Source organism: Geodermatophilus sp. URMC 61, assembly GCF_052931555.1.
The window spans coordinates 2,285,502-2,343,172 of record NZ_JBRFHZ010000002.1 but is presented as its reverse complement, the minus strand read 5'-3'; the positions used below and the strand labels follow the sequence as shown (position 1 = coordinate 2,343,172).

Here is a 57,671-nt window from a genome sequence, read left to right as displayed (position 1 = left end):
GCGGACCGCAGTGTTCCCGCTGCCCCGGCCGCCGACCAGGGCCGCCGGACCCTGGCTCAGCTCCGCGCGTCGAGCTCCGCGGCGGCCTCGGCGTCCAGCAGCCACCGGGTGGCCCGACGCCCGTGCACCCCGGCCGCGGGCAGCTCGTCCGGCGTCGTGTCGGCGGTCAGCGCCCGCGCCACGGCCGGGGCCTTCGCCGAGCCGGAGACGAGCAGCCACACCTCCTCGGCCGCGTTGATCGCGGGGAAGCCCAGGCTGACCCGGGTCGGCGGCGGCTTGGGGCAGTCGCGCACCGCGACCACCGTGCGCTCGTCGGAGACCGCCGGCGTGCCCGGGAAGATCGACGCCACGTGACCCTCCGGGCCCATGCCCAGCAACAGCACGTCGATGCGGGGGAGCGACTCGCCCTCCGGCGCTGCGGCGGCCAGCTGCTCGGCGTACCAGGCGGCGGCGTCCTCGGGCTCGGCGAACCCGGCGTCCGCAGCCGGCATCGCGTGCACCCGCTCCGCCGGCACGCCGGCCGGATCCAGCAGGGCCCGCCGGGCCCCGAGCTCGTTGCGCTCGTCGTCGTCGGCCGGCACCCAGCGCTCGTCGCCCCACCAGACGTCGACGGCGGTCCAGTCCACCCGCTCCCGCGCCGGCTCGCGGACCAGGTCGGCGACCCGCGCCAGGACGGCGGTGCCGATGCCGCCGCCGGTGAGGACGACCGACGCCGTCCCGTGCACGGCCTGCGCCGCCGCCAGCCGGGCGACCAGCGCCGCGGCGACCGCCCGGGCCAGCCGGTCGGCGTCGGGCTCGACGACGACGTCCGGCGCCGGACGGCCCTCCGCGGCCAGCCGGGCGGCGATCCGGTCCCCGGGAGGCAGCGTCACGGGACGACCTGCCCGCTGTCCCGGGCGCCCTGGTCCGGGTCGTCCACGCCCTGCTGGGCCACCTCGTCGGTGCCCTCCGAGTCCGGCGGGACGACGGGCAGCGTCTCCCCGCCGCTGCCGGCGTTCGTCTCGGCGGGGTCGTGCCACACGTACTCGCGGACGGGGGAGCGGTACGACAGGTCCGGGACGCCGGTCGTGGCCTCCAGCGCGTCGGCGAACGGCTCGTCCGGGTCCAGCCGGCGCAGCTCCTCGCCGACCAGGTCGCCGAGCTGCCGGTCGGGCAGGGCCACGGTCGCCGTCGGCCGGTAGGGCTGGGTGATCACCGCACCGCCGCGCCGGTCGGCCTCCACCCGCACCCGCTCGTCCTGGTCGAGCTCCAGCACCACGGCCGAGACGCCGCTGGGGCCGGGGCGCCGCTCCCCGGACACCACCGGGACCTCGCAGCCGCAGCGCGCGCTCAGCCAGCCGGCCAGCAGCAGCGCGGTCGCGTGCCCCGGGTCGCCCTCGACCCGCCCCCCGAGCACCCGGACGGCGTCCCCCCGACGCCCGGACACCGAGTCGACCGTCGAGGTGAGCGTGGCGCGCCACGGCGTGCTGCGGGTCCAGGCCAGATCGGTGTCGCCGGGCGCGTAGTCCTCGGCGCGGGCCCGCAGCGCGGCCAGCTGGTCCTCGGCCAGCGAGCTGTCGGTGATCCGCCGGTCGGCGATCACCGCCAGCGCGTCTGTGGCCAGCTGGTCCGGCGCAGGGCCGTGCCACCAGGTCACCACGGGCGCGTCGGCGGCCAGCAGCGGCAGCACGACCGACTCGGCGTGCAGCGCCAGCCGGCCGTACATGCGCATCACCACGGCCTCGCCCGGCCCCAGCCGCCCACCGATCAGCACCTCGGCGTCCAGCCGAGGGGTCGGCGCCTCGATCTGCCGCCGGACCACGATCAGCAGCCGGCACGGGTGCTGCTCGGCGGCGGCGGTCGCGGCCTCCTCGGCCTCGGCCACCCGGTTCTCGTCGGCCACGACCACGAGGGTCAGCGCGACACCGGAGAGCACGGCGCCGCCGGTGCGGCGCTGCGCGGCCAGCTCCTTGACCACCGAGGAGCCGGTGGTGTCCCACAGGGTGGTCACGGGGTCTTCTCCTCTCGAACGCCGGTCACGGACGTCGCCACCGGCGGCCCTCGGCGGCGAGCATCTCGTCGGCCGCCCGCGGCCCCCACTCGCCGGCCCGGTACGGCTGCGGCGTCGTCCCGGCCCAGAACTCCTCGAGCGGGTCGATCACCGACCACGACGCCTCGACCTCCGCGTTGCGCGGGAAGAGGGTCGCGTCGCCGAGCAGCACGTCGAGCAGCAGCCGCTCGTAGGCCTCGGGGCTGGCCTCGGTGAACTGCTCGCCGTAGAGGAAGTCCATCGACACGTCGCGGACCTCCATCACGCTGCCGGGCACCTTCGACCCGAACTTGAGGGTCACCCCCTCGTCGGGCTGCACCCGCACGACCAGCTGGTTGTTGCCCAGCTCCTCGGTGTCGGTGTCGGCGAACGGCAGGTGCGGCGCGCGCTTGAACACCAGCGCGATCTCGGTGACCCGCCGCGGCAGCCGCTTGCCGGTGCGCAGGTAGAACGGCACGCCCGCCCACCGCCGGGTCTCCACGCCCAGCCGGACGGCGGCGTAGGTCTCGGTGGTGGAGTGCGGGTCGACGCCCTCCTCCTGCCGGTAGCCGGTGGCCCGCTGGCCGGCCAGCCAGCCCTGCTCGTACTGGCCGCGGACGGCGAAGGTCGACAGGTCCTCGGGCAGCGAGATAGCGCGCAGCACCTTGAGCTTCTCGGTTCGGATCTCCTCGGCGGAGAACTCGACCGGTTCCTCCATCGCGGTGAGCGCGAGCAGTTGCAGCAGGTGGTTCTGCAGGACGTCGCGGGCGGCGCCGGTCTGCTCGTAGAACTGCGCCCGCCCGCCGATGCCGACGTCCTCGGCCATGGTGATCTGCACCGAGTCGACGTGGTGGCCGTTCCAGACCGGTTCGAACAGCGTGTTGGCGAACCGCAGCGCCATCAGGTTCTGGACGGTCTCCTTGCCCAGGTAGTGGTCGATGCGGAAGACGTCCTCGGCGGTGAACACCGAGTCGACCAGCTCGTTGAGCGCACGGCTGGAGGCCAGGTCGGTGCCGAACGGCTTCTCCACGACCACCCGGCGCCAGCGGTCCGGCGTGCTGTCGGCCATGCCGGTGCGCTGCATCTGCTTGAGCACGACCGGGAACATCGCCGGCGGGATGGACAGGTAGAACGCGGCGTTGCCGCCGATGCCGTGGGTGCCCTCCAGCTCGCCGAGGGTGTGGGCCAGTTCGTCGAAGGCGTTGTCGTCGTCGAAGGAGCCCTGGACGAAGCGCACGCTGCTCGCCAGCCGCTCCCAGACCTCCTCGCGCCAGGGGGTGCGGGCGGCCTTCCGCGCGGCGGAGCGGGCCAGCTCGGCGAAGTCCTCGTCGCCCCAGTCGCGGCGGGCGAAGCCCAGGAGGGCGAAGTTGGTGGGCAGCAGTCCGCGGTTGGCCAGGTCGTAGACGGCCGGCAGGAGCTTCTTGCGGGCGAGGTCCCCGGTGATGCCGAAGACGACCAGGGCGCAGGGCTCGGGTACGCGGGGCAGCCGCCGGTCCCGCGGATCGCGCAGCGGGTTGGTGATCATGGTCCGTCCTCGAGGTCGGGAGGGGAACCGGCGTCCGGCGCGGCGGTGCACCGGACGTCGGGGGAGTACGGGGCTGTGTCGATTCTCCGTCTCCGTGGTGGGACCGCGCGGCGACCGCCCGGTGCGACGAGGCGGACCGGGCGGTCGCCGTGCGGCCCCCGACCCCGACGGAGCCGGGTCCCCGCGCCCCGGCGCCGAGGCCGGGTGCGCGGGGACCCGGGGGTCAGGCCTTGTCCTGCAGCTGGGTCCGCACCGACTCGGTGAGCTCGTCCCACGAGTCGGCGAACTTCTGCACGCCCTCGTCCTCCAGCATCCGGAAGACGTCGTCCAGGTCGACCCCGGCGTCGGCGATCGACCGCATCACCGACGCGGCCTCGTCGTAGGTCTTCTGCACCGGGGTGCCGATGCTGCCGTGGTCGGCGAAGGCCTTGAGCGTCTTCTCCGGCATGGTGTTGACCGTCCCCGGCGCGACCAGCTCGCTGACGTAGAGCGTGTCGGGGTAGTCGGGGTTCTTCACGCCGGTGGAGGCCCACAGCGGCCGCTGCGGACGGGCGCCCCTGTCCTCGAGGGCCTTCCAGCGGTCGGAGGAGAAGACCTCCTCGTAGGCCTGGTAGGCCAGCTGCGCGTTGGCCAGCGCCGCCTTGCCCTTCAGCGCGGGATCGGCGCCCGCCTTGTCCAGCCGCTTGTCGATCTCGCTGTCCACGCGGGACACGAAGAACGACGCCACCGACGCGATGCCGTCGAGCGCCCCCCCGTCGGCGAGCCGCTGCTCCAGCCCGGACAGGTAGGCGTCCATGACCGCCCGGTAGCGCTCGAGGCTGAAGATGAGGGTGACGTTGACGCTGATGCCCTGGGCGATGGACGTCGTGATGGCCGGCAGGCCCGCCTGCGTCGCCGGGATCTTGATGAACAGGTTGGGCCGGTCGACCAGCCACCACAGGTGCGCCGCCTCGGCCGCGGTGGCGTCGGTGTCGTGCGCCAGGCCGGGCGCCACCTCCAGCGACACCCGGCCGTCACCGGGCTGCCGCTCGGCCACCGGGGCCAGCAGGTCGCAGGCGTCCCGGACGTCGGCGGCGGTGATGGTGCGCAGCCCCTCCTCGACGCTCACCTCGCGTACGGCGAGGGCGTGCAGCTGGTCGTCGTAGGAGTCCGACCCGCTGATCGCCGCGGCGAAGATCGTCGGGTTCGAGGTGACCCCGACGACGGAGTACTCGTCGACAAGCGACTGCAGCTTGCCGCCGTGGACCATGTCGCGGGAGAGGTCGTCGAGCCAGACGGCGACCCCGGCCGACGACAGCTCGGCCAGCTTCTCGTTCTGTGCCATGTCAGGTTCCTCCTGGTGAGGTGCTGGAACGGCCACCCTTCAGGGTCCCGCGCCGAGCGTGCGAGGGGTGGGGGGAAGGGTGGTCCTTCATCGGTCGCCGGTGGGGTGCGGCAGGCCGCCGGTCTCGGCGACGGGGCCGGCCGGGACGGCGTCGCCGGAGCGGGCCGCCGCGATGCTCTCGCGAGCGGCGGCCACGACGGCCTCGTCGGTGAGGCCGAACTCCTCGTACAGGACGGAGTAGGCGGCGCTCGCCCCGTAGTGGGTGAGGCCGACGATCCGGCCGGCGTCGCCGACGAACTCCCGCCACCCCATGGGCACGCCGGCCTCGACGCTGACCCGGGCGCGGACGGTGGGCGGCAGGACCTCGTCCTTGTAGGCCTGGTCCTGGTCGGCGAACCACTCGACGCAGGGCACCGAGACGACCCGGGTGGGCACGCCGTCGGCCTCCAGGCGCTCGCGGGCCGCGACGGCGATCTGCACCTCGGAGCCGGTGCCGAGCAGGATCACCTCGGGGCTCCCGTTCGACGCCTCGGCGAGGACGTAGGCCCCGCGGGCCACGCCCTCGGCGGAGGCGAACTCCGAGCGGTCGAACACCGGCAGGTTCTGCCGCGACAGCAGCAGGCCGGCCGGGCGGTCGTTGTTCTCGAGCACGGTGCGCCAGGCCACGGCGACCTCGTTGGCGTCGGCCGGGCGGACGACGTCCAGCCCCGGGATGGCCCGCAGCGCCGCCATGTGCTCGATGGGCTGGTGGGTCGGGCCGTCCTCGCCCAGGCCGATGGAGTCGTGCGTCCATACGTAGGTGACCGGCAGCTGCATGAGCGCGGCCAGCCGCACCGCGCCGCGCATGTAGTCGGAGAACGTGAGGAAGGTGCCGCCGTAGACGCGGGTGCCGCCGTGCAGCGCGATGCCGTTCATGATCGCGCCCATCCCGTGCTCCCGGACGCCGAAGTGCAGCGTGCGCCCGTACGGCCCGCCCGACCACATCTTGGTCTGGCGGTCGGCCGGCAGGAACGACGGTTCGCCCTTGACCGCGGTGTTGTTGCTCTCCGCGAGGTCGGCCGAGCCGCCCCACAGCTCGGGCAGCGCCGGGTACAGCGCGGCGAGCACCTCGCCGGAGGCCTTGCGGGTGGCCACGCCCTTCGGGTCGGCGTCCCAGCTCGGGAGGTCCTTGCCGAAGCCCTCGGGCAGGGTGCGGGTGCGCATCCGGTCGAGCAGTGCGGCCGCGTCGGCGTTGTTCCGCTGCCAGGCGGCGAACCGCTCGTCCCACTCGGCGCGCTCCTTGCGGCCCTTCTCGACGACCGAGCGGGCGTGGGCCAGGACCTCCTCGTCGACGTCGAAGGTCTTCTCCGGGTCGAAGCCGAGGACCTCCTTGGTGGCGCGCACCTCGTCCTCGCCGAGCGCCGAGCCGTGCGCGGCGCCGGTGTTCTGCTTGTTGGGCGCCGGCCAGGCGATGATCGTGCGGAGCACGATGAGCGAGGGTCGGCCGGTCTCTGCCTTGGCCGCGGCGAACGCGGCGTCGACCGCGGCGAGGTCCTCGCCGTCGTCGACATGCTGCACGTGCCAGCCGTAGGCCTCGTAGCGCTTGCCGACGTCCTCGGTGAAGGCGACGTTCGTGTCGTCCTCGATCGAGATGTGGTTGTCGTCGTAGACCAGGACCAGGTTGCCGAGCTGCTGCGTCCCGGCCAGGGACGACGCCTCGCCGCTCACGCCCTCCTCCATGTCGCCGTCGGAGGCGAAGCACCAGATGGTGTGGTCGAAGAGGCTCTCGCCCTCGGGGGCGTCGGGGTCGAACAGGCCGCGCTCGCGGCGGGCGGCCATCGCCATCCCGACGGCGTTGCCCACGCCCTGGCCCAGCGGACCGGTCGTCGTCTCCACGCCGGGGGTGTGGTTCACCTCGGGGTGCCCGGGGGTCTTCGAGCCCCAGGTGCGCAGGGCCTGCAGGTCCTCGAGCTCCAGGCCGTAGCCGGAGAGGTAGAGCTGGATGTAGAGGGTCAGGCTCGAGTGGCCCATGGACAGCACGAAGCGGTCGCGGCCCGTCCAGTTCGGCTCGCTGGGGTCGTGCCGCAGCCACTTGTGGAAGAGCAGGTAGGCGGTCGGGGCCATGCTCATCGCCGTCCCCGGGTGGCCGTTGCCCACCTTCTGCACGGCGTCCATGGCCAGCACCCGCACGGTGTCGATGGCGCGGCGGTCGAGCTCCCCGAAGCCCTCCGGGAGGGTCGGGTGCGGCTGGCGGGGGTCGCCCGTCGGGGCGTCGGTGGCAGCCTCGGCCGGGGCCTCGGACTCGGTGCTCTTCGTCGCGTCGTCGGTCGTCATCGGTCTGTCGTGCTCCCTCGGGTCGGCCGTGCGGGATCCGCCCGGGCGGCGACCTCTGGCCCGGGCGGACGGCGGTGCCTGGCTCCAGCGACCGGCCTCGCGTTCGTCGCGGTCCCACCCCCGGACCAGGACGCACCGTCGTCGTCGACGTCAGCCCTACCCGCTGCGTGCGCAGCACCAACGTGGTCGACCCTAGTGGTCTGCCCGGCGGAGGAGACGCTGGTCATGCCGACCGGAGCCGGGGGTGGTCGCGGGCTACAGTGGGTCCGTTCTCCCGTCCCCGGTCGAAAGGGACCCCGTGCTGTCCAGGTGCCCGGTGGTGCCCTGCCTGCGCGCCGACCCGTCGGTGGCCGCCCGGTGACGACGCTCTCCGAACGCCCGGCCGTCCAGGCCCGCCGCCTGTCGGCCACGCTGCGCGCCTACGTGGCCCTGACCAAGCCGCGGATCATCGAACTGCTGCTGGTCACCACCCTGCCGGCGATGATGCTGGCCTCCGGCGGGCTGCCGCCGTGGGAACTGCTCCTGGCCACGATGGCCGGCGGCACCCTCGCCGCGGCCGCGGCCAACGTCTTCAACTGCTGGTACGACCGCGACATCGACCGGCTCATGCACCGCACCGAGCGGCGCCCGCTGGTCACCGGCGAGGTCGCCCCGCGGGCCGCGCTCGTGTTCGGCGTGGTGCTGACCGTGCTGTCGGTCGCGCTGCTGTACGCGACGACGACACCCCTGGCGGCCCTGCTGGCCGCGGGCGCGATCTTCTACTACGCCGTGCTCTACACCATGGTGTTCAAGCGGTACACCCGGCGCAGCACCGAGTTCGGCGGTGTGCCGGGGGCGGCGCCGGTGCTCATCGGGTGGGCGGCGGTCACCGGCACGCTGGCCTGGCCGGCGGTGGTGTTCTTCGGCGTCGTCTTCTGCTGGCAGATGCCGCACTTCTGGGCGCTCGCCATGCGGTTCCGCGCCGACTACGCGCGTGCCGACGTCCCGATGCTCCCGGTGGTGGCCAGCCCGCTGTCGGTCGGCCGCCAGACCGTCCTCTGGACCTGGCTGACCGTCGCCGTCTCGCTGCTGCTGTGGCCCGTGGCCGACGGCTTCGGCATCGGGTGGGTCTACACGGGCGCCGCGACCGCGCTCGGACTGTGGTTCATCGTCGAGGCGCACCGCCTGCTGCGGCGCATCCGCGCGGGCGCGGAGACCAAGCCGATGCAGCTGTTCCACATCTCGATCACCTACATGACCCTGCTCTCCATCGCGATCATCGTCGACGTCCTGGTCTGAAAGAGGACCACCCTTCCCCCACGCCTCGCACGCTCGGCGCGGGCCCCTGAAGGGCGGCCGCCGGCGCCCTCAGCCGCATCCCGGCGTCGAGTGGTGGGGTCAGCGGGTGGCGGCGGTGGGAACGGCCGGGGCGTCCACCGGCAGCTCGGAGGCCGGGCCGCGGACCGACCACACCAGCCGGGCGGTCCACGCCGTCACGAGCACCGCGCCGAGCATGTGGAGCAGCACCAGCACGACCGGCAGGTGCGTGAAATACTGCACGAAGCCGACCACGCCCTGCAGCAGCTGGATGACGAGCACGTCGCGGGCGGCGCGGCGGACCCGGCCCGGGGCGTCGGTGGCGTACAGGGCCACCAGGAGGGCGATCGTGAGGCCGACGAGCAGGAAGACGACGTCGGCGTGCAGCTGGCTGACCAGCTCGATGTCGAAGCCCATCCGGTCGCCGGTGGGGACGTCGTTCTCGTCGACGTCGCCGCTGTGCGGGCCGCTGCCCGTGACGATCGTGCCCAGCACCAGCACGGCCGCGGTGACCGCCGCGATCCCGCCGACCAGCAGGGCCAGGGGACGCCGGACCAGCGGCTGACCCACCCCGGGCTCCCGGGACCGCAGCCACAGCACCGTCGCCAGAGCGGTCAGCACGACGGAGACCAGGAAGTGGACCGCCACCGTCCACGGGTTGAGCCCCGTCAGCACCGTGACGCCGCCGATGGCCGCCTGGGCCGGGATGCCGAGGAAGGCCAGCACGGCCAGCGGGCGCAGGTCGCGCCGGGGCGAGCGGAAGACCGCCACGAGCAGGGCGACGGCGACGGCCGTGAGGACGAAGGTCAGCAGCCGGTTGCCGAACTCGATGACGCCGTGCCCGGCGAGCTCGGGGGTCGTGACGAAGCTCTCCTCGGTGCACCGCGGCCAGGTGGGGCAGCCGAGCCCCGAGCCGGTGAGCCGGACGACGCCGCCGGTGACGATGATCGCGCCGTTGGCGACCACGTTGGCCAGCGCCAGGCGCGAGACGGCGGCAGGGGAGAAGGCGGTGGGGAGGACCGGCACGGGCCGATGCTAGCCGCGCGGACGGGTGCCCCCGGTTCGCCGAGAGCGGAGCACGGGCCGGAAGGACGAGCCGCCGTCCGGCGCTGTACCCGACGCGAGCGGCCGAGTCGCCGCCACCGGTGTCGGTGCGCCCACCCGGGTGAGGGGCCTGCAGCGGGAGCCCCCCTGCGCGTCGGTCCCCGGGTCCCGCGGGACCTCCGGGCGCCCCACCGACCGATCCGACCCGTTGGACGTGAGGCATGACCAACCCCTTCTTCCCGGGGCCCTACGGGAGCCCCTTCGACGACTTTTTGGCCCGCTACCTGGGCGGGGAGCAGCGCGCGCCCCGGCAGCGCGTCGACATCACCCAGTTCCTCAGCCAGCAGGCGCGGGAGCTGGTCAACGCCGCCGCGCGCGAGGCGGTGTCCACCGGCAATGCTGACCTGGACACCGAGCACCTGCTGTGGGCCATGACGAGCGACGGGACCACCCGCCAGTTCCTGTCCCGATCCGGCACCGACCCCGACCAGCTGCGTGCCGCCCTGGAGCAGCAGCTCACGCGGGGCGAGCCCCGGACCGAGGCGCCGTCCCTCACCCCGGCCGCCAAGCGCGCCCTGCTCGACGCCCACCGCGTCTCCCGCGCCCTCGGCTCGACCTACATCGGCCCCGAGCACCTGCTGTTCGCCCTCGCCGTCAACCCGGACTCCCCGGGCGGGCGGGTGCTGCGCGAGCGCGGTGTCACCCCGGAGGCGCTGCAGCAGGTCGCCATGGGCGGCGGCCAGCCCGGCGGCGGGCGCCCCGGCGGCCCCGGGCAGGGCCAGTCGAGCACCCCGACCCTCGACGAGTACGGCCGCGACCTGACCGAGCTGGCCCGCAACGGCCAGATCGACCCCGTGATCGGCCGGGAGGTGGAGATCGAGCAGACCGTCGAGGTGCTCGCCCGGCGGCGCAAGAACAACCCGGTGCTCATCGGCGAGGCCGGCGTCGGCAAGACCGCGATCGTCGAGGGCATCGCGGCCCAGATCGTCGAGGGCGACGTCCCGGAGACGTTGCGCGGACGGCGGCTGGTCGAGCTGGACCTCACCGGCCTGGTGGCCGGGACCCGCTACCGCGGTGACTTCGAGGAGCGGCTCAAGAAGATCATGGACGAGATCCGCGAGCACAGCGACGAGGTCATCGTCTTCATCGACGAGCTGCACACCGTCGTCGGGGCGGGCGCCTCGGAGGGCTCCGGCGGGGCGGGCAACATGCTCAAGCCGGCCCTCGCCCGGGGCGAGCTGCACATCATCGGCGCAACCACGCTCGACGAGTACCGCCGCAACATCGAGAAGGACGCCGCTCTGGAGCGCCGGTTCCAGCCCATCCTGGTGCCCGAGCCCAGCGTCGAGGACACCGTGCAGATCCTCTGCGGGCTGCGCGACCGGTACGAGGCCCACCACCAGGTGCGCTTCACCGACGACGCCATCCGGGCCGCGGTGGAGCTCTCGGACCGCTACATCACCGACCGCCACCTGCCGGACAAGGCCATCGACCTCATCGACCAGGCCGGCGCCCGGGTCCGTCGGCGGGTGAAGACCCCGCCCACCGACCTGCGCGGACTGGAGCAGGAGGTCGAGCGGCTGCAGCGCGAGAAGGACCAGGCCGTCGCCGCCGAGCAGTACGAACGCGCCTCCGAGCTGCGCGACCAGCTCAGCGAGGCGCAGGACCGGCTGGAGCAGGCGCGCACCGGCGGCGGGCAGTCCGGCACGGGTGGGTCGGGCGTGCCGGAGGTCGGCGTCGAGGACATCGCCGAGGTGGTCTCCCGGGCCACCGGCATCCCGGTCAAGCAGCTCACGCAGGAGGAGGTGCAGCGGCTGCTGCAGCTCGAGGAGCACCTGCACCAGCGGGTCGTCGGCCAGGAGGACGCCGTCCGCGTCGTCGCCGAGGCGGTGCGCCGCTCGCGCGTCGGCCTGGGCGACCCCGACCGGCCGATCGGCAGCTTCCTGTTCCTTGGGCCCACCGGCGTCGGCAAGACCGAGCTGGCACGGGCGCTGGCCGAGGCGCTGTTCGGCGACGAGGGCCGGATGATCCGGCTGGACATGAGCGAGTTCCAGGAGCGGCACACGGTCAGCCGGCTGGTGGGCTCGCCGCCCGGGTACGTGGGCTACGAGGACGCCGGCCAGCTCACCGAGGCGGTGCGCCGTCGTCCGTACTCGGTGGTGCTGCTCGACGAGATCGAGAAGGCGCACCCCGACGTCTTCAACACCCTGCTGCAGGTGCTCGACGACGGCCGGCTCACCGACTCGCAGGGCCGCACGGTGGACTTCAGGAACACCGTGCTGATCATGACCAGCAACCTGGGGTCGGAGCTCATCCAGGGCCGCAACACCCCGCTGGGCTTCGGCTCGGGGGACGGCGCGGCGGCCGACGCCGGGCTGCGCGAGCGGCTGATGCGGCGACTGCGCGAGCAGTTCCGGCCGGAGTTCCTCAACCGCATCGACGAGATCGTGGTCTTCCAGCAGCTGGAGACCGAGCAGCTGGCCCAGATCACCCGGCTGCTGCTGGACGAGACCCGCCGGAGGCTGGCGGCCCAGGACATCGAGGTGGCCTTCACCGACGAGGCGGTCAGCTGGATCGCCGAGCACGGTTTCGAACCGCAGTTCGGCGCCCGGCCGCTGCGCCGGGCGATCCAGCGGGAGGTCGACAACCCGCTGTCCCGGCTGCTGCTCGACGGCCGGCTGGGGGCGGGCCGGAGGGTCACGGTCGGGGTGCGGGACGGTGCTCTCGACTTCGCCGTCGACCAGCCCGCGACGGCAGGCGTGTGACCTGCGCCTACGTGGCCTCGGCCACAGGGCCGGCGGAGGAGGTGCGCGACACCGCCTCCGCCGGCTCGGGTTCAGGTTCGGGCCCGGCCCGGCTTAGGCTGCCCTTGCTTGCACGCCGCCGGAATTAGGTGAGACTCGTGTTGTGGAAAGCAGCGCGGTGCAGGTCGGCGGCGGGGCGAGCAGCCCGTCGCGCCCCTCGCCGTCCGCCGAGGACGGGCGCACGCGGCACCGCGTCACCGCCCTGCTGCTCGAGCACGGTCCGCAGACCGCGACCGAGCTCGCCGGGCGGCTGGGGGTCTCGCCGACCGCCGTCCGCCGGCACCTCGACGCACTGGTGACCACCGGCCGTGTCGAGGAGCGGCACGCGCCGGGCGCGCCCCGCGGCCGGGGCCGACCGGCCCGGCTGTTCCACCTCACCGACGCCGGCCGCTCGGCCTTCCCGCACGCCTACGACGACCTGGCGCTGACCGCGCTGCGGTTCGTCGCGGCGCAGGGCGGGCCGGACGCCGTCCGCGCGGTGGCCGAGGCCCAGCTCGCCGGGTTGGAGCAGCGCTGCTCGGCCGCGGTGGAGACCGTGCCGGGGCCGCCGGTCGACCGGGCCCAGGCCCTCGCCGCGGCGCTCACGGCCGAGGGCTACGCTGCCTCGGCCTCGGCGATCTCGGGTGGCGGCCAGCTGTGCCAGCACCACTGCCCGGTCGCGCACGTGGCGGCGGAGTTCCCGCAGCTGTGCGAGGTCGAGACGGCCGTGATCGGCCGGCTCGTCGGCACGCACGTGCAGCGGCTGGCCACGATCGCCCACGGCGACGGGGTGTGCACCACGCACATCCCCGGGCCGGTCCGCCGCACCGACTCGTGGCCCCGTCCTCCTCACCCCGAGCGTGCGAGGGGTGAGGAGGACGGGGTCCTGGCTCACACGCGCGCGGGGAACAGATCGGGCCCCGCGAGCCCTGTACCGGACGAGCGCGCGGCGCACCGGCTCCGAGCCGGCGGAGGCCCCGCACCGTCCACCAGCAGCACCCCCACGAACGACCGGGAGAGGACGCCCGCATGACCAGCACCCAGCAGCCGGTGACCGGCACGCCGCTGACGCAGGACGAGCAGATCGCCCAGCTCGGCCGCTACGAGTACGGCTGGGCCGACGCCGACGTCGCCGGGGCCTCCGCCCGCCGCGGCCTGGACGAGGACGTCGTCAGGGACATCTCCCGCCGCAAGAACGAGCCCGAGTGGATGCTCGAGCGGCGCCTGAAGGCCCTCAAGCTGTTCGGCCGCAAGCCGATGCCCGACTGGGGGTCGGACCTGTCCGGGATCGACTTCCAGAACATCAAGTACTTCGTGCGCTCCACCGAGGCCCAGGCGGCCTCGTGGGAGGACCTGCCCGACGACATCAAGAACACCTACGACCGGCTGGGCATCCCGGAGGCCGAGAAGCAGCGGCTGGTCGCCGGCGTCGCGGCGCAGTACGAGTCCGAGGTCGTCTACCACCAGATCCAGAAGGAGCTGGAGGACCAGGGCGTCGTCTTCCTGGACACCGACACGGCCCTGCGCGAGCACGAGGACATCTTCAAGGAGTACTTCGGCTCGGTGATCCCGTCCGGCGACAACAAGTTCGCCGCGCTGAACACCGCCGTGTGGTCCGGTGGCTCGTTCATCTACGTGCCGAAGGGCGTGCACGTCGACATCCCGCTGCAGGCCTACTTCCGCATCAACACCGAGAACATGGGCCAGTTCGAGCGGACGCTGATCATCGTCGACGAGGGCGCCTACGTGCACTACGTCGAGGGCTGCACCGCGCCGATCTACAAGTCGGACTCGCTGCACTCCGCGGTCGTCGAGATCATCGTCAAGAAGAACGCGCGCTGCCGGTACACGACCATTCAGAACTGGTCGAACAACGTCTACAACCTGGTCACCAAGCGGGCGATCGCTCACGAGGGCGCGACCATGGAGTGGGTCGACGGCAACCTCGGCTCCAAGGTGACGATGAAGTACCCGGCGGTCTGGATGACCGGCGAGCACGCCAAGGGCGAGGTGCTCTCCATCGCCTTCGCCGGTGAGGGCCAGCACCAGGATGCCGGCGCCAAGATGGTGCACGCCGCGCCGAACACCTCCTCGACCATCGTGTCGAAGTCGGTGGCCCGCGGCGGTGGCCGGACGTCCTACCGCGGTCTCGTGCAGATCGACGAGGGTGCGCACGGGTCGAAGTCGACGGTGAAGTGCGACGCGCTGCTGGTCGACACGATCAGCCGGTCGGACACCTACCCGTACGTCGACGTCCGTGAGGACGACGTGGCCATGGGCCACGAGGCGACGGTCTCCCGGGTCAGCGAGGACCAGCTCTTCTACCTGATGAGCCGCGGCCTGTCCGAGGACGAGGCGATGGCCATGGTGGTGCGCGGGTTCGTCGAGCCGATCGCCCGCGAGCTGCCCATGGAGTACGCCCTCGAGCTGAACCGCCTGATCGAGCTGCAGATGGAAGGTGCCGTCGGCTGATGTCGGCCAGCGACAACGTCAACACCACCGGTCTCACCACGGAGTCGGCCACCCTCGCCGGCGAGCTGTTCGGCGAGGGGGTCGGCACCCAGGCCGGCCCGCCCGCCACCCCGGCCGCGGGCACCGGCACCGCCGGCCAGGCCGCACCGGGTGCGCACTCGCACGGTGGGACGGCTCCGACCGGCTCGCCCGCCGAGCGCTTCACCTCGACCGACCCCGACGCCTTCGGTGTCCCCACCGGTCGCGAGGAGACGTGGCGCTTCACGCCGATGCGGCGGATCCGCCCGCTGCTCGACGGCGCGCCGTCCGACGCGCACCTGACGTGGACGACGGACCTGCCCGAGGGCACCGAGCTCACCAGCGTCGAGGCCGACGACCCGCTGCTCAAGGGCCTGCCCGAGCCGGTCGACCGGCTCGCGGCGCTCGCCCGCCGGCGCGCCGGCGGAGCCGCCGTGCTACGGGTGCGTCCCGAGGCGGTCCTCGACCGCCCGGTCACGCTCGCCCTGGCCGGCACCGGTTCGGACGACGTCGTGTGGGGCCAGCTGGTGATCGAGGTCGGCGCCTTCGCGCAGGCGACCGTCGTCCTCGACCACAGCGGCCTGGCGAAGTACGCCGGGGGTGTCGCCGTCCTGGTCGGGGACGGCGCGCAGGTGGACCTCGTGTCGGTGCAGGACTGGGCACCCGGCGCCGTCCACGGCGCGCAGTACGACGCCGTCGTCGGCCGCGACGCCTCCTTCACCCAGACCGTGGTAACCCTCGGCGGCGACCTGGTGCGCCTGGTCAGCAACGTGCAGTACGCCGGTCCTGGCGGCTCGGCCGACCTGCTCGGTGTGTACTTCTCCGACGAGACCCAGCACCAGGAGCACCGGCTCTGGGTCGACCACGCGGTGCCCAACTGCCGTAGCAACGTGCTCTACAAGGGCGCGCTGCAGGGCGAGGGTGCGCGCACGGTGTGGATCGGCGACGTCCGTATCCGCCCGGCGGCCACCGGCACCGACACCTACGAGCTCAACCGCAACCTGGTGCTCACCGACGGCGCCCGCGCCGACTCGGTGCCCAACCTGGAGATCGAGACCGGCGAGATCGTCGGCGCCGGCCACGCCAGCGCCACCGGCCGCTTCGACGACGAGCAGCTGTTCTACCTCTGCTCCCGGGGCATCGACGCCGAGACCGCGCGCCGCCTCGTCGTCCGCGGCTTCTTCGCCGACGTCGTCCAGCGCATCGGCATCGACGAGCTGCAGGACCGGCTGATGCGCACCATCGAGACCCGCCTCGGCGCCCTGCCCGGCCTCGACGAGCAGCCGGTCGAGGTGGCCTGACCCATGGCCTTCGAGCGGGTCTGCGCCCTCTCCGAGGTGCCGGAGAACGGCGCCCTGCGGGTCGAGCTGTCCGACATCGACATCGCCGTCGTCCGGTTCCAGGGCGAGGTCTACGCGGTGCAGGACGTCTGCTCGCACGCCGAGGTCCCGCTGTCGGAGGGCGACGTCGAGGAGCTCGACGGCGCCCCCACCATCGAGTGCTGGCTGCACGGGTCGTGCTTCGACCTGCGCACCGGCGAGCCCACCAACCTGCCGGCCACCGAGCCGGTCGACGTCTACCCGGTCCGCGTGGAGGGGGAGGACGTGCTCGTCGACACCGAGTCCGACGGCCGCCTCCGGCTCGCGGCCGGCAACTGAGGAGCGAGAAGAGAAGTGTCCGTTCTGGAGATCCGCGACCTGCACGTCAGCGTCGGCGAGGGTGACGACGCCAAGGAGATCCTCCGCGGCGTCGACCTGACCATCCGGTCGGGCGAGACGCACGCGATCATGGGTCCGAACGGGTCGGGCAAGTCGACCCTGGCCTACTCGATCGCCGGCCACCCGAAGTACACGATCACCGGCGGCACGGTGACCCTCGACGGCGAGGACGTCCTCGCGATGACCGTCGACGAGCGCGCCCGCGCCGGACTATTCCTCGCCATGCAGTACCCGGTCGAGGTCCCCGGCGTCTCGGTGTCGAACTTCCTGCGCACCGCCGCCACCGCCATCAAGGGCGAGGCCCCCAAGCTGCGCACCTGGGTCAAGGACGTCAAGACCGAGATGGCCGGCCTCGAGATGGACCCGGCGTTCGCCGAGCGCAACGTCAACGAGGGCTTCTCCGGCGGTGAGAAGAAGCGCCACGAGATCCTGCAGATGCGGCTGCTCAAGCCGGCCATCGCGATCCTCGACGAGACCGACTCCGGCCTGGACGTCGACGCGCTCCGGGTCGTGTCCGAGGGCGTCAACCGCACCCGTGAGGAGGGTGACGTCGGCGTCATGCTGATCACCCACTACACGCGGATCCTGCGCTACATCAAGCCCGACTTCGTGCACGTCTTCGTCGCCGGCCGAGTCGTCGACGAAGGCGGCCCGGAGCTGGCGGCCAAGCTCGAGGAATCGGGCTACGCCGCCTACGTCAAGGACTCCAACGAGCAGGCGAGCATCGAGAAGGCCGCCGCGGAGGTCGCATCCGCATGACCCAGACCGTCTCGCGTCCCGGTGCCGGGGCGCAGAAGGCGCCCCTGCCTCTGGACGTCGAGGCGATCCGGGCGGACTTCCCGATCCTGTCCCGCACCGTGCGGGACGGGAAGCGGCTGGTCTACCTGGACTCCGGGGCCACCTCGCAGAAGCCGCTCAGCGTCCTGGACGCCGAGCGCGACTTCTACCTGACCTGCAACGCCGCGCCGCACCGGGGCGCGCACCAGCTCGCCGAGGAGGCCACCGCCCGCTACGAGGCGGCCCGCGCCACCATCGGTGCGTTCATCGGGGCACCGGCCGAGGAGGTCGTGTTCACCCGCAACAGCACCGAGGCGATCAACCTGGTCGCCTACGCGCTGTCGAACGCGGCCACGGCCAAGGAGCCGGAGTTCCGGCGGTACGCCGTCGGGCAGGGCGACGAGATCGTGGTCACCGAGATGGAGCACCACGCCAACCTGGTGCCCTGGCAGCAGCTGTGCGAGCGCACCGGCGCGACCCTGCGCTGGCTGGGCCTGACCGACGACGGCCGGCTCGACCTCTCCGACCTCGGCACCGTGGTCAACGAGCGGACGAAGCTGGTCGCGGTCACCCAGCAGTCGAACATCCTCGGCACGATCAACCCGCTCGAGGACATCGTCGCCCGGGCCCGCGAGGTCGGCGCCCTGGTGCTGGTCGACGGCGCGCAGTCGGTGCCGCACCAGCCGGTCGACGTGACCACGCTGGGCGCGGACTTCCTGGTGTTCTCCGGGCACAAGATGCTGGGCCCGACGGGCATCGGCGTCCTGTGGGGCCGCTACGAGGTGCTCGACGCGCTGCCGCCGTTCCTCACCGGCGGCTCGATGATCGAGGTCGTGCGCATGGAGGGCAGCACCTTCATGCCGCCGCCGCAGCGCTTCGAGGCCGGCGTCCCCATGACCGCCCAGGCGATCGGGCTGGCCGCCGCCGTCGAGTACCTGCAGCGGCTCGGCATGGACCGGGTGCAGGCACACGAGGAGGCGCTCACGGCCTACGCGCTGGAGAAGCTGGCCGAGATCCCCGGCGTCACGGTGATCGGCCCGCCCGACACCGTCGCCCGCGGCGGTGCGGTCTCCTTCACCGTCGAGGGCATCCACCCGCACGACGTCGGCCAGGTCCTGGACGACCTCGGCGTCGAGGTGCGGGTCGGCCACCACTGCGCCTGGCCGGTGGTGCGCCGCTACGGCGTCCCGGCCACCACGCGGGCCACCTTCTACGTGCACACCGGCTACGACGACGTCGACGCACTCGCCGACGCCGTGCGGGAAGCCCAGCGCTTCTTCGGTGTCGCGACCACGGGGAGTGTCGCCTGAGATGCAGTTGGAGTCGATGTACCAGGAGATCATCCTGGACCACTACCGCAACCCGCACGGCCGCGGGCTGCGCGAGCCGTTCGAGGCCGAGGTGCACCACGTCAACCCGACGTGTGGTGACGAGGTGACCCTGCGGGTGCACCTGGACGGCGACACCCTCGCCGACGTCTCCTACGAGGGGATGGGCTGCTCGATCAGCCAGGCGTCGGTGTCGGCGATGTACGACCTGGTCATCGGCAGGCCGGTGACCGAGGCGCTGGAGACCGGCGAGCACTTCATGACGCTGATGCAGAGCAAGGGCGATGCGTCGGTGGCCGAGAAGCTCGAGGACGAGCTGGAGGACGCCGTCGCGTTCGCCGGCGTGTCCAAGTACCCCGCGCGGATCAAGTGCGCGCTGATGAGCTGGATGGCCTTGAAGGACGCGTCCGCCCGCGCGCTGGCGGCCACCCCGACTGGAGGCGAGGCATGAGCGAGACGACAGAGAACGCCACCCCGGCGACCGACGGCGCCCCCGGCGACCTGCCGGCCTACAAGTCGGCCCTGCTCGAGGACGTCGAGGAGGCCATGCGCGACGTCGTCGACCCCGAGCTCGGCGTCAACGTTGTCGACCTCGGACTGGTCTACGGCATCGACGTCGTCGACGACGTCGCCGTCATCGACATGACGCTGACCTCGGCGGCCTGCCCGCTGACCGACGTCATCGAGGACCAGGCCCGGCAGGCCCTCACCGGTGGCCCCGGTCCCGGCCTGGTCGACGACGTGCGGATCAACTGGGTCTGGATGCCGCCGTGGGGCCCGGACAAGATCACCGACGACGGCCGCGAGCAGCTGCGCGCCCTCGGTTTCCGCGTCTGACGAAGGACACCCGCGCCATCATGGCGCCGGGACCACTCCGTCCGACCGGACGGTGGTCCCGGCGCCATGATCGTCTCTGGGGTCTCCTTCAGCGCATCTCCGCGAGGCGGGCGCCGAAGCCGGCCACCGGGTACCGCTCGCGCCGGGCGCCGACCGCCAGCAGCACCACGCCCACCGCGAGCGCGCCGGCGACGGGCAGCGGCAGCGCCAGCACGGCCAGGCCGAGGGCCAGCGCCACCGCGGTCCAGGCGGCGATCAGCAGGGGTGCACGTACCGCACGCCACGCGGCCGCGCCCATCACCGCCGCGGCTGCGACGAGCACCAGCACGGGGCGGGTGCTGCCGGGGGCCACGACCGCCCACACCACCGACGGGACCGCGGCGACCAGCAGTCCCGGACCCCACGTCGGCCAGGACGGTCCGTCGGCCAACCGCGGCCCCGCGGCGAGCAGCAGGCCCAGCGCCGCCGACAGCGTGTACGCCTCGACCAGCGACCAGTCCACCAGCGCGGCGGCCGTCCACGCGGCCACCACCAGCTGGGCGGCGCCCGCCCGCCACGCGGGAGAGCCCTCGGGCTCGCTCCTGCGGGGGTCCGGCGTGTGCCAGACGAACCAGCCCCAGGCGCAGGTCAGCAGCCCCTGGGCGGCCAGCTGCACCGCCAGCGCTCCGCGGTCGCGAGCGACGACCAGCAGCACCGCGGCCAGAGCCGCGCACACCGCGCCGGTCACGACGGTGGCCCGCCGGGTCTGCGGGTCGAGCACCAGGCCCGCCCCGAGCGACGCCGCGTAGAGCAGGCCCAGGAAGCCCGCGGCCGCGCCGACGCCGACGAGCCCGTTCGCGGCCGCGACCAGCGCGGCGGCGGCCAGGCAGCCGACCGCCGCGGGGACGGCGACCGGCCGGTCGTCCTCGCGCAGCGCCGCGACCAGCACGCACGGCAGCGCGGTCAGCACCAGCAGGAGGACCAGCTCCATCCACCGCGACCCGGCGACCAGCTGGCCGACGCTGACCACCACCAGCGTGCCGCCGGCCGCGAGGGCCGCCGGCAGGAACAGCCCGCGCACCCAGCCGGTCAGCAGAGCTTCGGCGGCGGTGGCGAGCAGCACCCCGGTGTAGCCGGCGAGCAGCACCGCACCAGGGCCCGGAGCGCCCAGGGCGCCGCCGAGCGCCGCACCCGAGACCACGCCGGCCAGCACGGGAACGGCGACCGGTGGCCCCAGCAGCGGCTCCAGGGCGCGGACCAGCCGGGCGGCGACCAGTTCCAGCGCAGCGGCGACGGTCAGGGCGGCCGACGTCCAGCGGGCGGCCGGGTCGTCGGACCACGCCGTCCCCAGGGCGGCTCCCACGCCGCCGACCCACCACGGGGCGGTGGTCACCAGGGCGACCCGCGCGACGAGCCGCCGGGCGCCGAGCGCGACGCCGAGCCCGACCAGTGCGACGGTCAGCACCCAGACGGTGCGGACGATGCCGGCCTCGGATCCGTCGAGAACGCGGACCGCGGCCAGCTGCAGGGCGAGCCAGGCCGCCAGCGGCCAGGTGGCGGGGCGGCGGAGTAGGCGGGCGAGGAGCAGGAAGACCCCGCCCAGCACCAGCGGGGGGACGACGGAGCCGCGCAGCAGCGGGGTCCCGGCGTCGGCCCCCAGCACGGCCAGCGCCACCGCGGCCGCGGCCAGCGTCTCCTCGGTGGCGCGCAGCCGGGCGTGCGACCCCCAGGCCGAGGCACCGGCGGCCGCCGCGGCCAGCACGAGCAGCAGCACCCTCGCGGACCCGCCTCCGTAGACGGCGGCCGCGGCTCCGCCGGCGCTGACGACCAGCACGGCGCCGACGACCAGCAGCAGCTGCGGCGGACGGGTGCGGTAGGGGAGCGGCGGCACCGGTGCTGAGCCCACGACCGCCCCCTCCCGAGTCCGTGCGACCGGTCCACGGTAGGGCGGGGCGACCGCCGGGCGCGCCCCGGCCGCTCAACGCATCCGCGCCACCCGGGCCACGGCTCTCGTCCTCGCCCGGCGGGGTCAGACGCCGTGGCGGAGCGAGACGAGCAGTGCGACCCCGACGACCCCGACCACGACCGTCGTGACCGGGACGAGGGGCAGCCGCGGTGCCAGGCGGGGATCGCGTCGCACGACCAGGGCGACCGCACCGGCTGTGGCGAGCAGACCTGTCACGGTCCAGGAGTCGGTCGCCGTCCCTGCGATGGTGAACAGCAGGCCGTATCCCGCGACGAGCGCAGCGCCGAGCCGCATCAGTGTCTCCGCGAGCTGCGCCGGGACCGCGGGCAGGCGGCCCGACGCCACCGCGTCGAGGAGCACGGTGATCAGCATCCCGGCGAACGAGGCGACCCCCGGACCCCACCCGGTCGGGCGGAGCAGGGGCAGCACCAGGGGCAGGACCGGTTGGGCCGCGAGCAGGGCCATCACCGGCGCGACCACCACGCTGTGGGTCAGCCGCCCCAGGCACAGCACGGCGCCCAGGACCAGGAGGCAGGCGGCTGCGGTCCGCTGCTCCACGGGGATGCCACCCTCGACGGCGGAGGGGCTGCCCAGCGCGGTGGTCAGGAGCGCGATCGTCGGGACGACGACCACGACGGCACCGGGGATCAGCATCGCCTCTCCCAGAGCGACCCGGCGGGATGGTGGCGCGTCGGCGGCCGACCGTCCCTCCTCGTCACACGGCCGCGCGCCGGCGGGACAGGACGGGACCGGCGAGTCGTCGTCGGGCGGGGTCACGGCAGGGATGGTGGCGCGCTCCCGGCCTGCGCGGGAGCCGCTTGCTCCGTCTGTGGACGACGCGCTGCCGCCGATGTCACCCGGAACCCGGTCGGGAGCGGGCCGCCGAGCGCCTATCCTGGGATCAGTGATCACGACGACCGGCCTGGAGCTGCGCGCCGGGGCCCGCGTCCTCATCGGTGACGCGAACCTCCGCGTGCAGCCCGGCGACCGCATCGGCCTCGTCGGCCGCAACGGCGCCGGGAAGACCACCACCCTCACCACGCTCGCCGGCGAGCGGCTGCCGCACGCCGGGAAGGTGGAGGTCACCGGCGAGGTCGGCTACCTGCCGCAGGACCCGCGCAGCGGCGACCTGGACACCACCGCCAGCGACCGTGTGCTGTCCGGCCGCGGGCTCGACGTGCTGCGCGCGCAGATGACCAAGGCGCAGGTCGCGATGGCCGAGCCGGCCGACGACGCCGAGCGCGACCGGGCCGTGCGCCGCTACGGGCGGCTCGAGGACCAGTTCGCCGCGCTCGGCGGGTACGCCGCGGAGAGCGAGGCGGCGCGGATCTGCACCGCGCTGGGCCTGCCCGACCGCGTGCTGCAGCAGCCGCTGCGCACCCTCTCCGGCGGTCAGCGGCGCCGGGTCGAGCTCGCCCGGATCCTCTTCTCCGACGCCGAGACGCTGCTGCTCGACGAACCGACCAACCACCTCGACGCCGACTCGATCACCTGGCTCAAGACGTTCCTCGCCGCGCACAAGGGCGGCCTCATCGTCATCAGCCACGACGTCGAACTCCTCGACGCCGTCGTCAACAAGGTGTGGCACCTCGACGCCAACCGGGCCACGGTCGACGTCTACAACCTCGGGTGGAAGCCCTACCTCGCCCAGCGGGAGACCGACGAGCGCCGGCGGCGGCAGGAGCGGGCCAACACCGAGCGCAAGATCGACGCCCTGACCGCGCAGGCGGACAAGATGCGCGCCAAGGCCACCAAGGCCAAGGCCGCGCAGAGCATGGACAAGCGTGCGCAGCGGCTGGCCGCCGGGCTCGAGGAGGTCCGGGTCGCCGACCGGGTGGCCAAGCTGCGGTTCCCGACGCCGGCCGCGTGCGGCAGGACGCCGCTGACCGCCGAGGGGCTGTCGAAGAGCTACGGCTCGCTCGAGGTGTTCACCGACGTCGACCTCGCCGTCGACCGTGGCGCGCGGGTCGTCGTCCTCGGGCTGAACGGCGCGGGGAAGACGACGCTGCTGCGGATGCTGGCGGGCGCCGAGGCGCCCGACACCGGCGAGGTCAAGCCCGGGCACGGACTGCGCATCGGCTACTACGCGCAGGAGCACGAGACCCTCGACCACGACCGCTCGCTGCTGGAGAACATGCGCGCGGCCGCTCCGCAGAGCACCGACACCGAGCTGCGCCGGATCCTGGGGGCGTTCCTGTTCACCGGGGAGGCCGCCGACCAGCGTGCGGGCACCCTCTCCGGCGGTGAGAAGACCCGGCTCGCGATGGCCACGCTGGTCGTCTCCGGCGCCAACGTGCTGTTGCTCGACGAGCCGACCAACAACCTCGACCCGGCCAGCCGCGAGCAGGTGCTTGACGCGCTGCGCACCTACACCGGGGCCATCGTGCTGGTCACCCACGACGAGGGCGCCGTGCGCGCGCTGAACCCGGACAAGGTGATCCTGCTGCCCGACGGCACCGAGGACGCCTGGAGCGAGGACCTGGCCGACCTGGTCGAGCTGGCGTAGCGATGACATCGCCGTCCTACCGGACGGCACCGCGGCCACGTGCCGTCCCCGGCCGGCGTTGAGCCTCTGCCCGGCCACGCCGGCCCGGGGTCGATCCGGCCTCGGATCGGCGACCTCCCAGCTTCCTGCCTCCTTCGCGTGGCCGGTGTCGCCCGGTCGGGTGATCATGAGGTGGTGGGACGCCGAGGTCACCGGGGCCCGGCGCCGACGGGACGAGCAGCGTCGACGGGTCACGGGCCCGCGGCTGGTTGCTGACGGAGGGGAGTCATGGCCGACTCGAGCACCGCGGATCTGAGCAAGGGCAAGCGCATCACCGGGGGCGACCGCACGTCGCTGGCCGACGAGCTCCGCAAGCGCTACGACGGGGGCGAGAGCATCCGCTCGCTGGCGTCGTCGACCAACCGGTCCTACGGCTTCGTGCACCGGCTCCTGTCGGAGTCCGGCGCCACCTTGCGCAGCCGCGGGGGAGCCAACCGGAACAGCAAGAAGAGTTGAGCGAGCTCGCGAGCTCAACCGGGGACGGAGCACCTGCCGGCACGCGGTCGACGAGCGTCGGCGAGGGGGACGCGTGACCGGTCCCCAGCCGGACGGGTGGGTGAGGACGGCCCGCGACGGCGCCGTCCTCACCGTCACCCTCGACCGGCCGGACCGGCTCAACGCGCAGACCCCGGCCACCTGGGCGGCCCTCGCCGCCGTGGGCGCCGCCCTGGACGAGGACGTGCGGGTGGTCGTCGTCCGCGGCGAGGGACGCTCGTTCTCCGCGGGTCTGGACCGCAGCCTGTTCAGCGCCGACCCCGGCACCGCCGGCGGCCTGGGCGAGCTGGGCCGGCTGCCCGCCGAGGAGGCCCAGGAGCGCATCCGCCGCTACCAGGGGGGATTCCGGTGGCTGCGCTCGCCGGGGATCGTCTCCGTCGCCGCGGTGCAGGGGCACGCCATCGGCGCCGGCGCGCAGCTCGCGCTCGCCTGCGACCTGCGCGTGTTCACCGAGGACGCCGACCTGCGGCTGCCCGAGGTCACCCTCGGGCTGGTGCCCGACCTCACCGGCACGAGCACGCTGACCGAGCTGGTGGGCTACTCCCGGGCGATGGAGATCTGCCTGACCGGCCGCCCGGTGCCGGCCGCCGAGGCGCTCGCACTCGGGCTGGCCAACGCCGTCGTCCCGGCCGACGGGCTCGACGAGGCGGTGGGCACGCTCGTCGAGGCCATCACGGCGGCGCCGGTGGGAGCCAGCCGGGAGACCGCGGCCCTGGTCCGCTCCGCCGTCCGCAACGACCCGGAGGCCCAGGACGCCGCGGAGCGGGCCGCCCAGACCCGGCGCCTGGCCGAGCTGGTCGGCGGCGGCTGAACCGTCGGAGGGCACTGCCAGACTGCCTCCGGAACAGCCCGCCCGGCAGGGGTGTTGGCCGGTCGGGAGAGGGGGTGGCATGGACGTGAGCGGTCCCATGACCTCCATGGCGGCGATGCGGTCCTTCCGCCGCGACCCGTCCGTCGTCGCGCGGGAGCTGCCCAAGGGCACCGTCCGGCGCATCCTCGGTATCGCCCGGCCCTACCGGCGCGACCTGACCTGGTTCGTGCTGCTGGTGATCGGCTCGTCGGTCATCGGCGTGCTGACCCCGCTGCTGGCCGGGCGGATCGTCAACCGGATCGCGAGCCTGGAGGGGACGGCGGGCGACGTCGTTCGCATCGCGCTGCTCATCGCCGGTCTCGCGGTCGTCGACGCCGGCATCTCGCTGGCCACCCGCTGGTACTCCGCGCGCATCGGCGAGGGCGTCATCTACGACCTGCGCAGTCGGGTGTTCGAGCACGTCCAGCGGATGCCGGTCGCCTTCTTCACCCGCACCCAGACCGGAGCGCTGGTCAGCCGGCTGAACAACGACGTCATCGGCGCCCAGCAGGCCTTCACCTCGACGCTGTCGGGAGTGCTCTCCAACGCCATCGGCCTGGTGCTCACCGCCGGCGTCATGTTCTCGCTGTCCTGGCAGATCACCACGCTCTCGCTGGTGCTCGTGCCGGTCTTCGTGCTGCCCGCGCGCCGGATCGGCCGGCGGCTGCAGGAGATCACCCGGGAGTCCTACGGGCTCAACGCCTCGATGAACGCGACGATGACCGAGCGGTTCAACGTCGCCGGCGCGCTCCTGGTCAAGCTCTTCGGCCGGCCCGAGGCGGAGGCCGAGGGCTTCCGGGGCCGGGCCGCCCGGGTCCGCGACATCGGCGTCCTCTCGGCCATGTACGGCCGCACCTTCTTCACCGCGCTCACCCTCGTGGCGGCGCTGGCCACCGCGCTGGTCTACGGCCTCGGCGGCTGGCTGGCCTTCACCGGATCGCTCAGCCCCGGCGACGTCGTGGCGCTGGCCCTGCTGCTGTCCCGGCTGTACGGCCCGCTGACCGCCCTGTCCAACGTCCGGGTCGACGTCATGAGCGCGATGGTCAGCTTCGACCGCGTCTTCGAGGTGCTCGACCTGCAGCCGATGATCCGCGAGGAGCCCGACGCCGTCCCGCTGCCCGCGGACGACCGGTCGATCGAGTTCGAGCACGTCTCGTTCAGCTACCCGTCGGCCGCGGACGTCTCGCTACCGTCACTGGAGGACGTGTCGCTGCCCGAGCACGGCGGGCCGACGGCGGTGCTGCACGACGTCTCCTTCCGTGTCGAGCCCGGCCGGCTCGTCGCACTGGTCGGGCACTCCGGCGCCGGCAAGTCGACCATCGCGAACCTGGTACCGCGGCTGTACGACGCGACCAGCGGCACCGTGCGGGTCGGCGGCATCGACGTCCGGCACGCCACACTGGCCTCGCTGCGCGACGCGATCGGCGTGGTCACCCAGGACGCGCACCTGTTCCACGACTCGATCCGCGCCAACCTGCTCTACGCCCGGCCGCAGGCGACCGACGACGAGCTGTGGGCCGCGCTGAGCGGCGCCCGTATCGCGGCGCTGGTGCGGTCGCTGCCCGACGGGCTGGACACCGTCGTCGGCGATCGCGGCTACCGGCTCTCCGGCGGGGAGAAGCAGCGGCTGGCGATCGCCCGGGTGCTGCTCAAGGCGCCGGGCATCGTGATCCTCGACGAGGCCACCGCGCACCTCGACAGCGAGTCGGAGATGGCGGTGCAGCACGCCCTGGACACCGCGCTGGAGGGTCGGACGTCGCTGGTCATCGCCCACCGGCTGTCCACCATCCGCAGCGCCGACCAGATCCTCGTGGTGGACGACGGTCGCATCGCGGAGTCGGGCACACACGAGGAGTTGCTGGCGCTCGGCGGCCGGTACGCCGACCTCTACCGCACCCAGTTCGCCGTCGGCGAGGGGCGAACGGTCGGCGCGGCGTGACCACTACCGTCACTCCTGTCCCAGCAACGCAGGAGGAGCCAGCGTGACGTCCGCGCACCCGAACGACGCCCAGATCCGTGCGCTCTACGCCCAGTTCCTCGACGGCTGGAACCGGCGCAGCGGCGCCGCGGTCGCCGCTGCCTTCGCCGACGACGGGGACATCGTCGGGTACGACGGCACCCAGCACCACGGGCGTCTAGCCATCGCCGCCGACTTCCGGCAGATCTTCGCCAGCCACCAGACGGCCACCTACATCTCGGTGATCCGCTCCGTGCGACCGGTGGCGCCCGGGGTGGCCCTGCTCCTGGCCCACGCCGGGATGATCCCGCCCGGGAGCAGCGACATCGACCCACGCTTCCACACGGTCCACACGGTGATCGCGGTCGACGAGGGCGCCGGCCGCTGGCGGATCTCGCTGCTGCAGGCGACACCGGCGGCCTGGGACCAGCACCCCGAGGCCCGCGAGACGCTGACCCAGGAGCTGCGCGGGTTGCTCGCACCGCGCTGACCTGCAATTCGTCGTCCCCGGTACAGCGACTGCAAGAGGCCGCACCGGGGCGACGGCCTCCTTCCCCGTCGCGAGCGGGGCAGGGGCTCGAACAGCCTCCCGGCAGGTGGGAGGGCCCCGTCCTCCCCCGCCCTCCGCAGGCTCGGGGCGGCGTCCTGGACGGGGCCGGGGCAGGGGTCCTTCCTCAGTGCAGGACCTTGAGCCCCACGACGCAGCCGACGATCCCGGCGAGCAGCAGCAGTCGCACCGGGGACACCGGCTCCTCGCCGGACACCATGGCGATCACGACGGTCAGCACCGCGCCGATGCCGACCCAGACCGCGTACGCCGTCCCGACGGGCAGCTCGCGCATCGCGTAGGCCAGCCCGACCATGCTCAGCGTCATCGCGACGCCGAACACCACCGACGGCACCAGGCGGCTGAACCCCTCGGAGCGGCCCAGCGCGGTGGCCCAGACGGCCTCCAGCACACCGGACAGGACGAGCACGAGCCAGGACACGACGGCCTCCACAGGCGCCGTCTTGTCGCTGTCCGGGTACGGCACCGCTCGTCCGGGGGCCGGGAGGAGGCCCGACCCCAGGATCCCAGATCGGGTGCCGGTCGTCAGCTCGCGGCGGACCAGGCGGCGACCGCGGCGTCGTAGCGGTCGAGCAGCACGGCGGCGATGCGGTCGTCGGGCAGCAGGGGAGCGGTGACCGCGTCCGCGCCGGCCCCGCCGAGCCTGTCGTGGAAGTGGCCGGGCGCCAGCAGGTAGGCGGCGAGCACCACCCGCCGCGCACCGGCGGCCCGGGCGGCGGCGACCGCCTCGGGCACCGGGGGCTGCGCGGCCGAGCCGTAGCCGGTCGTCACCGGCCCGGTCCAGCGCTCCCGGAGCGCCGCCGCGGTGGCGTCGACGTCGGCGACCGAGCGCGGGTCGCTGGAGCCGGCGGCGGCGAGCACCACGGCCGTGCCCGGGTCGCCCGGGTCGGCGCCGACGGCCCGCAGCCGGTCGTGCAGGACGGCGACCAGCCGCGGGTCGGGGCCCAGCGGGCGGGCGGCGCGGGCCGCGGCGTGCTCGCGCACGGCCCGGGCGATGTCGACGTGCACGTGGTAGCCGCCGGAGAGCAGCAGGGGGACGACGACCGAGGGCCGCCCCTCCTCGGCCAGGTCCGCCACGACGTCGGCCACCGTGGGCGGCTGCACGTCGACGAACGCGGCGGTGGTGACCAGGCCGGGGCGCAGGGTCCGGGCGGCGAGCGCCAGCTCGGCGATCAGCCGCCGGCCGGTGGGGTTGCGGGTGCCGTGCGCGCAGGCGACCAGCACGGGAGCGTCGGTCACGGTGTCCTCAGCCGGCCACCGTCGACCGCGACGGACGTGCCGGTGACGTAGGAGGCGGCGGGGGAGAGCAGGAAGGCCGCCACGCGGCCGAACTCGGCGGGTTCGCCGACCCGGCCCAGCGGGATGCCGGACTCGGCGCAGGCACGGGCGCGCGCCGGGTCGCCGGAGGCGTCCTCGCGCCCGACGACCAGTTCGGTGGCGAACGTGCCCGGCAGCAGCCCGACCACCCGGATCCCGCGGGGGGCCAGCTCGTCGGCCAGCTGCTTGGCGGTCATCGCCAGGCCCGGGCGCAGGCCGTTGGAGACCGCCAGGCCGGGCAGCGGCGAGCGGGCGGAGGTGGAGAGCACGAAGCCGATCGCGGCGCCCTCGCCGAGGTGGGGGACCAGCGTCCGCACCAGCCGGAGCGGGCCGAGCAGCACGCTCTCCACGCCGTCCCGCCAGACCGCCTCGGGGGTCTCCAGCACGGTGCCGGGCTCCGGGCCGCCGACGCTGATGAGCGCACCGTCCACCCGGCCGAGCCGGTCCCGGGCGGCCGCGACCAGCCGCTCGGCCGCGTCGACGGCGGTGAGGTCGGCGGCCAGGCCGTGTGCCGCCGGCGGCCCGCCGAGGGCGGCGACAGCGGCGTCCACGGCGTCGTCGGAGCGCGCGTTCACCAGGACGCGCGCCCCGTCGGCGACGAGGGCCTGGGCGGCCGCGAACCCCAACCCCCGGCTCGCGCCGGTGACCAGGTAGCCGCGGCCGCCCAGGCCCAGGTCCATCCGGGGGATCAGCCGCGCAGCGAGCGCAGCACGTACTGCATGATCCCGCCGTTGCGGTAGTAGTTCGCCTCACCGGGGGTGTCGATGCGGACGACGGCGTCGAACTCGACGTCGCCCGCCCGGACCTTCACCGTGCGCGGGGTGCGCCCCTCGTTGAGCTCGGTGATCCCGGTGATCGTGAACTCCTCGTCCCCGGTCAGGCCCAGCGACTCCCGGTCCTGGCCCTCGGGGAACTGCAGCGGCAGCACGCCCATGCCGATGAGGTTGGAGCGGTGGATCCGCTCGTAGCTCTCGGCGATGACCGCCTTGACGCCCAGCAGCGCCGTCCCCTTGGCCGCCCAGTCGCGCGACGACCCGGAGCCGTACTCCTTGCCGGCCAGGACGACCAGCGGGATGCCCTGCTCCTGATAGGCGACCGAGGCGTCGTAGATGGTCGTCGTCTCACCGGTGAGGTGGTTCTTGGTGACACCACCCTCGGTGCCCGGGACCAGCTGGTTGCGCAGCCGGATGTTGGCGAACGTGCCGCGGATCATGACCTCGTGGTTCCCGCGGCGGGAGCCGTAGGAGTTGAAGTCGCGGCGCTCGACACCGTGCTCCCGCAGGTACGTCCCGGCCGGGCTGTCGGCCTTGATCGAGCCGGCAGGGGAGATGTGGTCGGTGGTCACCGAGTCACCGAGCACCGCCAGCACGCGGGCACCGGAGATGTCCTGCACCGGAGCCGGCTGGGCCGGCATGCCCTCGAAGTACGGGGGCTTGCGGACGTAGGTGCTCTCCGGGTCCCACGAGAAGGTGTCCCCGGTCGGCGTCGGCAGGTTCTGCCACTGCTCGGTGCCGGCGAAGACGTCCGCGTAGCTGCGGCCGAACTGCTCCGCGGAGACGGCCTCGTCGATGACCCGCTGGACCTCCTGCGGCGAGGGCCAGATGTCGCTGAGGTAGACGTCCTGCCCGTCCTTGCCCCTGCCGAGCGGCTCGGTGGTGATGTCGACGTCCATCGAGCCGGCCAGCGCGTAGGCGATGACCAGCGGCGGGCTGGCCAGGTAGTTCATCTTGACGTCGGGGTTGATCCGGCCCTCGAAGTTGCGGTTGCCGGAGAGCACCGAGACGACGGCCAGGTCGGCCTCGTTCACCGCGGCCGACACCGGCTCGGGGAGGGGGCCGGAGTTGCCGATGCAGGTGGTGCAGCCGTAGCCGACCAGGAAGAAGCCCAGCTTCTCGAGGTACGGGGTGAGGTTCGCCTTCTCGTAGTAGTCCGTGACGACCTTCGACCCCGGCGCCAGCGTCGTCTTCACCCAGGGCTTGGTCTGCAGGCCCGCCTCGACGGCCTTCTTGGCCAGCAGCGCGGCGCCGATCATGACCTGCGGGTTGGACGTGTTGGTGCACGAGGTGATCGCAGCGATCACGACGTGGCCGTGGTCGACGAAGGTCTCGGTGCCGTCCTCGAGCACGACCTTGGTCGGCTTCGTCTGCCGGTCGGGCAGCTGCTCGCCGGGCAGGTACGGGTGGGGCCGGCCGTCCTCCCCGGTGTCGTGCGCGAAGGGGCTCACCGGGTCCGAGGCCGGGAAGGACTCGGCGGAGGCCTCGTCGGCCGCGGACACGACGCCGTAGGGCCGCTCGTTGGACGGGACCCCGGGCTTGCGGTCCTCGCCGCCGGTCTCGTCGTCCTTCACGTAGTCGCCCAGCGCGGCGCGGAAGGAGGCCTTGGCGTCGCTGAGCGAGACGCGGTCCTGCGGCCGCTTCGGGCCGGCGATGGACGGGACGACGGTCGCGAGGTCCAGCTCGAGGTACTCGGAGAAGGCCGGCTCACGGGACGGGTCGTGCCAGAGTCCCTGCTCCTTGGCGTAGGCCTCGACCAGCTTGACCTGCTCGTCGCTGCGGCCGGTGAGGCGGAGGTAGCCGATGGTCTCCTCGTCGATGGGGAACATCGCCGCGGTCGATCCGAACTCCGGGCTCATGTTGCCGATCGTGGCGCGGTTGGCCAGCGGCACCGCCGAGACGCCCTCGCCGTAGAACTCGACGAACTTCCCGACTACGCCGTGCTGGCGCAGCATCTCGGTGATGGTCAGCACCAGGTCGGTCGCGGTGGAGCCGTCGGGGAGCTGGCCGGTCAGCTTGAAGCCGACCACCCGCGGGATGAGCATCGAGACCGGCTGACCGAGCATCGCGGCCTCGGCCTCGATGCCGCCGACGCCCCAGCCCAGCACGCCCAGGCCGTTGACCATGGTGGTGTGCGAGTCGGTGCCCACGCAGGTGTCGGGGTAGGCGACGACGCGGTCGCCCTCCTGGCGCGGGAAGACCACGCGGGCCAGGTGCTCGATGTTGACCTGGTGCACGATGCCCATGCCCGGGGGGACGACCTTGAAGTCGTCGAAGGCGCCCTGGCCCCAGCGCAGGAACTGGTAGCGCTCGCCGTTGCGCTGGTACTCGATCTCGACGTTGCGCTCGAACGAGTCCGGGGTGCCGAACACGTCGGCGATCACCGAGTGGTCGATGACCAGCTCGGCGGGCGCCAGCGGGTTGATCTTGCTCGGGTCGCCGCCGATCTCGGCCATGGCCTCGCGCATGGTGGCCAGGTCGACGATGCAGGGGACACCGGTGAAGTCCTGCATGACCACCCGGGCCGGGGTGAACTGGATCTCCTGGTCCGGCTCGGCGTTCGGGTCCCAGTTCGCCAGCGCGCGGATGTGGTCGGCGGTGATGTCCGCGCCGTCCTCGGTGCGCAGCAGGTTCTCGAGGAGCACCTTGAGGCTGAAGGGCAGCCGCTCTGCGCCCTCCACCGCGTCGAGCCGGTAGATGTCGTAGTCGGTGCCGTCGACGCTCAGCGTCGCCCGCGCTCCGAAGCTGTCCTTGCTGGCTGCCACTTCTCTGCGCCTACCCCTCAGCTCGTCCGTCGCGCTGTTTGCCACCCCGCATCATCCCAGGGGCTCGCCACTCCCGCGGAGGTGAGGCGACCCTTTCCTGACCCCGGGGGCGGCCGGCGGTGATCAGGTGGGCTGATCCAACCGGCTCCGAGCTCGCCTCCGGTGGGGAGCCAGGAGCCGGGACGGTGAGCCCAGCTGATCATCGAGGTGGGGCCGGGCTCCTACGGTGGACGCCGTGGACGTCCCCGACTGGCTGACCGGCGCGCGGCGCGTGACCGTCCTCACGGGCGCGGGCGTCTCCACCGACAGCGGCATCCCCGACTACCGCGGGCCGAACGGGGTGTGGACCAGGGACCCCGACGCCGAGAAGCTCGTGACGCTGTCCTACTACGTCGGCGACCCCGACGTCCGCCGTCGGGCCTGGATCATGCGCCGCGACACCGCCCTCGACGCCCGCCCCAACGCCGGGCACCGGGCGCTGGTGGACCTCGAGCGCCACGGCCGGCTGCGCGCGCTGCTCACCCAGAACGTCGACGGGCTGCACCAGGCGGCCGGGTCCTCGCCGGAGCTGGTGCTCGAGCTGCACGGCACGGTGCACGCCGTCGAGTGCCTGGCCTGCGGCGACCGGACGACGATGGCGGAGGCGCTGGCCCGCGTCGCCGCCGGCGAGCCCGACCCGGCCTGCCGCGTCTGCGGCGGCATCCTCAAGTCGGCCACGGTGAGCTTCGGCCAGGCGCTGGACCCGGCGGTGGTCGAGGCCGCGGCGGAGGCGGCGACCGACTGCGACGTCTTCCTCGCCGTCGGCACCTCGCTGAGCGTGCACCCGGCGGCCGGCCTGACCGATCTGGCCGCGCAGTCCGGCGCGCGGGTCGTCGTCGTCAACGCCGAGCCGACCCCCTACGACGTCCTCGCCGACCTGGTCGTGCGCGAGCCGATCGGGACGTCGCTGCCGCGGCTGCTGGCGCCGTGACGGGGGACGAGCCGTTGGGCCGGGTGCCCCCGGGCCCTTCGCACGTGTGACCCTGCTCGCCGTGCACCTGGCGCTGACCGCCGCCTACGCCGGCTTCCGGTGGACGGTGCGGGCGCTGGTCTACCCACAGTTCGCGCTCGTCCCGCCGCCGGTCTTCCCGGCCTACGAGCGCCGCCACCAGGAGCGGGTCACCCGGGTCGTGGGCCCCCTGTTCGCCGGGCAGGGCGTCACGACGGCGTGGCTGCTCGCCGTCCGCCCGGTGGGGACGCCGCTGGTGCCCGTCCTCCTGGGTGCGGCCTGCCTGGCCGTCGTCCTCGGGGCCACCGCGCTGGGCGCCGTTCCGCTGCACCGCCGGCTGGGGGCGGCGTGGGATCCCGCGGCGTACCGACGGCTGCTGCGGGTCGACACCGTCCGCGCGGTCGCGGCCACGGCCGGGACCGCCGCCGCACTGGCCGCGCTGCTCGGCTGAGCCGGGGGACACCGGACCGGGATCGGCCGCTAGCGTGATCCGCACCACGTCGAGCGGCCGGCCGGCTGGTCGGCCCGAGGACCCGGGAGCTCCGATGCGCGTGCCCCTGACCACCCGAGACTTCCTGGACCGCGCCGAGCTGGTCTACGGCGACCGCGTCGGGATCGTCGACGAACCGAACCAGCCCGCGCCGTCGATGGGGGAGGTGACCTACCGGGAGGTCGCCCGCCGCGCCCGCGCCATGCAGGCCGCCCTCGACGGGCTGGGCATCGGCGAGGGTGACCGGGTGGCGGTCGTCAGCCACAACGCCGGGCGGCTCATCGAGCTGTTGCTCGGCGTCCCGTCGTCGGGCCGGATCCTCGTGCCGATCAACTTCCGGCTCTCCCAGGAGGAGGTCAGCTACATCGTCGGCCACTCCGGGGCTCGTGTCCTCTTCGTCGACCCGGAAATGGAGCCGTCGCTCAAGCCCGTCGAGGCCGAGCACCGGTTCACCATCGGCGAGGAGTACGAGCAGCTGCTGCGGTTCGACGTCGAGCCGCGGCCGTGGTCGGAGCCCGACGAGGACGCGACCGCCACGATCAACTACACGAGCGGCACGACGGCGCGGCCCAAGGGCGTGCAGATGACCCACCGCAACGAATGGGTCAACGCGGTCACCTTCGGCATGCACATGCAGGTCAGCGACCGGGACGTCTACCTGCACACGCTGCCCCTGTTCCACTGCAACGGCTGGGGCATGCCGTACGCCCTGGCCGGTCTGGGCGCCCGCCAGGTGGCCCTGCGCAAGGTGGAGGGCGCGGAGATCCTGCGCCGCGTGGAGCAGCACGGCGTGACGTTGATGTGCGGGGCGCCGGCGGTGTGGAACGCCGTCCTGGACGCTGCGGCCGAGTGGCACGGCGAGGTCCCCGGGCGCGATCGAGTGCGCATCGTGGTCGCCGGCGCGCCTCCGCCGTCGCGGACCATCGCCCGCATCGAGCAGGAGCTGGGCTGGGAGTTCAACCAGATCTACGGCCTCACCGAGACCGCCCCACTGGTGACCGTGAACCGGCCGCGTGAGGAGTACGACGCCCTCGAGCCGGAGGAGCGGGCCGTGAAGCTGTCCCGCGCCGGCGTCCCGGCGCTCGGCACCCGGCTGGAGACCAGCGAGTCCGGCGAGGTCCTGGTGCAGAGCAACACGGTGCTGGCCGGCTACTGGAACAACCCGGATGCCACGGCCGAGGCGCTCGAGGGCGGGTGGTTCCACACCGGGGACGGCGGCAGCATCGACGAGGGCGGCTACCTCACCATCTCCGACCGCAAGAAGGACGTGATCATCACCGGCGGCGAGAACGTCTCGTCGATCGAGGTGGAGGACGCCGTCTTCAGCCACCCGGCGGTCGCGGAGGTCGCGGTCATCGGCATCCCGGACGAGAAGTGGGGCGAGCTGGTGACCGCCCTGGTGGTCGTCGCCGAGGGCCACCAGGTCACCGCCGAGGAGATCGTCGCCCACTGCCGGGGCCGGATCGCGGGGTACAAGATCCCCAAGCGCGTGGAGTTCCGGGACGAGCTGGCCCGCACCGCGACCGGCAAGATCCAGAAGTTCAAGCTGCGCGAGGCCTTCTGGTCCGGCTCGGAGCGCCAGGTCCACTGAGCGGGGACCCCCGGCCCCCCGCCACTCGCGAGCTCGCGGCGGCATCCGGCAAGGGGGCCGCCGGCCTCCCCACCCCTCGTAGGCCCCGTCGGGGCCGCGCCTGACACCCCAGTTCCGGCAGCGGCCTCCCCCCATGTGGGGAGTGCCCGTTCAACCCCTTCCTTGATCTTGTCGTTCCCGCACCGGAGTGCGTCTCCGGGGCGCCGGTCGACGAGGTCGTGAGGAAGGTCGGACGTGGGCGGGACGGGCGAGCGGGGGAGCCATCCGAGGCGGTCCGGGTGGCTGGTGCGTGCAGCCGGGACGGCGGTCACGGCCCTGGTCCTGGCCGGCCTGGTGCCGGGCACGGCCGTGGCCGCTCCCGGGGACGACGAGGTGGCCGCCGCGCAGGCCGAGCGCGACGCCGCCGCGGCCCGCGTCGGCGAGATCGGCGCGCAGCTCGCGCAGGCCCAGGAGCTGGTGGACGCCGCCCGCCGGGGCGCGCAGATCGCGCTGCAGGAGTACGAGATCCGGCAGGCCGCGCAGGAGCAGGCGCGCGTCGCGGCCGACGACGCCGCCGCTGCTGCCGAGCGGGCCGCTGCGGAGCTGGGGCGCGGTCGCGACCAGGTGGTCGCCTTCGCGCGGTCGAGCTACATGCAGGGCAGCACGAGCCCGGGTGCGGCCGCCCTGGTCGCCGCCGAGGGGCCGGCCCAGCTGGTGGAGCGCGCCGCGCTGCTCGATGCCGCCGGCGGCCACCGGGTGGACGTCGTCGCCGAGCTGACCGTCCTCGAGCAGCAGGCCGCCGCCGCGGACGACGCGGCGCAGGCCGCGGTGCAGGCAGCCGACGAGGCCGAGGACGCCGCGGCCGGAGCCCTGGTCAGCGCCCAGGAGCAGGAGGTGTCGGCGCGCGCCCAGGCCGCCGAGCTCGCCGACCGGCGCGAGGTGCTGGAGGCCGAGCTGGCCGAGGCGCAGGAGGTCCTCTACGGCGCCCAGGGTGCGGCTGCCGCGGCGGCCGTCGCCGAGGCCGCGGCCGCCGCGGCGCAGGCGCGTCCGCCCGCGTCGAGCACGCCGTCGGCCCCCTCGTCGGCCGGGTCCTCGACGCGGAGCAGCTCGCCCGCGGGCGCGTCCTCCTCCGCCTCGCCCTCGTCGTCCTCCGGCGGCGGGTCCCCGACCGGCACGGACACCACGGCCGGCGAGCCCAGCGGATCGGTGGTGCAGCGCGCGATCGCGGCGGCGAAGAGCCAGCGCGGGCTGCCCTACAGCTGGGGCGGCGGCGACGCCGACGGCCCGACGTGGGGCATCCCGCCGGATACCGACGTCTTCGGGTTCGACTGCTCGGGCCTGACCGAGTACGCCTACGCGCAGGCCGGCGTCCGGATCGGCGGTACCAGCCGCGAGCAGTACTGGCGCTTCCGCGACCGGACGGTGGCCGCCGACGACCTGCAGCCCGGGGACCTCGTGTTCTGGGGCGAGACCGCGGACTACACGTCGATCTACCACGTGGCGCTCTACATCGGCGGCGGCCAGGTCGTCCAGGCGCCGCAGAGCGGGGACGTCGTGCGCATCTCGACGATGTGGTTCGGGAGCGACTACTACGGCGCCGTCCGGCCGACCGCCTGAGGGAGGGCCCGGTCCTCCCCACCCTCGGTGGAAGGACCCCTGCTCCCCGCTACTCGTCGGAGGGGCCCCTGCAGGAGGGCCGGCGGGGCCCTGTAAGGGACCGGCGGGGCCAGGGACGGGGCCGAGACATGGGGCGTCGGGCAGCCACGGGGGGAGCTGCCCGACGCAGCGCTGAGGCTAGCAGTCAGCAAGGGCTGCGGGCAGGTGTGTGCGCGCGACGAGCGCCCCCCGAGCGTCGCTCACCGTGGGTGTCCGGTCGGCTCGCCCGCGTGCGCGCTCAGCTGGCGCCCAGGAACGTGTAGGACACTGGCGGGGACGGGCACGCCGCCCGTCGCCGACCCCGGGAGGTCCTGTCGGACGCGGGGCCGTGGACCGGCACGACCAGGGAGTTCCGTGAGCAGCGCCGCCAGCACCTCGCTCGAGCAGTCCGCCGGGCAGCCGGTCCCGCCGTCGGTCGACGCCGCCCACCTGGAGCGGGTGCTGTTCGAGATCAAGCGGGTGATCGTCGGCCAGGACCGGCTGGTCGAGCGGATGCTCGTCTCCCTGCTGGCCCGGGGACACGTGCTGCTCGAGGGCGTCCCCGGCGTGGCCAAGACCCTCGCCGTCGAGACGCTGGCCACCGTCGTCGGCGGCCGCTTCGCGCGCCTGCAGTTCACCCCCGACCTGGTGCCGGCCGACATCATCGGCACCCGCATCTACAAGGCGGGGCAGGACGCCTTCGACACCGAGCTGGGCCCGGTGTTCGCCAACTTCGTGCTCACCGACGAGATCAACCGCGCGCCGGCCAAGGTGCAGTCGGCGCTGCTGGAGGTCATGGCCGAGCGCCAGGTGTCGATCGGCGGGGTCACCCACCGGCTGCCCGATCCGTTCCTCGTGCTGGCCACCCAGAACCCGATCGAGTCCGAGGGCGTCTACCCGCTGCCCGAGGCCCAGCGCGACCGCTTCCTCATGAAGGTGCTCGTCGACTACCCGAGCCCGGAGGAGGAGCGCGAGATCATCTACCGGATGGGCTCGAACCCGCCGGTGCCCGAGACCGTCCTCGGCCCCGAGGACCTCGTCCGCATGCAGCGCACCGCCTCGCAGGTGTTCGTGCACCACGCCCTGGTCGACTACGTCGTCCGGCTGGTGGTCGCCACCCGCGCGCCGCGCGACCACGGCATGGAGGACGTCGCGCAGTGGGTCTCCTACGGCGCCAGCCCGCGCGCCTCGCTCGGCCTGATCGCCGCCAGCCGCGCGCTGGCGCTGGTCCGCGGCCGCGACTACGTGCTGCCGCAGGACGTCCTCGACGTCACCGCCGACGTGCTGCGCCACCGGCTGGTGCTCTCCTACGACGCGCTGGCCGACGGCGTGCCCGCCGACCACGTGGTCAAGCGGATCCTGCAGACCGTGCCGCTGCCGCAGGTGGCCCCGCGCCAGCGCTCCGGCGGCTTCGGCCCGGGCACCCCCGGTGGCCCCGCGGTGCCGACCGCGCCGCCGTTCGGCGCGCCGCAGTTCGGCCCGCCCGGACCGCAGTACGGCCAGCCGGGGCAGCCCTACCACGGTCCCGTGCCGCCGACCGGGCCCTTCGGCGCTCCGGGGCAGCCGGTCGCGGGTCAGCCCGGCACGGCTCCGCAGGGCGGCCCGGACCACTCCGCCAACGGCGCCGAGCGCGGGTCCTCGCCGGCGTGATCCTGCGTCGCCGGTCCGGCGGCGCCGTGACTCCGGAACAGGCCCCGGAGCAGGCCGGCCCTCCGCCTACCCCGGGGTCCGGCATCGACCCGGGGACGGGAGACCACGCCCACGGGTCCGGCGGGGCGCCGCCGCACTTCGCCGAGGGTCCGGCCGACGTCCTGCTGCAGCGCCTGGAGCTGACCGTCCGGCGCCGGCTCGACGGGCTGCTGCAGGGCGACCACCTGGGCCTGGTGCCGGGCTCGGGCACCGAGGCCGGCGACTCCCGCACCTACCACCCGGGGGACGACGTCCGGCGGATGGACTGGCCGGTGACCGCGCGCACGCAGGTCCCGCACGTCCGCGAGACGATCGCCGACCGCGAGCTGGAGACCTGGGCGGTGGTCGACCTCTCGGCCAGCCTGGACTTCGGCACCGCCAACTGCACCAAGCGCGACCTGGCCGTCGCCGGGCTCGCCGCGGTCAGCCACCTCACCGTCCGCGGCGGCAACCGGCTGGGCGCCGTCGTCACCACCGGCGAGCGCGTCGACCGCTACCCGGCCACCGCCGGGCGGCTGGCCGCCGACCGGCTGCTGCGCGCCGTCGTCGCGACGCCGCGAGCCGCCGGTGGGCGCCGGGGCGACCTCGCCGCCGCGCTGGAGTCGCTGCGCCGTCCGCCGCGCCGCCGCGGCCTGGTGGTCGTCGTCTCGGACTTCCTGGGCTCCGACGCCCTGAGCGAGCCCGACTGGGAGCGCCCGCTGCGCGGCCTGGGGGCCCGGCACGAGCTGCTGGCCATCGAGGTCGTCGACCCACGCGAGCTCGAGCTGCCCGACGTCGGCCTGCTCACCGTCGTCGACCCGGAGAGCGGCCAGACCCTCGAGGTGCCCACGGGCGACGCCGGGTTCCGAGCCCGGTTCGCCGAGGGGGCGGCGGCCCAGCGGCGGGCGATCGCCGCGGCGCTGCGCCGCGCCGGCGCCGGGCACCTGCAACTGCGCACGGACCGCGACTGGCTGATGGACGTCGTGAGGTTCGTCGCCGACCGCCGGCGCGCCGGCAGCGGAGGAGCCTCCCGATGAGCTTCCAGGCCCCGTGGTGGCTGCTCGGCCTGCTGGCCGTCGTCGCGCTGGTGGCGCTGTACGTGGTGCTGCAGCTGCGTCGCCAGGCCTACGCCGCGCGGTTCACCAACGTCGCGCTGCTGGGGACCCTGGTGCCCAAGCGCCCCGGCTGGCGGCGGCACCTGGCCTTCGGGCTCGTGGCTCTCGGGCTGGCCGCGCTGATCGTGTCCCTGGCGGTACCGAGCACCGAGGTGCGGGTGCCGCGGGAACGGGCGACGGTGGTCATGGCCGTCGACGTCTCGCTGTCGATGCAGGCGACCGACATCGAGCCCAGCCGGTTCGAGGCGATGCAGGTGGCCGCCAAGCAGTTCGTCGACGTGCTGCCCGAGCGGATCAACCTCGGGCTGGTGTCCTTCGCCGGCACCGCGACCACGGTGGTGACCCCGACGACCGACCGCGGTCAGGTGCGTACCGCGATCGACAACCTCGAGCTGGCCGAGTCCACCGCCATCGGGGAGGCGGTGTTCACCTCGCTGACCGCGATCGAGAACTTCCAGTCGTCGCTGGACGCCGACGAGGAGGAGGTGCCGCCGGCGCGGATCGTGCTGCTGTCCGACGGCTACAACACCGTGGGCCGCCCCGACACCCAGGCGATCGACGCGGCACTGGACGTCGGCATCCCGGTCTCGACCATCGCGTTCGGCACCGACTACGGCACCCTCGACCTCGACGGCGAGCGGGTGCCGGTGCCGGTGGACCGGGCGACGCTCGAGGAGATCGCCGACGCCACGGGCGGCAGCTACAGCGAGGCGGCCAGCGCCGCGGAGCTCGAGCAGGTCTACCAGGACCTCGGCAGCCAGATCGGCTACACGACCGAACCCCGCGACGTCAGCTACTGGTTCGTCCGCGGCGGGGTGCTGTTCGCACTGCTCGGCGTCGTCCTCAGCCTGCTCTGGACCAACCGCCTGCTCTGAGGACCCCTCTGCAGGGGCCCTCAGACGGTGAAGCCGTGCTGGCGTCGCACCAGCTTCTTCACCATGAACAGCGTCTGCAGCACCGTGATCAGGTACAGCACCGGCCAACCGATGGACAGGATCGCCGACTGGATGCCGATGGACTGCTGGCTCCAGGCGAAGATCAGGACGACGAACGCGGCCACCGCGCACACCGCCGGCATCACGTAGGCCGAACCGCGCCCGCGCTCGGCGGCCGCCTGCGCCGCCCAGTTGTCCTTCTCCACCCGGGCGAAGAACTGGGCCCAGGCGGTCACGAAGTGCCCCATCCGGATCCACATGTAGAGCTCGGCCGGTGCCACCAGGAGCGCGTAGAAGATGTCCGACGCGCTCTTGTCGTGCATCGACGCGGCGATGCGCAGGTTCAGCAGGGTGGCCACCGCCGGCGGGATCAGCCAGACCGGGTTGAACACGAAGGCGTCGATCGACAGCGCCGCGGCCAGCAGCAGCAGGAACGCCATCCGGGTGGAGATGTTGAACAGCATCGAGACGTTCTCGTACCAGCGCAGCCGCAGGTTCGGGTGCAGCGGCTGGCCCTTGTTGTCCCCGCGCTGGCCGGGCCAGAGCAGGTCGATGCCACCGAAGTTCCACTTGACCTGCTGCCCGTGCAGCGCCCGGAGGGTGGTCATCGGGCCGACGAAGGCGCGGGCTCGGGCGCTGATCTTCGTGCTGAAGCCGGCGTCCTTGATCTGCAGCGAGAGCTTGGAGTCCTCCACCTCCGAGTCGCGCACCCACGGCGCGGACTGGTGGTTGCGGTACATGACCGTCTCCAGCGCGCGGACGCTGAAGAGGCTGCACTGCCCGCCGAGCACGGCCATGTTGCGGCCGCGGACGAGGTTGTCCATGTTGAACCCGGCGAACTGGGCCCGCTGGCCGGCCACGAGGAACCGCGCCATGGCACCGTGCACCTTGGACTTGTCGAAGGTGTAGACGGCCGAGAGCCCGCCGATCCGCGGGTCGGTGACCATCTCCTTCTCCAGCCACTCCACGCAGCGCCGGTCGAGCGTGGTGTCGCCGTCCACGCCGAGGATGTAGTCGTAGCCCCGGCTCACGTAGTAGCCGAAGTTGAGCGCACCGACCTTCTTGTCGGGGTTCTCACCGATGTCGTGCACGTACACGACGGTGTGGAAGGCCTCGCCCTTGACCACCCGCACGTGCTCGCCGGCGAACTGCCCGGCGATCTCGGCAGTGTCGTCGTCGGTGTTGTTGATGACCACGTGGACCGCGTCCGGGGGGCGGGTCTGCGCCAGCAGGGAGGTGAGGACGTCGGCGATCGTCCCCTCCTCGTTGTACGCCGGGATGATGCAGCTGATGGTGGCGTGCCGCCGCTCGTCGCCGGTGGACCGACCACCGAACTCGGCGGGTACCAGCGAGCTGACGTCGGGGACCTCCTGCGCGCCGCGCGCGAGGAGCTGGACGCGGTCGGTCGCCCGACGCATCCCGTGCAGGACGACCTGGGTCACTGGGACGCCTCCTGGAGGAGCGGGAGCTCGATGCCGTCGAGGACGGTCTGACGGAAGTAGCGCTGCGAACCCGGCTCGGTCTCGACGAGCAGCTCGAGCTGGACGGAGAGGCTGACCTCGGTGGCGTCGGCCGCCGACGGGGTCAGGATCAGCGCAGTGCCGTAGCTGAACGGCGGGGTGAGGACGAACTCGCCGCGGTCCTCGGCGACCACGGTGCGGCTGGTGCCGTCGTCGCTGGTGGCCACGAACCGGGTGACCAGGACGGTCTGGTCGGGGGGCCCGCCCTCCAGGTGCGCCGACAGCTGGACCGTCTTGCTGCCCGCCGCGGTCCACTCGGTGGCGGTCTCCGCGGTCCAGTAGTCGATGACCACGGTGCGGTCGCCGGCCGGCAGGACGTGGGTCACCGAGCCGGTGTCGAGGTCGCCGGCCGGACGGCCCGGCGTCGCGTCGGCGACGAGCTCGGCGACCGGAGCGTCCGGCTGGGCCGCCGTCGAGGCCGCGGAGCCGGTCTCCGCCGCGATCCCGGGGCTCATGCTCACGTCGGGCCACGAGCACCCGGTGAGACCGGCGAGGACGGCGACGGACAGCCCGGTCGCGGCCACGCCCGTACGGGCCCTGGTTCTGGTCATGCGTTCCCCCTGTGTGCGACGCCGGCCGCTCCGGCCGGTGACGGTCCGCACGACGGAGGTGAGGTGGACGCCGTCCCCCGGCTGCGACCGAGACCGACCGTAGGAGCCGGCCCCCGGTCGTGGGAGGCGCTCCACCCCGATCGAGGGGGGAGGTCAGTCCGGTGGGTGAGACGGGGGTCACCGGACGGCGCGGGGAGCGCCGGCGGCGCTCCCCGCGGGAGTCAGCGGGAGGGGTCGAGGACGAGCTTGCCGGTGGTGCGGCGGGCCAGCAGGTCCTGGTGCGCCTCGCGGACGGCGCTCAGCGGGTAGCGGCCGCCGACGACCGGGCGCAGCACGCCGTCCGCGACCAGGGGCAGCAGCTCGGTCATCGCGTCGTCGAGCATCGAGGGCCGGGCCATGCAGTGCGCCAACCAGAAGCCGATCACCGCGCGGCTCCTCTGCAGGAGCATCCCCGGCGGGACGGCGGCGGTCTCCTGGCGGGCGGCCATCCCGTAGGTCACCAGCCGGCCGAACGGGGCCAGCGCGGACAGCGAGCCGGCGAGACGTTGCCGCCGGTCATCTCCAGGACGACGTCGACCGGGCGGCCGCCGTTGGCCTCGCGCAGCGCGGCGGTGAAGGCCTTGGGGTCGTCGTCGGCCAGGGCCGGGTCGACGGAGGCGTCGGCGCCGAGCTCCTCGGTGAGCGCGCGCTTCTCCGGGCTGGACGCGGTGGCGATCACCCGGCCGGCGCCCCAGCGGCGGGCCAGCTGCACGGCCAGCGACCCCACGCCGCCGGCACCGGCGATGACGACGACGGTCTCCCCGGCGGCCAGGTGCGCGCTGGTGCGCAGCAGGTGCCAGGCGGTGGTGCCCTGCAGGACGACCGCCAGGGCCTGCTCGTCGGGAACGCCGTCGGGCACCTGCCAGGTCAGCCGCGGGTGGGCGACGACCTTCTCCGCGTAGCCGCCACCGTCGAGCAGGCCGACCACCCGCGGGCCGCCACCGGCCGGCGTCCCCACGAACTCCGCGCCGGGCACCAGCGGCAGCTGCTGGGCGGCGAGGTAGCTGTTCTCGATCTGGTGCGTGTCGGCGTAGTTGACGCCGGCGGTGGAGACGTCGAACAGCTGCTGGCCCTCGCCCGGCGTGGGCTCGGGCAGGTCGACGACGTCGAGGACCTCGGGGCCGCCGAAGCGGGTGATCTGCACGGCTCGCACGCGGTGAGGCTAGAGGGCGTGGCACCGCCTCCCCGTCGGGCCCCGGAGGACGGCTGAGGCGGCGGCGGGATCGAGGAGCTCCGGGCCTCCACCGACGACTGCACCGCCGTCCGGTTCGCCCCCGGGCCGGCCGGGACCCCGCGGGCAGCGACCGTGCTCGGCGACCCCGTCCGCCAGCAGAACGCGACCGCCCCGTGACGGATCCGGTTGGGCGCTCGAAGCGCCCGTCCAGCCGGCGACGGATCCCCCCGGTACGCGGCGGCCGGCCGCGATCCTCGGGCACGGCCGCCCCCGAGGTGGTGCGGTGGGCGACGGCCTGCCTGGTTCCCCATCCCATCCAGTCCCGAGGCCAGGAGACAGGAATGAGCAGCATCACGACCGCCGACGGCACCGAGATCTTCTACAAGGACTGGGGCACGGGCCAGCCCATCGTGTTCAGCCACGGCTGGCCGCTGTCGGCCGACGACTGGGACACGCAGCTGCTGTTCTTCCTGCAGCACGGTTACCGGGTCATCGCGCACGACCGGCGCGGACACGGTCGCTCGAGCCAGACCGGTGACGGGCACGACATGGACCACTACGCCGACGACCTGGCCGCCCTGACCGCGCACCTGGACCTGCACGACGCCGTGCATGTCGGTCACTCCACCGGCGGCGGCGAGGTCGTCCACTACATCGCCCGCCACGGTGAGGACCGGGTCGCGAAGGCCGCGATCATCAGCGCCGTACCTCCGCTCATGGTGCAGACCGAGAGCAACCCGGGCGGCCTGCCGAAGAGCGTGTTCGACGACCTGCAGGCCCAGCTGGCCGCCAACCGGTCGGAGTTCTACCGTGCGCTGCCGGCCGGGCCGTTCTACGGGTTCAACCGGCCCGGGGTCGAGCCGTCCGAGGCGATCATCCAGAACTGGTGGCGGCAGGGGATGATGGGCGGCGCGAAGGCGCACCACGACGGGATCGTGGCCTTCTCCCAGACGGACTTCACCGAGGACCTGCGGAAGATCACGGTGCCGGTGCTGGTCATGCACGGCGACGACGACCAGATCGTCCCGTACGCCGACTCGGCGCCCCTGTCGGCGGAGCTGCTGCAGAACGGGACCCTGAAGACCTACGCGGGCTTCCCGCACGGTATGCCGACGACGCAGGCCGAGACGATCAACGCCGACCTGCTGGAGTTCATCCGGTCCTGACGGCGTCTCGCAGCAGCCCACGCATCCGGTCACTCGGCTGCGGGCGCCCGGTCAGGACGCGGCCACCGTCCTGGTGCGCTGGAGGTCAGGACGTCCCGAACATGACCACCCAGAAGCCCTGCTCTGCGTTGACACCCTGGTAGGCCCACCCGACACCGAAGTGGGTGTAGTCCGTGCTAAGCATCAGTGCGTTGTGGCCGGGCGAGTTCCGCCACCACTCGAACGCGGCCGGCCCGGATCCGTAGTAGTACGGGTCCTCGGCGGTGCCGCCCTCGCCCCAGTAGTTGATCTCACCGATGGGCGTGCCGACCGGGTAGCCGGTGTCGGAGCAGAACTCCGCCCGCTCCGCGGGACCCATGCCGCGGGAGTCGACGTGGTCGGACGGCGCGAAACCCCGGAGGGCGGAGTCGAGCGCTCCCCACATGGTCGGCCGCGCCAGGGCCGTCGACTGCGCGAGGGGCGCCCGGCCGTTCTGGGCGCGGTACGCGTTGATGGTGTCCGCCATCCACTGCTCGTCGACGTCCCACTGCAGGCCGAGCTGGTCGGGTCCGGACCCATAGCCCATGTACGCGCAGTCCTGGGGTGCGGCGGAGGCCGCGGAGGGCACGAGGACCAGGCCGCCGGAGACGACGATCGTGGCGACGGCGGTGGTGAGACGGCGACTCCTGGTCATGGCGTCCTCCTCGTCGAGGCGATCGGGCTCGGCCACACGGGACAGGAAGACCCTGCCCGCCGCTCGGGCGCTGGACAGGATGGACCGTCGGCACCGCCCCGGTCAGCAGTAGTGCACTACTGCACTCCCGCCTGCACGCGCCGCGCTACGACTCGTGTCCTCCTGCGGCTGCGGACCACCTGCGTCGTCCCGAGCCGGGCATGACCGCGCCCGTTCCCGGCAGCACCGCCGCGGCGAGCGCCGCCCGGTCGGCGAGGCCGAGGCGAGTGCAGGCGCGGTAGACGTGGCTCTCCACGGTGCGCACGGACAGCTGCAGCCGGTCAGCGATCGCGCGGTTGGTCAGCCCCTTGGCTGCCAGGAGGGCGATCTCGCGCTCACGATCCCGGAACGGCAGCGGGGAGCTCGCGGCCATGAGCGCCGGCGTGCGGGGACCTCCACACCGCTCCGCCAGCTCCGCAGCACGGGCCGCGGCCGCGGCCGCCTCGGGCAGCCCGCCGTTCCGCCGGGCGATCACCGCGGCCTGCGCGGCGGCGTCGGCGGCGAACACGAGACGCTGCGCCGCCTCGAGCTCGGCCGAGACCGCCATCAGCGCGGCGTGGTCCCCGGCCGCGAACGCCCTGGCGTGGGCCGCGGCCACCGGGGCGGCGGGGCCGTCGAGCTCTCGGGCGAGCTCGGCCAGCCTCGGAGCCTGGTTCCGGTCGCCGAAGCAGACCCCGGTGTGGCGCACCAGGACCTCGACGGCTGACTGTCCCGACGCGTGCGCCAGAGCCGACGCCCGCGCGAGGTGCCCGCGCGCGTCCGCCATGGCGCCGTCGGCCGCCGCGCCCCAGGCCAGCCCCAGCCCGAGGTGCGGGTCGAAGAACCGGATGCCGGGGTGGGCCGCGCGGTCGGCCAGTTCCAGGGCGGCTCGCGCGGCGGCGGCCTCGCCGAGCATGCCCTGCGCGGACGCGAGGAGCACCGCGAGGAACGCCGTCCACCCACCTCCGCGCCCGGGCAGGTGGGGGAGCACCCCTTGGATGAGCCGGACGGTCGTCCGCGGGTGCCCGCGCGTGAACTCGGCATAGGCCTCCAACATCGCGCTGAAGCCGGCGGCGTGGCTCCCGGGTTGTTCGCGGATCCACGTCGTGCGCGCCCCGGCCCGCGCCGGTTCACCCTCCAGGCACACCCCGAGGACCTCCGCGAACGCGATGTTGTTCTGCAACGGCAGGGTCTCAGGGGTCGCCCTGGCCACACCGATCCCGCGGCGTACCAGGTCCGCGATCGGCTCCCCTCGGCCGGACCAGGCCCGTGCGTACACCGCGCCCCAGCTCGCCCAGGCCGACGCCCACGGCGGGACGCCCTCGCCCGCGAACACATGCTCGGCCAGCCACGCGGCGTGCTCGACGTCCCCGGACGCCGCCGCCATGGTGGCGCGCATCGAGTCCAGGACCGTCACCGCGAGGGGAGTGCCCACCTTGGTCTGCGCCGCGTCCAGCACCCCGCGTGCCGCATCGACGTCCTCGCGGTGGAAGAAGAGCAGCATGGCCCGGAACAGCGCAGCGCGGAGGCGCTCTGTGTCGGTGGCGACCGAGGCGAGCGCCGCGGCCAGTGCCTCCTCGGCCTCCCGCGTCCGCACGACCCAGGACAGGACGCTCGACCGTCCGAGCTGGGCCTCGAAGCCGCCCCCGGCGTCGCAGGCCGCGCGATAGAGGCGCTCGGCGAGGTCGTAGTCGGTCAGGCCCACCGCCCGCCCCGCCGCACGCACCAGCACCTCGGGGTCCGGCCGCGTGTCGCTGTCGAGACCGAGAACGGCGCAGCGCAGACCGTCGCCGGCGCGCCGCCCCGCGACGATCTCGGAGAGCTCGCCGCGGAGGCGCCGGGCCCGCGGCGAGCTCACCCGGGCACGCACGGCCTCGGCGTAGAGCGGGTGAGCGATCCGGACCTCCCACCGGGCGCCGTCGCGCCGGACCGCGGCCAGGCCCCGCTGCGCGACCTGCTCGACCGCGTCCGGATCAGCGAGACGGTTCAGCTGGTCCAGACCCAGTGGCTCACCGAAGGCCAGCAGCTCCAGGACACGGGCCTGTGCCCCGGTCAGGACACCGATCTGCTCCGCGACCAGTTCGCTCAGGGCCGGCGGCAACCCGGCCATGCCCGCCCACCGCCACACCCCGTCCGTGCACGCCAGGCGGCCGACACGGCGCTCCCCGTCCACGAGGTGCCGCAGCCACAGCACATTGCCCCGGGTGATCTCGAAGAACCGGTGCTCGGTCGCCGCGTCGACGGGGCCATCGAGGACGGCGCGCAGCAGCGCCTTCGTCGGAGCCTCGGCCAGAGGCGGCAGATCCAGTCGCTCGGCCGGGCCGTCCTTCCACAACGCCGTGATCGCGTCCGGCGCACTCTGCCCGCTGCGCACCGTCAGGACCATCAGGATCGCGCGCTCGGTGGCGAGGTGCTGCAGCACCGTGGCCGAGACCTCGTCGAGCAGGTGGGCGTCGTCGACGCCGAGAACCCACCGGGGACCTCCGGCCCGCAGGGTCTGGGTGGCCCGCTGCACCGCGGTCACGTCCGGCTCGACGGCGGCGTCCGTTCCGGTCCAGCTGGCCAGCGCCGCGAGGGGGATGTCTCGCGACGACGCGGTAGCCGCCACGAACCCGTGACCAGAACCTGACTCGCCCACCCGGGCGAGCAGCTCCCGTGCCAGACGGCTCTTGCCCACCCCGGGTGCTCCGGCTATCACCAGGCAGCCTCGCCGGACCACCGCGTCCACGGCGACCTGCAGCTCGTCGTCGCGGCCCGTGAACGGCCACGTGTCCATCGACGTCGTCACAGCAGACCGGCGGAGAGAGGCCGGGCGCTCGCATCCGATGTGCACACCTGTACCGCCACCTCCCCAGCACCGTCGCCGGGCGGCGCATCGAGACGACGAACGCCTGTCCGCCGCCGAGAGCGGAAAGAACCGGATCGGACCGCCGCGCCAACCTCCCGAACACCGGCGGACCGACTCCAGCTCGGGGACACCCTTGCCGCGTCGGAGCAGCACGGCAACGGGCTGCGCTACCGCAGTGCAGTTCCGGGATCCCTCCGACCTCCTCGCGCCGATCCAGCGCGGCCCAGTACTGCGGCCGGGATCCATGAGACGTACCGATGGCGGCCAGGCTGTGACCACACGTGGCTGGTGAACACGGCCGTCACCAGCCCACTGCGGCCAGCGCTGGGCCAGCGGAAGGGACGTCGTCCTGTTCGGTCGAGCTGTCCACGGGAACGCGAACTCCTACCGGCGACGCGGGCAGCCCGGCCCCCGTTGTGTCTCTCGAGACCCGCGGTGGTGCTTGTCGGCGTAGTCGACGGCGGCGGTGGAGGCGCCGAAGAGCTGCTGCCCCTCGCCGGGCCGTGCCGACGCGCACCCCGAGCGCCCGTGGTCCTCGATCCCGTCGTGTCCGTTCGCCGTCCGTGTCGGACCGGCGCCGCCATCACCCCTCGCAGCACGCCCGGTGCAGCCACTCGGGCTCGTGCCACCAGTGCGTCCGGTCGTGGGCGTGGTCGCCGAGCCGCCAGCCGGGGGTCGCTCCGGCGGGTGCACGGACGAGCGCAGGGACGGCGGATGGCCGGGCGCGCTCGTCGAACGGCGCGAGCAACTCGTCGACGGTGTGCAGCCGCCCGCCGACCATCACCTGCGCCACGTCCGCGGCCGCGCGGATGTCGGCGAGTGGATCGCCCCGGACGAAGGACAGGTCGGCCTGCGCGCCGGGTCGCACGACGCCGAGCCGGTCCTCCGCGCCCAGCCACCGGGCGGGGTTGCGGGTCGCCGTGACCAGCGCCTCGTACGGGGTGAAGCCGCCGCCGACCATCGCACGCAGGTTGGCGTGCAGCGAGATGGCCACGCTGTCCAGCGGGGCGTCGGTGCCGGCGATGACGAACCCGCCGCCGCGGTGGATGCGCAGCAGCATGTCGACGTTGCCGGCCAGCAGCGCGCGGGTCGTCGCCCCGGCCGGACCGGCGGCCTGCGCCACCCGGTCGAGCAGCAGCTGGTACTCCCACGCCGGGTACAGCGTGCGGGTGCGCCGGTCCTCGACCAACGCCGGGTCGTCGACGTGCACGACCGTGGAGGTGAACAACGTCGGGGTGATCGACATCCCGGACGTGGTGAACAGGGTGACCACGTCGTCGTAGGCGCGTCCCAGGCGGCTGACCGTCTGCGAGTAGCCCAGGCGGTTGGTGGCGCCGGTGTGCTCCATCCCGTCCATGCCGATCGTGGCAGCCGGGTAGAGGTAGTGCGAGGTCAGCCGCAACCGCAGGTCGTGGGCCACCTGCACGGCACGCTGCTGCAGGCGCACCGGCAGGCGCACGTAGGTCTTGACCAGGTCGTAGCGCAGCCGGCGGGCGCGCTGCATCTCCAGGTCCACCTGCTCGAGCGACAGCGTGGGCCGCATGAAGTTGTAGTAGACGCGCGAACCGTCGATCGCCTCACCGGTCGCGAACAGGCGCGGGCCGACCAGGGTGCCCGCGGTGAGCGCCTCACGGGTCTCCTGCATCTGGTAGGCGGGGTCGCCCGGCGAGCGCGTCGTCGTCACGCCGTAGCTGAGCCAGACCAGACCCTGCCGGGCTCCCCAGGCCCGCCCGCGCAGGTGCCAGTGGTTGTGGGCGTCGATGAGTCCCGGCATCACCGTGAGGCCGGAGGCGTCCACGTCGGGACGGCGGGTGGGGTCGTGCGGGCGCACCGCGGCGATGCGCGACCCGTCGAGCACGACGTCGACGTCCGTGCGCAGCCGCTCAGCGACGCCGTCCCAGAGCCGACCGGCGTGGACGACCTGCGGCTCCCGCACGGTGGTCCGCGCGTAGGGGAGGTCCAGCCGGACCGTGACCGCCGGGTCACCGGCGATCGAGGTACGCCGCAGCCGGCCGCCGCTGAGGTAGAGCAGCGTGCGCTCGTCGAGCCAGACCGGGGAGTCGGTGATCTCGTCGGTCACGACGCGCGGGGTCCCCGTGGGCCGGCCGGCCGGGCCGACCGGCACGACGTGCAGCAGGCTCTCGACGACGAAGGCCAGGTGCCGTCCGTCGGGAGAGAAGACGGGGCCGTCGTCACCGCGCGTGGACAGCGAGCGGAACGGCATCGGCTCGACGTACTCGAGGGCGCCGGAGGCGACGTCGACGAACAGCAGCTGGCTGGTGCCCTCGCGGAAGCGCGCCGAGGCCGGCCGGACGGCGGCCAGGGCCAGTGTGCGCCCGTCGGGGGACCAGCTCATCCGGCCGGGCTGGAAGAGGGCCGGGGTGACCTGGCGGGTCTGCAGGGTGTCGAGGTCCAGGACGTTGCCGACACCGTTCTGGTCCTGGTAGGCGACCTGCCGGCCGTCGGGTGAGAAGCGCGGCGCGGTCTGCGCCCCCGGCAGGGCGGTGACCCGGCGGTCGACGCCGGTGGTCAGGTCGCGCAGCCACAGGTCGGCCTCACCGGCCCGGTCGCTGGAGTACACCAGGCTGCGGCTGTCGGGGGAGAAGTCCGGGTCGGAGTTGAAGTACCCGTCGGCGACCAGCCGGCGCGGTCGGCCGCCCCCCGCCAGGTCGGCGGTCCACAGCGCGTTCAGCGCCCGGAAGGCGATCCGGCGACCGTCGCGTGATGCGACCGGGCTGGCGATGCCGAGCGCCTGCCGCGTGCCCGTGGAGTCGAGGTCGAGGCGCTTGGGCACCGGGCGGCGCGTCCGCACGGGCACGACCGCGGTGAACGGGACCTCGCCGGGGGACCCGTCGACCAGCTGCCGCCAGACGCGCCCGTCGGCGGTGTAGACCAGTTCGTCGTCGGACAGCCACGACGGCGGCAGGGCGAACACGTCACGTCCCTGGGTGACCTGCTTGCCGTCGACCACGAGGTCGCTGCGTGCGCCGGTCAGGCGCACGTGGGCCAGCCGGCCGGATCCGGGTGAGTACGACGGACCGTAGACGGAGCTGCCCTCGACGGTGGGCACGAGCGTGCGGCGGGCCCCGGTGGCGAGGACCACTTCGTCGATGCGGGTGGCGTCCACGGTGAAGGCGACCCGGGCACCGTCGGGCGACACCGTGGGCTCCCCGTCCTCCCCCGGGCCCTCGGTGACGGCCCGGATCCCTCTCGTGGCGAGGTCGAGCAGGTACAGGTCGTACGTGCCGGCACCGGCGCGGTCGGACGAGAACACCAGCCCGGAGCCGTCCGGCAGCCACCGCGGCTCCCGGTGGTCGTAGGGGCCGGAGGTGTGCTGCGCCAGCCCGCTGCTGTCGGGCCGCACCGTCCACAGGTGGTAGTTGCCGTCCCGGTAGGACTGGAACGCGATCGTCCGCCCGTCCGGTGACCAGGCCGGCCGGGTGGCGTCCTGCAGGTCGTCGGTGACCCGGCGGGCCGGACCGCCGCCGGTGGGCAGCACCCAGATCGACACCACCAGGTCGAGGGCGAGCTCCTGCCCGCCGGGGGAGGCGGCGACCATGACGTTGGTGCCCTGCCGCAGCGCCGTCGGGACGCCGGTCACCGCTCGTGCCGGTGGAGCCCATGGGATCGGCAGTGCGGCGGCCGCAGCGAGCAGTCCGCCGGCCTGCAGCACGCGCCGCCGGGTGATCCCGGCGGCAGAGCCGGGTACGTCCCCGCTCGGGCGCGGGAAGGGGTGCGGCACGAGGTCCTCCTCCGGCCGCCCACCCCCTCGTGTCCTCGGGTGAGGACGGTGGGTCACCGGGGATCCTGCCGCTGCCCACAGCGGCGCGTCGAGGGCCGGTCACGATGTGCGGTCGCAGGCAGCCGCGGCTCCCGTGCCACGGGCGGAGCCTGTGGTTGGCTCGACGAGCGGGAACGACGGAGGAGGCCACCATTCCGGCTGACCAGATCCTGGACGAGGCGACGCGGATCGCCGATCTCCTGCTCGACGTCCAGACACGGGTGAACGCGCAGATCGACGTCGCGCTGACGGACCTGCTGCCCGAGGTCCAGCAGCGGCTCGGCGTCTCGCAGGCGGACGTCGTCGACCTCTCCGACCTGGTGAACGCCAGGATCACCGGCCTGAGCGTCGTGGTCACCCCGGCCGCGGTCGCGACCGTCGTCCCGCTGTCGGCGGAGTCCGCCGCCACGACGAGAGCCGGGCGTCGCGCCATGACCGACGTCGTCACCGGCCGCGACGACCGCCTGGCGGTCATCGCCGGCCCCTGCTCGATCCACGACCCGGAGGCCGCGCTGGAGTACGCCGCCTTCCTCGCCCGCATGCGGGAGCGGCACGGGGACGACCTCGAGATCCTGATGCGGACCTACACCGAGAAGCCGCGGACCGAGGTCGACTGGAAGGGGTTCGCCTACGACCCGTTCCTCGACGGGTCCAGCCGGATCAGCGTCGGCCTGGTCGCCACGCGGATCCTCATGTGCCGCATCACGGCCCTGGGCGTCCCCGTGGCGGCCGAGCCGCTCAACGCGCTCACGCCGCAGTACGTCAACGGCCTGGCCACCTACAACGGCGTCGGCGCCCGCAACGTCACCGACCAGACCGCCCGGGAGCGGGTGTCCGGCTTCTCCTCCGTCGTCGGCTTCAAGAACTCCCCGGAGGGGAGCGTCGAGGCCGCCGTCTCGGCCGTGCTGACCGCGCGGGCTCCGCACGAGTTCCTCGGCGTCGACCACCACGGGGTGAGCGCCCAGCTGTCGACGACCGGCAACGACACCGCCCACGTGATCCTGCGCGGGGACAAGGACGGCCCCAACTACTCCGCCGCGCACATCGCCGACACGAAGCAGAAGCTGGCGCAGCGCGGGCTGCCGGAGGTGGTGGTCGTCGACGCCTCCCACGGCAACAGCCAGAAGGACCACCGGCGCCAGATCGACGTCGTGCGGGACCTGGCCGGGCAGGTCGCGGGCGGGGAGCAGGCCATCCGCGGCGTGATGGTGGAGAGCAACCTGGTCGCGGGACGGCAGGACCTGGACCGTCGGCACCCCGACAGGCTGGAGTACGGCCTGAGCGTCACCGACGCCTGCGTCGACCCCGGGACGACCGAGGTGATGCTGGCCGAGCTGGCCGAGGCAGTCCGGGCACGGCGGGGTGCCGACGCCAGGGTCCGTCCCGCCGCGCACCGGTGACGGCGCCGCGCCGGAGCGGAGAACCCGCCCGGCTCACGGCGGGGTGGTCTCGCCGAACTCGCGGGCGTAGTCCGCGCGGCGTGCCGGTGAGACCTCCGGGTCCGGTGCCCTCCGGGGGAGCGGTGGCGGCAGCTGCCCGGTGACCCCGCGGGCGGCCAGGTGGGCGGCGCCGAGCGCGGTGGCCTCGCGGGCGTCGACGAACGCGGCCGAGCCCTCCCCGAGGAGGCTGCGCAGCTCCCGCCAGGCGGCGGAGGCGACGGGGGTCCCGGCCAGCAGGCGGAGGGCGACGGGCCGCCCGGCGGTGCGGCTGAGGTCGCGGGTCAGCTCGCGCGAGGCGAGCGCGGTCGTCTCCATGAGGGCGCGCACCAGCGTGGCGGGGGAGACGTCGACCGGCACGCCGTCCAGGGACAGCCGGCGGTCGGCGGTGAGCCTGCCCCGGACCCCGCGGCTGCCGACCGGCTCGGAGTCGAGCAGGGCGTCGAGCGGAGCGGCCGGGTCGAGCCCCAGCAGCCGCGTCCACGTCTGGTACAGCGCCCCGGACGGCAGCGCCGCGTGCAGGTAGTACAGGCCGTCGGTGACGAAGCAGCCGACCTCGCTGTCGGCGGTGGCCGCCGGGTCCAGCGAGTCGGTCACCAGGAGGTGGGCCTCGGAGGTCCCCGCCGAGATGTACAGGTCACCCGGCGAGCGCGCGCCGGCGGCCAGGGCGCCGCAGAAGTGGTCGTGCCCACCCGTCACCAGGGGCACCCCGGGTGCGACGCCGAGCGCTGCTGCGACGTCGGGACCGAGTTCGCCGACGACGGTGCCCGAGGGCACCAGCCGGGGGAGGGTCAGGTGCCCGGTCCCCACGACGTCGAGGGCCTCGGGTCGCCAGGACCGGGTGGGGGCGTCGAACAGCCCGGTCCGGGAGGCGTGCGAGTGGTCCATCACCAGCTCACCGGGACCCAGCGTGGAGATCAGCCAGCTGCCCAGGTCGGTGAGGGTCGTCGCCGTCCGCGTCTGCGCGGGACGGGTGTTTGCCCACCAGGCGAGCACGTGCACGGTGTACTCGGGGTGCCGGAGCCCGGTGATCGGGGCTCGGCGGTCGAGCTCGTCGGCGTGCTGGCGCGCGGTGTCGTGGCCGACCCCGGAGAACCACGTCGGCACGTCCCCGACCGGTCGGGCCCCGGCGTCGAGCAGCACCGCCTCCTCGCCGACCGACGTCACGGCGATGCCGCCGAGCCGGGCGCGTGCCTCGGGGCCGGCCTCGGTGAGCGCCCGCCGGGCGGTGCCCACGACCACGTCCCGGATCGCCTCGGGGACGTGCACCGGGACGCCGCCGGCCTCGCCCTGCGGGGTCGGCGCGGCGGCCGCGGCGAGGGCGGTGGAGCCCTCGGCTCCCAGCACGACGGTCTTGGTGCGGGTCGAGCCGACGTCGATCCCGAGGAAGGTGGTGCTCACCGGTGCACCGCCGGGACGGCGGTGGCGACGGCGCGCGCCCGCAGCTCGCGCACCTCGTCGGGCCCGCTGAGGTCCGGTTCGAGCCGGGCCGCGTTGGCCGCACCGGCCGCGGCGCCCGTGCGCAGCGCCGTCTCGACGTCCTCCCCGTGCGCCAGGGCCGTGACGAAGCCGGCCAGCATCAGGTCGCCGGAGCCCGTCGCGTTCACCACGGGGACGGCGGGTGCCGTGACGTCCCACGCCTCGGCCGCCGACCGGTAGGACAGCCCGTCCGCACCGCGGGTGACGACGACCGCGCCGGCCCCGACGTCCAGGACCCGCCGCATCAGGGTGTCGAGGTCGGCCGGGTCGTCCTCCTCTCCGGCCAGGCCGGCGTCGGCGCGCAGCTCCTGCTCGTTGACCTTGAGGACGTCCGGGGCCGCCCGCACGGCGAGTGCCAGCGCCGCGCCCGACGTGTCCACCACGGTGCGGACCCCGCGCCCGCGCAGGTCGCCGACGCACCGCGCGTAGAGCTCCGGAGCCACGCCGCGGGGCAGGCTGCCCGTGCAGACCACCAGGTCGCCCTCGGCCACCGCAGCCAGCAGCCCCTCGACCAGCGACTCCACGTCGCCGGCGGCCACCTCCGGGCCCGGTTCGTTGACCACGGTGGAAGTGCCCGAGGAGGCGTCCACGAGGACCGTGGTCACCCGGGTCTCCCCGGCGATGCGGACGTGCCGGTCCTCGATCCCCAGCTCGCGGCAGCCCGCGGAGATCTGGGCGCCCACCGGGCCGCCGACGAAGCCGTGCAGCGCGGCCCGGCCGCCCAGCCGCACCACGCCGCGGGCGACGATCATCCCCTTGCCCCCGGGCCGGCTGACGACCTCGGTCGCCCGGTGGACCTCGCCCACCACCAGCCGGGGGACCACCTGCAGGCGGTCCTGCGCGGGGTTGGGGCTCACGACGTGGACCGTCGGGCCGGGTCCGTGCACGGGGCGTCCTCCTGGGGTCGGCCGGGTGGGTGCGGGTCAGTCCGCGAGCAGGCGCACGAGGCGCTCCACCTCGCGCGCGGTCGCCGTCCGCGCGGCCCCGAGGTACTTCCGCGGGTCCACCAGCGCGGGGTCCGCGGCCAGTGCGTCGCGGACGGCGCGGGTGAAGGTGGCGTTGAGGTGCGTCGAGATGTTGATCTTCGTCATGCCCGCGGTGACGGCCTCCCGCAGGTGGTCGTCGGGAACGCCCGAGGAGCCGTGCAGCACCAGCGGCACCGGCACGGCGTCGCGGATCGCGGTGATCAGGTCCAGGTCGAGCCGGGCGGTGCGCTCGGTCATCGCGTGGGAGCTGCCCACCGCCACCGCGACGGCGTCGATGCCCGTCTCCTGCACGAACCGGGCGGCGTCCTCCGGGCGGGTCCGGACACCGGGCGCGTGGACGCCGTCCTTGCCGCCGATCTCACCGATCTCCGCCTCGACCGACGCGCCGAGGCCGTGCGCCCGCCCGACGACGCGGCGCGTGGTGGCGAGGTTCTCCTCGACCGGCAGCGTCGAGCCGTCGTACATCACCGACGTGAACCCGAGGCCGAGCGCCTCCTCCACCAGCTCGACCCCGGTGGCGTGGTCCAGGTGCACGACGACCGGGACGTCGGCCGCGTCGGCCACCGCGAGCACCGCCCGCCCGACGGGGGTCAGGGCCCCGTGGTAGCGGACGGCGTTCTCGCTGAGCTGGAGCACGGTCGGCCGTCCCGCCGCCTCCGCCCCGGCGACGATCGCCTCGGCGTGCTCGACCTGGATGACGTTGAAGGCGCCGACGCCGCGGCGCTCGTGCTGCGCGGAGGACAGGACGTCGGTCAGGGCTGCGCGTGGGATGGCGTGCTCCTCGGGTGCGGGTGTCGGGTGCGGCAGCGGGTCAGTCGCGCTCGAGCGCTGCCCGGAGGCTCCCGGCCAGCACCGGCGCCAGGGGCAGCTGCGGCAGCAGCACCGCCTGGTAGGCGTGGTAGACGTCCGGCTTGCCCGACCAGACCGGCGGGGTGTCCCCG

At 74.0% G+C, this 57,671-nt stretch carries 47 protein-coding genes and 1 riboswitch (1 of these 48 only partly in view); of the genes, 24 read left to right on the top strand and 23 right to left on the bottom strand.

Going from position 1 to position 57,671, the window contains the following annotated elements; translation table 11 throughout:
• Positions 1–56: 56 nt before the first annotated feature.
• The 5 genes from pgl to tkt form a co-directional block, all read right to left on the bottom strand.
• Positions 57–872 (bottom strand): 6-phosphogluconolactonase, encoded by an 816-nt coding sequence (gene pgl, locus ACU610_RS10765; protein WP_446767703.1) that lies wholly within the window; start codon positions 870–872, stop codon positions 57–59.
• On the bottom strand, positions 869–1,990 hold the full coding sequence (locus ACU610_RS10760) for a glucose-6-phosphate dehydrogenase assembly protein OpcA (RefSeq protein ID WP_446767702.1): 1,122 nt from the start codon (positions 1,988–1,990) through the stop codon (positions 869–871). Before ACU610_RS10760 ends, pgl begins: the two co-directional genes overlap by 4 nt.
• Before the next feature lie 25 nt (positions 1,991–2,015).
• Positions 2,016–3,533, bottom strand: coding sequence for a glucose-6-phosphate dehydrogenase (gene zwf / locus ACU610_RS10755; RefSeq protein WP_446767701.1), 1,518 nt, complete (start codon positions 3,531–3,533; stop codon positions 2,016–2,018).
• A gap of 223 nt (positions 3,534–3,756) precedes the next feature.
• The gene (tal, locus tag ACU610_RS10750) at positions 3,757–4,857 is read right to left on the bottom strand and encodes a transaldolase (protein ID WP_446767700.1); all 1,101 of its coding nucleotides are present in this window, start codon (positions 4,855–4,857) and stop codon (positions 3,757–3,759) included.
• Between the two features lie 87 nt (positions 4,858–4,944).
• On the bottom strand, positions 4,945–7,170 hold the full coding sequence (tkt, locus tag ACU610_RS10745; protein ID WP_446767699.1) for a transketolase: 2,226 nt from the start codon (positions 7,168–7,170) through the stop codon (positions 4,945–4,947).
• A gap of 357 nt (positions 7,171–7,527) precedes the next feature.
• Here tkt and ACU610_RS10740 point away from each other — a divergent pair, with 357 nt between their 5' ends.
• Positions 7,528–8,448, top strand: a complete 921-nt coding sequence (locus ACU610_RS10740) for a heme o synthase (protein WP_446767698.1) — start codon at positions 7,528–7,530, stop codon at positions 8,446–8,448.
• Positions 8,449–8,547: 99 nt separating this feature from the next.
• Here ACU610_RS10740 and ACU610_RS10735 read toward each other — a convergent pair whose 3' ends face one another.
• Positions 8,548–9,492 carry a COX15/CtaA family protein gene (locus ACU610_RS10735; RefSeq protein WP_446767697.1) on the bottom strand — a complete coding sequence of 315 codons (945 nt, stop codon included), beginning with the start codon at positions 9,490–9,492 and terminating at the stop codon, positions 8,548–8,550.
• Between the two features lie 239 nt (positions 9,493–9,731).
• On the opposite strand from ACU610_RS10735, the gene ACU610_RS10730 reads away from it, so the two are divergent.
• The 9 genes from ACU610_RS10730 to ACU610_RS10690 all read left to right on the top strand — a co-directional run bounded on the left by ACU610_RS10730 (position 9,732) and on the right by ACU610_RS10690 (position 19,443).
• The gene (locus tag ACU610_RS10730) at positions 9,732–12,275 is read left to right on the top strand and encodes an ATP-dependent Clp protease ATP-binding subunit (RefSeq protein ID WP_446767696.1); all 2,544 of its coding nucleotides are present in this window, start codon (positions 9,732–9,734) and stop codon (positions 12,273–12,275) included.
• 142 nt (positions 12,276–12,417) lie between these two features.
• Positions 12,418–13,326: a helix-turn-helix transcriptional regulator gene (locus ACU610_RS10725; RefSeq protein ID WP_446767695.1), complete on the top strand. Its 909-nt coding sequence runs from the start codon at positions 12,418–12,420 to the stop codon at positions 13,324–13,326.
• A complete protein-coding gene (gene sufB, locus ACU610_RS10720; protein ID WP_446767694.1) occupies positions 13,323–14,765 on the top strand; it encodes a Fe-S cluster assembly protein SufB in 1,443 nt (480 codons plus the stop codon). The genes ACU610_RS10725 and sufB overlap by 4 nt, the downstream gene beginning before the upstream one ends.
• The gene (sufD, locus tag ACU610_RS10715; protein WP_446767693.1) at positions 14,765–16,084 is read left to right on the top strand and encodes a Fe-S cluster assembly protein SufD; all 1,320 of its coding nucleotides are present in this window, start codon (positions 14,765–14,767) and stop codon (positions 16,082–16,084) included. The genes sufB and sufD overlap by 1 nt, the downstream gene beginning before the upstream one ends.
• A 3-nt stretch (positions 16,085–16,087) precedes the next feature.
• The gene (locus tag ACU610_RS10710) at positions 16,088–16,441 is read left to right on the top strand and encodes a non-heme iron oxygenase ferredoxin subunit (protein ID WP_446767692.1); all 354 of its coding nucleotides are present in this window, start codon (positions 16,088–16,090) and stop codon (positions 16,439–16,441) included.
• A gap of 15 nt (positions 16,442–16,456) precedes the next feature.
• Positions 16,457–17,260 carry a Fe-S cluster assembly ATPase SufC gene (gene sufC / locus ACU610_RS10705; protein WP_446767691.1) on the top strand — a complete coding sequence of 268 codons (804 nt, stop codon included), beginning with the start codon at positions 16,457–16,459 and terminating at the stop codon, positions 17,258–17,260.
• Positions 17,257–18,588 carry a cysteine desulfurase gene (locus ACU610_RS10700; RefSeq protein ID WP_446767690.1) on the top strand — a complete coding sequence of 444 codons (1,332 nt, stop codon included), beginning with the start codon at positions 17,257–17,259 and terminating at the stop codon, positions 18,586–18,588. Before sufC ends, ACU610_RS10700 begins: the two co-directional genes overlap by 4 nt.
• 1 nt (position 18,589) lies before the next feature.
• A complete protein-coding gene (sufU, locus tag ACU610_RS10695) occupies positions 18,590–19,057 on the top strand; it encodes a Fe-S cluster assembly sulfur transfer protein SufU (RefSeq protein ID WP_446767689.1) in 468 nt (155 codons plus the stop codon).
• Entirely contained in the window at positions 19,054–19,443 is a 390-nt protein-coding gene (locus tag ACU610_RS10690; protein ID WP_091217179.1) for a metal-sulfur cluster assembly factor, read from the top strand. The genes sufU and ACU610_RS10690 overlap by 4 nt, the downstream gene beginning before the upstream one ends.
• An 88-nt stretch (positions 19,444–19,531) precedes the next feature.
• Here the strand turns inward: ACU610_RS10690 and ACU610_RS10685 are convergent, their stop codons facing one another.
• Together ACU610_RS10685 and ACU610_RS10680 are read right to left on the bottom strand one after the other, a co-directional pair.
• Entirely contained in the window at positions 19,532–21,328 is a 1,797-nt protein-coding gene (locus tag ACU610_RS10685) for an SCO7613 C-terminal domain-containing membrane protein (protein ID WP_446767688.1), read from the bottom strand.
• Positions 21,329–21,451: 123 nt separating this feature from the next.
• Positions 21,452–22,042, bottom strand: a complete 591-nt coding sequence (locus tag ACU610_RS10680) for a hypothetical protein (RefSeq protein WP_446767687.1) — start codon at positions 22,040–22,042, stop codon at positions 21,452–21,454.
• Between the two features lie 250 nt (positions 22,043–22,292).
• Between ACU610_RS10680 and ACU610_RS10675 the strand changes: the two genes are divergently transcribed.
• The 5 genes from ACU610_RS10675 (at position 22,293) to ACU610_RS10655 (ending at position 27,725) form a co-directional block, all read left to right on the top strand.
• The gene (locus ACU610_RS10675; RefSeq protein ID WP_446767686.1) at positions 22,293–23,894 is read left to right on the top strand and encodes an ABC-F family ATP-binding cassette domain-containing protein; all 1,602 of its coding nucleotides are present in this window, start codon (positions 22,293–22,295) and stop codon (positions 23,892–23,894) included.
• A 267-nt stretch (positions 23,895–24,161) separates the two neighbouring features.
• Positions 24,162–24,389, top strand: coding sequence for a helix-turn-helix domain-containing protein (locus ACU610_RS10670; protein WP_091150986.1), 228 nt, complete (start codon positions 24,162–24,164; stop codon positions 24,387–24,389).
• A 73-nt stretch (positions 24,390–24,462) separates the two neighbouring features.
• Complete coding sequence (locus tag ACU610_RS10665) at positions 24,463–25,239, top strand: enoyl-CoA hydratase/isomerase family protein (protein ID WP_446767685.1); 777 nt, start codon at positions 24,463–24,465, stop codon at positions 25,237–25,239.
• A 79-nt stretch (positions 25,240–25,318) separates the two neighbouring features.
• Entirely contained in the window at positions 25,319–27,217 is a 1,899-nt protein-coding gene (locus tag ACU610_RS10660) for an ABC transporter ATP-binding protein (RefSeq protein ID WP_446767684.1), read from the top strand.
• Between the two features lie 43 nt (positions 27,218–27,260).
• On the top strand, positions 27,261–27,725 hold the full coding sequence (locus ACU610_RS10655; RefSeq protein ID WP_446767683.1) for an SgcJ/EcaC family oxidoreductase: 465 nt from the start codon (positions 27,261–27,263) through the stop codon (positions 27,723–27,725).
• A gap of 184 nt (positions 27,726–27,909) precedes the next feature.
• Here the strand turns inward: ACU610_RS10655 and ACU610_RS10650 are convergent, their stop codons facing one another.
• The 4 genes from ACU610_RS10650 to ACU610_RS10635 form a co-directional block, all read right to left on the bottom strand.
• Positions 27,910–28,224, bottom strand: coding sequence for a DMT family transporter (locus ACU610_RS10650; RefSeq protein WP_446767682.1), 315 nt, complete (start codon positions 28,222–28,224; stop codon positions 27,910–27,912).
• Positions 28,225–28,235: 11 nt separating this feature from the next.
• A riboswitch (guanidine-III (ykkC-III) riboswitch) is annotated at positions 28,236–28,300 on the bottom strand.
• Between the two features lie 28 nt (positions 28,301–28,328).
• Positions 28,329–29,042, bottom strand: coding sequence for a sirohydrochlorin chelatase (locus tag ACU610_RS10645; protein WP_446767681.1), 714 nt, complete (start codon positions 29,040–29,042; stop codon positions 28,329–28,331).
• The gene (locus tag ACU610_RS10640) at positions 29,039–29,800 is read right to left on the bottom strand and encodes an SDR family oxidoreductase (RefSeq protein ID WP_446767680.1); all 762 of its coding nucleotides are present in this window, start codon (positions 29,798–29,800) and stop codon (positions 29,039–29,041) included. Before ACU610_RS10640 ends, ACU610_RS10645 begins: the two co-directional genes overlap by 4 nt.
• A gap of 8 nt (positions 29,801–29,808) precedes the next feature.
• Entirely contained in the window at positions 29,809–32,658 is a 2,850-nt protein-coding gene (locus ACU610_RS10635; RefSeq protein ID WP_446767679.1) for an aconitate hydratase, read from the bottom strand.
• Between the two features lie 235 nt (positions 32,659–32,893).
• Between ACU610_RS10635 and ACU610_RS10630 the strand changes: the two genes are divergently transcribed.
• The 7 genes from ACU610_RS10630 (at position 32,894) to ACU610_RS10600 (ending at position 40,999) form a co-directional block, all read left to right on the top strand.
• On the top strand, positions 32,894–33,628 hold the full coding sequence (locus ACU610_RS10630) for an SIR2 family NAD-dependent protein deacylase (protein WP_446767678.1): 735 nt from the start codon (positions 32,894–32,896) through the stop codon (positions 33,626–33,628).
• A 46-nt stretch (positions 33,629–33,674) separates the two neighbouring features.
• On the top strand, positions 33,675–34,097 hold the full coding sequence (locus tag ACU610_RS10625; RefSeq protein ID WP_446767677.1) for a DUF1772 domain-containing protein: 423 nt from the start codon (positions 33,675–33,677) through the stop codon (positions 34,095–34,097).
• A 94-nt stretch (positions 34,098–34,191) separates the two neighbouring features.
• A complete protein-coding gene (locus ACU610_RS10620) occupies positions 34,192–35,727 on the top strand; it encodes a long-chain-fatty-acid--CoA ligase (RefSeq protein ID WP_446767676.1) in 1,536 nt (511 codons plus the stop codon).
• Between the two features lie 285 nt (positions 35,728–36,012).
• On the top strand, positions 36,013–37,323 hold the full coding sequence (locus ACU610_RS10615; protein WP_446767675.1) for an NlpC/P60 family protein: 1,311 nt from the start codon (positions 36,013–36,015) through the stop codon (positions 37,321–37,323).
• Positions 37,324–37,716: 393 nt separating this feature from the next.
• Positions 37,717–38,991 carry an AAA family ATPase gene (locus ACU610_RS10610; protein WP_446767674.1) on the top strand — a complete coding sequence of 425 codons (1,275 nt, stop codon included), beginning with the start codon at positions 37,717–37,719 and terminating at the stop codon, positions 38,989–38,991.
• Between the two features lie 26 nt (positions 38,992–39,017).
• Positions 39,018–40,046 (top strand): DUF58 domain-containing protein, encoded by a 1,029-nt coding sequence (locus ACU610_RS10605; protein ID WP_446767673.1) that lies wholly within the window; start codon positions 39,018–39,020, stop codon positions 40,044–40,046.
• Complete coding sequence (locus ACU610_RS10600; RefSeq protein ID WP_446767672.1) at positions 40,043–40,999, top strand: VWA domain-containing protein; 957 nt, start codon at positions 40,043–40,045, stop codon at positions 40,997–40,999. The genes ACU610_RS10605 and ACU610_RS10600 overlap by 4 nt, the downstream gene beginning before the upstream one ends.
• 20 nt (positions 41,000–41,019) lie before the next feature.
• Here the strand turns inward: ACU610_RS10600 and ACU610_RS10595 are convergent, their stop codons facing one another.
• From ACU610_RS10595 to ACU610_RS10580, 4 genes are all read right to left on the bottom strand, one after another.
• On the bottom strand, positions 41,020–42,501 hold the full coding sequence (locus tag ACU610_RS10595) for a glycosyltransferase family 2 protein (protein WP_446767671.1): 1,482 nt from the start codon (positions 42,499–42,501) through the stop codon (positions 41,020–41,022).
• Positions 42,498–43,130 carry a hypothetical protein gene (locus ACU610_RS10590; protein WP_446767670.1) on the bottom strand — a complete coding sequence of 211 codons (633 nt, stop codon included), beginning with the start codon at positions 43,128–43,130 and terminating at the stop codon, positions 42,498–42,500. Before ACU610_RS10590 ends, ACU610_RS10595 begins: the two co-directional genes overlap by 4 nt.
• 221 nt (positions 43,131–43,351) lie before the next feature.
• The gene (locus ACU610_RS10585; protein WP_446767669.1) at positions 43,352–43,630 is read right to left on the bottom strand and encodes a zinc-binding dehydrogenase; all 279 of its coding nucleotides are present in this window, start codon (positions 43,628–43,630) and stop codon (positions 43,352–43,354) included.
• Positions 43,627–44,322, bottom strand: a complete 696-nt coding sequence (locus ACU610_RS10580; RefSeq protein ID WP_446767668.1) for a quinone oxidoreductase family protein — start codon at positions 44,320–44,322, stop codon at positions 43,627–43,629. The genes ACU610_RS10585 and ACU610_RS10580 overlap by 4 nt, the downstream gene beginning before the upstream one ends.
• Before the next feature lie 362 nt (positions 44,323–44,684).
• On the opposite strand from ACU610_RS10580, the gene ACU610_RS10575 reads away from it, so the two are divergent.
• Positions 44,685–45,509, top strand: coding sequence for an alpha/beta fold hydrolase (locus ACU610_RS10575; protein ID WP_446767667.1), 825 nt, complete (start codon positions 44,685–44,687; stop codon positions 45,507–45,509).
• Positions 45,510–45,594: 85 nt separating this feature from the next.
• On the opposite strand, the gene ACU610_RS10570 is transcribed toward ACU610_RS10575, so the two are convergent.
• From ACU610_RS10570 to ACU610_RS10560, 3 genes are all read right to left on the bottom strand, one after another.
• Positions 45,595–46,182, bottom strand: a complete 588-nt coding sequence (locus ACU610_RS10570; RefSeq protein WP_446767666.1) for a CAP domain-containing protein — start codon at positions 46,180–46,182, stop codon at positions 45,595–45,597.
• 145 nt (positions 46,183–46,327) lie between these two features.
• Positions 46,328–48,976, bottom strand: a complete 2,649-nt coding sequence (locus tag ACU610_RS10565; RefSeq protein ID WP_446767665.1) for a LuxR C-terminal-related transcriptional regulator — start codon at positions 48,974–48,976, stop codon at positions 46,328–46,330.
• A 655-nt stretch (positions 48,977–49,631) separates the two neighbouring features.
• Positions 49,632–52,790 carry an amidohydrolase family protein gene (locus ACU610_RS10560; RefSeq protein ID WP_446767664.1) on the bottom strand — a complete coding sequence of 1,053 codons (3,159 nt, stop codon included), beginning with the start codon at positions 52,788–52,790 and terminating at the stop codon, positions 49,632–49,634.
• 155 nt (positions 52,791–52,945) lie between these two features.
• Here ACU610_RS10560 and ACU610_RS10555 point away from each other — a divergent pair, with 155 nt between their 5' ends.
• On the top strand, positions 52,946–54,229 hold the full coding sequence (locus ACU610_RS10555) for a 3-deoxy-7-phosphoheptulonate synthase (RefSeq protein ID WP_446767663.1): 1,284 nt from the start codon (positions 52,946–52,948) through the stop codon (positions 54,227–54,229).
• 33 nt (positions 54,230–54,262) lie between these two features.
• On the opposite strand, the gene ACU610_RS10550 is transcribed toward ACU610_RS10555, so the two are convergent.
• From ACU610_RS10550 to ACU610_RS10535, 4 genes are all read right to left on the bottom strand, one after another.
• Positions 54,263–55,666, bottom strand: a complete 1,404-nt coding sequence (locus ACU610_RS10550; protein ID WP_446767662.1) for an FGGY-family carbohydrate kinase — start codon at positions 55,664–55,666, stop codon at positions 54,263–54,265.
• Entirely contained in the window at positions 55,663–56,601 is a 939-nt protein-coding gene (locus tag ACU610_RS10545) for a 1-phosphofructokinase family hexose kinase (protein ID WP_446767661.1), read from the bottom strand. The genes ACU610_RS10550 and ACU610_RS10545 overlap by 4 nt, the downstream gene beginning before the upstream one ends.
• Positions 56,602–56,667: 66 nt before the next feature.
• Complete coding sequence (locus tag ACU610_RS10540) at positions 56,668–57,474, bottom strand: class II fructose-bisphosphate aldolase (protein ID WP_446770716.1); 807 nt, start codon at positions 57,472–57,474, stop codon at positions 56,668–56,670.
• Between the two features lie 67 nt (positions 57,475–57,541).
• Positions 57,542–57,671, bottom strand: the end of a protein-coding gene (locus tag ACU610_RS10535; protein WP_446767660.1) for an AGE family epimerase/isomerase. Its footprint extends 1,133 nt past the window's final position; 130 of the gene's 1,263 nt are visible here — the last part of the coding sequence; the start codon falls outside the window, past its right edge; it ends in the stop codon at positions 57,542–57,544.

Excerpts from the sequence above, each read along its gene's own strand:
- ACU610_RS10575 (WP_446767667.1), top strand. The coding sequence starts at position 44,685 with ATGAGCAGCATCACGACCGCCGACGGCACCGAGATCTTCTACAAGGAC.
- ACU610_RS10600 (WP_446767672.1), top strand. The coding sequence starts at position 40,043 with ATGAGCTTCCAGGCCCCGTGGTGGCTGCTCGGCCTGCTGGCCGTCGTC.
- sufD (WP_446767693.1), top strand. The coding sequence starts at position 14,765 with ATGTCGGCCAGCGACAACGTCAACACCACCGGTCTCACCACGGAGTCG.
- ACU610_RS10640 (WP_446767680.1), bottom strand. The coding sequence starts at position 29,800 with ATGGACCTGGGCCTGGGCGGCCGCGGCTACCTGGTCACCGGCGCGAGC.
- ACU610_RS10700 (WP_446767690.1), top strand. The coding sequence starts at position 17,257 with ATGACCCAGACCGTCTCGCGTCCCGGTGCCGGGGCGCAGAAGGCGCCC.
- ACU610_RS10570 (WP_446767666.1), bottom strand. The coding sequence starts at position 46,182 with ATGACCAGGAGTCGCCGTCTCACCACCGCCGTCGCCACGATCGTCGTC.
- tal (WP_446767700.1), bottom strand. The coding sequence starts at position 4,857 with ATGGCACAGAACGAGAAGCTGGCCGAGCTGTCGTCGGCCGGGGTCGCC.
- ACU610_RS10590 (WP_446767670.1), bottom strand. The coding sequence starts at position 43,130 with ATGACCAGAACCAGGGCCCGTACGGGCGTGGCCGCGACCGGGCTGTCC.
- ACU610_RS10620 (WP_446767676.1), top strand. The coding sequence starts at position 34,192 with ATGCGCGTGCCCCTGACCACCCGAGACTTCCTGGACCGCGCCGAGCTG.
- ACU610_RS10690 (WP_091217179.1), top strand. The coding sequence starts at position 19,054 with ATGAGCGAGACGACAGAGAACGCCACCCCGGCGACCGACGGCGCCCCC.
- ACU610_RS10680 (WP_446767687.1), bottom strand. The coding sequence starts at position 22,042 with ATGCTGATCCCCGGTGCCGTCGTGGTCGTCGTCCCGACGATCGCGCTC.
- ACU610_RS10730 (WP_446767696.1), top strand. The coding sequence starts at position 9,732 with ATGACCAACCCCTTCTTCCCGGGGCCCTACGGGAGCCCCTTCGACGAC.
- zwf (WP_446767701.1), bottom strand. The coding sequence starts at position 3,533 with ATGATCACCAACCCGCTGCGCGATCCGCGGGACCGGCGGCTGCCCCGC.
- sufB (WP_446767694.1), top strand. The coding sequence starts at position 13,323 with ATGACCAGCACCCAGCAGCCGGTGACCGGCACGCCGCTGACGCAGGAC.
- ACU610_RS10670 (WP_091150986.1), top strand. The coding sequence starts at position 24,162 with ATGGCCGACTCGAGCACCGCGGATCTGAGCAAGGGCAAGCGCATCACC.
- ACU610_RS10710 (WP_446767692.1), top strand. The coding sequence starts at position 16,088 with ATGGCCTTCGAGCGGGTCTGCGCCCTCTCCGAGGTGCCGGAGAACGGC.
- ACU610_RS10565 (WP_446767665.1), bottom strand. The coding sequence starts at position 48,976 with ATGGACACGTGGCCGTTCACGGGCCGCGACGACGAGCTGCAGGTCGCC.
- sufU (WP_446767689.1), top strand. The coding sequence starts at position 18,590 with ATGCAGTTGGAGTCGATGTACCAGGAGATCATCCTGGACCACTACCGC.
- tkt (WP_446767699.1), bottom strand. The coding sequence starts at position 7,170 with ATGACGACCGACGACGCGACGAAGAGCACCGAGTCCGAGGCCCCGGCC.
- ACU610_RS10660 (WP_446767684.1), top strand. The coding sequence starts at position 25,319 with ATGGACGTGAGCGGTCCCATGACCTCCATGGCGGCGATGCGGTCCTTC.